Source organism: Halanaerobacter jeridensis (assembly GCF_016908315.1).
Lineage (GTDB): Bacteria > Bacillota > Halanaerobiia > Halobacteroidales > Halobacteroidaceae > Halanaerobacter > Halanaerobacter jeridensis.
Window position 1 is genome coordinate 173,015 of the sequence record NZ_JAFBDQ010000002.1, and the last position, 57,671, is coordinate 230,685.

41 protein-coding genes (2 of these 41 running past the window's edge) are annotated in these 57,671 nt (G+C 32.2%); 38 read left to right on the top strand and 3 right to left on the bottom strand.

Features of this window, described 5'->3' with window-relative positions; all coding sequences use genetic code 11:
- The 15 genes from JOC47_RS02560 to JOC47_RS02630 all read left to right on the top strand — a co-directional run.
- Positions 1–483, top strand: partial view of a GH36-type glycosyl hydrolase domain-containing protein gene (locus JOC47_RS02560; protein ID WP_204700407.1) — the 3' portion only. Its footprint begins 2,244 nt before the window's first position; only the last 483 of its 2,727 coding nucleotides appear in the window; its start codon lies off the left edge, out of view; its stop codon occupies positions 481–483.
- 17 nt (positions 484–500) lie between these two features.
- Entirely contained in the window at positions 501–1,490 is a 990-nt protein-coding gene (gene mgrA / locus JOC47_RS02565) for an L-glyceraldehyde 3-phosphate reductase (RefSeq protein WP_204700408.1), read from the top strand.
- A 21-nt stretch (positions 1,491–1,511) separates the two neighbouring features.
- A complete protein-coding gene (locus tag JOC47_RS02570) occupies positions 1,512–1,937 on the top strand; it encodes a cupin domain-containing protein (RefSeq protein ID WP_204700409.1) in 426 nt (141 codons plus the stop codon).
- A gap of 21 nt (positions 1,938–1,958) precedes the next feature.
- On the top strand, positions 1,959–5,225 hold the full coding sequence (locus JOC47_RS02575; protein WP_204700410.1) for a hypothetical protein: 3,267 nt from the start codon (positions 1,959–1,961) through the stop codon (positions 5,223–5,225).
- Positions 5,226–5,612: 387 nt separating this feature from the next.
- Positions 5,613–7,565 carry a porin family protein gene (locus JOC47_RS02580; RefSeq protein ID WP_204700411.1) on the top strand — a complete coding sequence of 651 codons (1,953 nt, stop codon included), beginning with the start codon at positions 5,613–5,615 and terminating at the stop codon, positions 7,563–7,565.
- A 31-nt stretch (positions 7,566–7,596) separates the two neighbouring features.
- Positions 7,597–8,607, top strand: a complete 1,011-nt coding sequence (locus JOC47_RS02585; protein ID WP_204700412.1) for an Ig-like domain-containing protein — start codon at positions 7,597–7,599, stop codon at positions 8,605–8,607.
- Between the two features lie 123 nt (positions 8,608–8,730).
- Positions 8,731–9,891, top strand: a complete 1,161-nt coding sequence (locus JOC47_RS02590; protein WP_204700413.1) for a glycoside hydrolase family 16 protein — start codon at positions 8,731–8,733, stop codon at positions 9,889–9,891.
- Positions 9,892–9,940: 49 nt separating this feature from the next.
- Positions 9,941–11,305 (top strand): glycoside hydrolase family 30 protein, encoded by a 1,365-nt coding sequence (locus JOC47_RS02595; RefSeq protein WP_204700414.1) that lies wholly within the window; start codon positions 9,941–9,943, stop codon positions 11,303–11,305.
- A 272-nt stretch (positions 11,306–11,577) separates the two neighbouring features.
- Positions 11,578–14,688 (top strand): glycoside hydrolase family 3 N-terminal domain-containing protein, encoded by a 3,111-nt coding sequence (locus tag JOC47_RS02600; RefSeq protein WP_204700415.1) that lies wholly within the window; start codon positions 11,578–11,580, stop codon positions 14,686–14,688.
- Positions 14,689–14,957: 269 nt separating this feature from the next.
- Positions 14,958–17,114 (top strand): carbohydrate binding domain-containing protein, encoded by a 2,157-nt coding sequence (locus JOC47_RS02605; protein ID WP_204700416.1) that lies wholly within the window; start codon positions 14,958–14,960, stop codon positions 17,112–17,114.
- 301 nt (positions 17,115–17,415) lie between these two features.
- Entirely contained in the window at positions 17,416–19,038 is a 1,623-nt protein-coding gene (locus JOC47_RS02610) for a methyl-accepting chemotaxis protein (RefSeq protein ID WP_204700417.1), read from the top strand.
- 30 nt (positions 19,039–19,068) lie between these two features.
- Complete coding sequence (locus JOC47_RS02615; RefSeq protein ID WP_204700418.1) at positions 19,069–19,332, top strand: hypothetical protein; 264 nt, start codon at positions 19,069–19,071, stop codon at positions 19,330–19,332.
- Between the two features lie 55 nt (positions 19,333–19,387).
- Positions 19,388–19,573 (top strand): hypothetical protein, encoded by a 186-nt coding sequence (locus JOC47_RS02620; RefSeq protein ID WP_204700419.1) that lies wholly within the window; start codon positions 19,388–19,390, stop codon positions 19,571–19,573.
- A 48-nt stretch (positions 19,574–19,621) separates the two neighbouring features.
- On the top strand, positions 19,622–20,953 hold the full coding sequence (locus tag JOC47_RS02625; RefSeq protein WP_204700420.1) for an MATE family efflux transporter: 1,332 nt from the start codon (positions 19,622–19,624) through the stop codon (positions 20,951–20,953).
- Positions 20,954–20,973: 20 nt separating this feature from the next.
- Entirely contained in the window at positions 20,974–21,909 is a 936-nt protein-coding gene (locus tag JOC47_RS02630) for an aldo/keto reductase (protein WP_204700421.1), read from the top strand.
- A 221-nt stretch (positions 21,910–22,130) separates the two neighbouring features.
- Here JOC47_RS02630 and JOC47_RS02635 read toward each other — a convergent pair whose 3' ends face one another.
- Positions 22,131–23,507: an MATE family efflux transporter gene (locus tag JOC47_RS02635; protein WP_204700422.1), complete on the bottom strand. Its 1,377-nt coding sequence runs from the start codon at positions 23,505–23,507 to the stop codon at positions 22,131–22,133.
- Between the two features lie 2 nt (positions 23,508–23,509).
- Entirely contained in the window at positions 23,510–23,950 is a 441-nt protein-coding gene (locus tag JOC47_RS02640; RefSeq protein WP_204700423.1) for a MarR family winged helix-turn-helix transcriptional regulator, read from the bottom strand.
- A gap of 741 nt (positions 23,951–24,691) precedes the next feature.
- Between JOC47_RS02640 and cdd the strand changes: the two genes are divergently transcribed.
- The 15 genes from cdd to JOC47_RS02715 all read left to right on the top strand — a co-directional run bounded on the left by cdd (position 24,692) and on the right by JOC47_RS02715 (position 46,771).
- Positions 24,692–25,087: a cytidine deaminase gene (cdd, locus tag JOC47_RS02645; protein WP_204700424.1), complete on the top strand. Its 396-nt coding sequence runs from the start codon at positions 24,692–24,694 to the stop codon at positions 25,085–25,087.
- Between the two features lie 70 nt (positions 25,088–25,157).
- Entirely contained in the window at positions 25,158–25,313 is a 156-nt protein-coding gene (locus JOC47_RS02650) for a XapX domain-containing protein (protein ID WP_204700425.1), read from the top strand.
- 174 nt (positions 25,314–25,487) lie between these two features.
- Positions 25,488–26,675: a NupC/NupG family nucleoside CNT transporter gene (locus JOC47_RS02655; protein ID WP_204700426.1), complete on the top strand. Its 1,188-nt coding sequence runs from the start codon at positions 25,488–25,490 to the stop codon at positions 26,673–26,675.
- A 182-nt stretch (positions 26,676–26,857) separates the two neighbouring features.
- The gene (locus tag JOC47_RS02660) at positions 26,858–27,241 is read left to right on the top strand and encodes a DUF2721 domain-containing protein (protein ID WP_204700427.1); all 384 of its coding nucleotides are present in this window, start codon (positions 26,858–26,860) and stop codon (positions 27,239–27,241) included.
- Positions 27,238–27,657 carry a DUF2721 domain-containing protein gene (locus JOC47_RS02665; RefSeq protein ID WP_204700428.1) on the top strand — a complete coding sequence of 140 codons (420 nt, stop codon included), beginning with the start codon at positions 27,238–27,240 and terminating at the stop codon, positions 27,655–27,657. Before JOC47_RS02660 ends, JOC47_RS02665 begins: the two co-directional genes overlap by 4 nt.
- A gap of 288 nt (positions 27,658–27,945) precedes the next feature.
- Positions 27,946–31,743 (top strand): hypothetical protein, encoded by a 3,798-nt coding sequence (locus JOC47_RS02670; RefSeq protein WP_204700429.1) that lies wholly within the window; start codon positions 27,946–27,948, stop codon positions 31,741–31,743.
- 65 nt (positions 31,744–31,808) lie between these two features.
- Positions 31,809–35,921, top strand: coding sequence for a hypothetical protein (locus JOC47_RS02675; protein ID WP_204700430.1), 4,113 nt, complete (start codon positions 31,809–31,811; stop codon positions 35,919–35,921).
- A 132-nt stretch (positions 35,922–36,053) separates the two neighbouring features.
- Positions 36,054–36,338, top strand: a complete 285-nt coding sequence (locus tag JOC47_RS02680) for an ATP-binding protein (protein WP_204700431.1) — start codon at positions 36,054–36,056, stop codon at positions 36,336–36,338.
- A gap of 263 nt (positions 36,339–36,601) precedes the next feature.
- A complete protein-coding gene (locus JOC47_RS02685) occupies positions 36,602–37,738 on the top strand; it encodes an ATP-binding SpoIIE family protein phosphatase (RefSeq protein WP_204700432.1) in 1,137 nt (378 codons plus the stop codon).
- Between the two features lie 55 nt (positions 37,739–37,793).
- A complete protein-coding gene (locus tag JOC47_RS02690; protein WP_204700433.1) occupies positions 37,794–39,539 on the top strand; it encodes a sensor domain-containing diguanylate cyclase/phosphohydrolase in 1,746 nt (581 codons plus the stop codon).
- A gap of 60 nt (positions 39,540–39,599) precedes the next feature.
- Entirely contained in the window at positions 39,600–40,646 is a 1,047-nt protein-coding gene (locus JOC47_RS15625; RefSeq protein ID WP_204700434.1) for a chemotaxis protein CheB, read from the top strand.
- A 31-nt stretch (positions 40,647–40,677) separates the two neighbouring features.
- Positions 40,678–42,570, top strand: a complete 1,893-nt coding sequence (locus JOC47_RS15855; protein ID WP_338035304.1) for a PAS domain-containing protein — start codon at positions 40,678–40,680, stop codon at positions 42,568–42,570.
- Positions 42,563–44,632, top strand: a complete 2,070-nt coding sequence (locus tag JOC47_RS02705) for a PAS domain S-box protein (protein ID WP_204700436.1) — start codon at positions 42,563–42,565, stop codon at positions 44,630–44,632. Before JOC47_RS15855 ends, JOC47_RS02705 begins: the two co-directional genes overlap by 8 nt.
- Positions 44,633–44,899: 267 nt before the next feature.
- Positions 44,900–45,601: a PDC sensor domain-containing protein gene (locus tag JOC47_RS02710; RefSeq protein WP_204700437.1), complete on the top strand. Its 702-nt coding sequence runs from the start codon at positions 44,900–44,902 to the stop codon at positions 45,599–45,601.
- Between the two features lie 108 nt (positions 45,602–45,709).
- The gene (locus JOC47_RS02715) at positions 45,710–46,771 is read left to right on the top strand and encodes a sensor domain-containing diguanylate cyclase (RefSeq protein WP_204700438.1); all 1,062 of its coding nucleotides are present in this window, start codon (positions 45,710–45,712) and stop codon (positions 46,769–46,771) included.
- A 73-nt stretch (positions 46,772–46,844) separates the two neighbouring features.
- Here JOC47_RS02715 and JOC47_RS02720 read toward each other — a convergent pair whose 3' ends face one another.
- A complete protein-coding gene (locus tag JOC47_RS02720; RefSeq protein WP_204700439.1) occupies positions 46,845–47,282 on the bottom strand; it encodes an OsmC family protein in 438 nt (145 codons plus the stop codon).
- 237 nt (positions 47,283–47,519) lie between these two features.
- On the opposite strand from JOC47_RS02720, the gene JOC47_RS02725 reads away from it, so the two are divergent.
- The 8 genes from JOC47_RS02725 to JOC47_RS02760 form a co-directional block, all read left to right on the top strand.
- Positions 47,520–49,304, top strand: a complete 1,785-nt coding sequence (locus tag JOC47_RS02725; protein ID WP_204700440.1) for a DAK2 domain-containing protein — start codon at positions 47,520–47,522, stop codon at positions 49,302–49,304.
- Between the two features lie 19 nt (positions 49,305–49,323).
- A complete protein-coding gene (locus JOC47_RS02730) occupies positions 49,324–50,094 on the top strand; it encodes a DUF1295 domain-containing protein (RefSeq protein WP_204700441.1) in 771 nt (256 codons plus the stop codon).
- A gap of 34 nt (positions 50,095–50,128) precedes the next feature.
- A complete protein-coding gene (locus tag JOC47_RS02735; protein WP_239550875.1) occupies positions 50,129–50,536 on the top strand; it encodes a DUF2177 family protein in 408 nt (135 codons plus the stop codon).
- Positions 50,537–50,578: 42 nt separating this feature from the next.
- Positions 50,579–52,513 carry a dihydrolipoyl dehydrogenase gene (lpdA, locus tag JOC47_RS02740; protein ID WP_204700442.1) on the top strand — a complete coding sequence of 645 codons (1,935 nt, stop codon included), beginning with the start codon at positions 50,579–50,581 and terminating at the stop codon, positions 52,511–52,513.
- A complete protein-coding gene (gene lplA, locus JOC47_RS02745) occupies positions 52,503–53,537 on the top strand; it encodes a lipoate--protein ligase (RefSeq protein WP_204700443.1) in 1,035 nt (344 codons plus the stop codon). Before lpdA ends, lplA begins: the two co-directional genes overlap by 11 nt.
- Positions 53,538–53,682: 145 nt before the next feature.
- Positions 53,683–55,263 (top strand): DEAD/DEAH box helicase, encoded by a 1,581-nt coding sequence (locus JOC47_RS02750; protein WP_204700444.1) that lies wholly within the window; start codon positions 53,683–53,685, stop codon positions 55,261–55,263.
- A gap of 204 nt (positions 55,264–55,467) precedes the next feature.
- Entirely contained in the window at positions 55,468–56,922 is a 1,455-nt protein-coding gene (locus tag JOC47_RS15310) for an FAD-dependent oxidoreductase (protein ID WP_204700445.1), read from the top strand.
- A 137-nt stretch (positions 56,923–57,059) separates the two neighbouring features.
- Positions 57,060–57,671: the 5' portion of a phospholipase D-like domain-containing protein gene (locus tag JOC47_RS02760; RefSeq protein ID WP_204700446.1), read on the top strand. 492 nt of this gene lie beyond the right edge of the window; 612 of the gene's 1,104 nt are visible here — the first part of the coding sequence; its start codon is at positions 57,060–57,062; its stop codon lies off the right edge, out of view.

Genomic DNA, 57,671 nt, shown 5'->3' on the forward strand with positions numbered 1-57,671 from the left:
TTATACCAAAGAAGCTTTGCCTCTCAAGGATTTGAAGTAATCAATTCTGTTTATGAACATTGTAAAGACTTTAGTACAAGTAGAATCTATCCTGGTATCCCAGAATATATTGATTCACGGGGTCGAGGTCTATACCACTACTTGACTGGATCAGCTAGTTGGTTGTTATTAACAATGGTTAACCAAGTTTATGGAGTCCAGGGCCAAGTTGGAGATCTGAAATTAGCGCCGCAGTTAGTTAAGTCTCAATTTGATGAAGATAATCAAGCAGCAGTCACAGCTGTATTTGCAGATCGCGATCTGAAGATTAATTATCATAATCCAGAGTTGAAATCAGCCGCTGCTTATCAAGTAAAAGATATTAAACTAAATGGAGAAAAAATTGATTTTGATTTAGAAAATAGAGCAGCGATTATAGATAGAGATTTAATCACTAATTTAGATGAAAACAAGGAGCATCAGCTTGAAGTTACTCTAAACTAAAGTAAGTGAGGGATAAGATGGTTTATTCAGCAAATGATAATCGCTACGAAGATATGACTTACAATTATTGTGGGAATAGTGGTTTACAGTTACCAGCTATTTCTTTAGGAATGTGGCACAATTTCGGTGGTGTCGATAAATTTGAAACTAGTCGTGCTATGGTGAGACGGGCCTTTGATTTAGGGATTACTCATTTTGATTTGGCTAATAACTACGGTCCGCCGGCTGGTTCGGCCGAAGAAACTTTAGGTAGAATCCTAAAGAAAGATTTAGCACCGTATCGTGATCAATTGATTATCTCTACTAAGGCTGGCTATGGTATGTGGTCTGGTCCTTATGGAGATGGCGGTTCTAAAAAGTATTTAACTGCTAGTTTAGATCAGAGTTTAGAACGTTTAGGATTAGATTATGTTGATATCTTTTATCATCATCGACCTGATCCGAATACTCCTCTCGAGGAGACAATGAAGGCTTTAGATAGAATTGTGAAGCAGGGTAAGGCATTGTATGTTGGAATTTCTAATTATAATGCCCAACAGACAAAGAGAGCATCAGAAATCTTAAGAGATTTAGGAACACCATTTATTATTAATCAAGTCTCTTATTCTATGTTCGACCGTTGGACTGAAGAGTCTTTAATTGATACTTTAGGAGCTGAAGGATTAGGTGGGATTATCTTTTCTCCTTTAGCCCAAGGACTATTAACCGATAAATATATCGATGAAATCCCTGAAGATTCTCGAGCAGCTAGTTCAAGTCAATTTTTAAATGAAACTGATATTACAGACGAGAAATTGACTAAGATTAAAGAGCTGCATCAATTAGCGCAAAGTCGCGGTCAGAGTCTAGCTCAAATGGCTCTAGCTTGGGTTCTAAGACATGATAGCATTGCTTCAGTCTTAGTAGGAGCTAGTAAAGTTAGTCAAATTGAAGAGAATATCCAAACTGTAGATAGATTAGATTTTACTACAGATGAATTAAATAAAATTGATGAGATTCTTAGTTAATGCTCAAGGGAGGCTGAATAAATGGAGCCTAAAGAAGAATTAATTGAAGTTAAAGAATATACTGCAGATGGCTACCAGCCCTTAATTAATTATGAGTCATGGCGAGTAGCAATTTTGAAGTATTGTGATGAACTACTACCAGAAAATATTACTAAAATGCAGAAACACAATCAAACTGATGAAGTATTTGTCTTATTAGAAGGTGAATGTATTTTATTCTTAGCTGAGGGTGACGAAGAAATTGAAGAGATTCATGCCCAAGATATGGAGCCACTAAAAGTATATAATGTTAAGAAGTCAGTGTGGCATACTCATACCCTAAGTGAAGATGCAGTAGTCTTAATTGTAGAAAATGATGATACCTGCTTAGATAATTCACCTGAAAAAGATTTAAATTCAGAACAACAAGAAAAGTTAGTACAGTTAACAGCTGAAGCATGGAATTAATATTAATGAGGAGGCAGGAAAATGGGCCAAGATTTTTCCTTAACTGAAGAAGGCAATTTTGTAATTAAAGATTATCAAGATAAATCAACTTTTGCTAGCTTTCTACCTGGCATAGCTGGTAAGCTAGGAATTCCAATTTGGGCTTTTTATGTTAACCGGGGCCAAGGTTTAGCAAGCTTCGGAATTGAAAATAAAGATCATCCAATCATGGAGTTCTATCCGGCTAATAAATCCTATCAGAATGTTGAAACTAAAGGATTTAGAACTTTTATTAAGCTAGAAGATAATGATAGAGAAACTGTTTATGAACCTTTCCGGGAAGTAAATGAGCATATTTCGACTGAAATGACTATTGCTCCTTATCAACTAACAATTGAAGAGAAAAACTTAGAATTAGGCTTAGAAGTAATAGTTAATTATTATATTCTACCTAATGAAAACTTCGGTGGACTAGTCAGAAGAGTTGAAGTTAAAAATACTACTGGTCGTGAGAAAGATATAGAAGTCTTAGACGGGATGCCGATGTTGATTCCTTATGGGATTGGCAATGGTGCACTAAAAGAGGTTAGTCAAACAATTTCTGCTTGGGCCAAAGTCTATGCTTTTGATGAAGGAACACCATTTTATCGTTTGCGAGCTTCAGCAGAAGATGAAGCAGCAGTTAGCCAAATGGAAGCAGGTAATTTCTATATTCCATTTGCGAAGCAGGATGTTGAAAATCAACTACTACAGCCGTTAGTAGACCCCAAGGTGATTTTTGAGCATCGAACTAGTTTAGAAGAAGCAGTTGGCTTTAAAAAGCAGGATTTAACAGATTTTGATGGAAAACAGATTTTAGAAAATAGATTCCCATCTGCGATGGCAAGCCATAAAGAAACATTGTGCTGCGGTGAAGGACTAGAGATCAACTCAGTCTTTGGTCACTTAGCAGACCAAGATCGTTTAGCAGAAGTAACTGAGAAGGTCATGGAACCAGGCTTTTTAGAAGAAAAAGCTGAAGAAACAGCGCAGTTACATGATTATTATGCTGATCATATCTTTACTGTTAGTGGTGAAGATAGATTAGATGCTTACAGCCGTCAGACATTTATGGATAATATCTTACGGGGTGGATTCCCAATTAGTTTAGGTGAAGATAGTGATACAACTTATCATATCTTCTCTCGTAAACATGGTGATTTAGAACGTGATTATAATGAGTTTTCATTAGAACCAGCTTATTATTCGCAGGGGAATGGAAACTTTAGAGATGTTAATCAAAATCGTCGTTGTGATGTCTTCTTTAACCCTGAGGTTGAAGAACATAACTTGAAATTATTTGCTAACTTAATTCAACCAAATGGTTATAACCCATTAGTCATTGAAGGAAGTAAGTTTTATATTCCTACTGAAGATGCACAACAAGAGTTAGCTCAACATGCAGCAGAAGCTAATGATAAATTATTAGAGCGTTTACAAGAGACCTTTACTCCAGGAGAAATAGCTGTCTTTATTGATGATCATGATATCAACTTAGATGTAGATATTCCTGAGTTTGTTGATTTAGTAATTGATAGCGCAGAATTCTGGACAGAGGCTAAATTTGGAGAAGGATACTGGATTGACCACTGGACTTATAATTTAGATTTAATTGAGAACTACTTAGCAGTTTATCCGGAGCAATTAGCTGAGTTATTATTTGAAGATCAAAGTTATACTTTCTATGATAACTATGCTCAAGTTCAGCCGCGTGAAGAGAAGCATGTCCTAACAGATTCAGGGCCAAAGCAGTTGAATGCTGTAGTCGAATCTGAGGATAAGAAAGAGTTAATCGAAGCGCGGGGTAAGAACCCTTATTATGTGCGCACTGAAGATGGTGAAGGTGAGATTTATGAGACGACATTAATGACTAAGTTATTAACTTTAGTAATTAATAAAACTGCTACTCTAGATCCCTATGGAGTGGGAGTAGAAATGGAAGCTAATAAACCAGGTTGGTATGATGCTTTGAATGGTTTACCTGGCATCTTTGGATCTTGTACAGCCGAAACAATGGAGTTGAAGAGGTTAGTTGAGTTTCTATTAGACAGTATCCAGCAATTAGATGTAGCAGATAATAAAGAGATTACTTTACCGCAGGAACTATATCAATTCCAGCAGCAGTTAGCAGCAGTCTTAGAAGATTGGTTAGCAGAACGTGATGACTTTGCCTATTGGGAGCAAACTGCTCAGTTAAGAGAAGAGTATCGCGCCGAAGTTTTCTGGGGCTTATCTGGAGCTGAAGAAGAACTGACTATTGCTGAACTGCAGGAGTTTTTAGAGCAGGTAGCAGAGAAATTGGAGCAGGCAGTAGAGTTGGCCCAAGAAGAAGAGGGATTATTTACAACTTACTTCTCTTATCAGCCAGTAGAATACACTAAGACTGGTGAAGTTACAGCAGACGGTATGGAAAAGATAAAAGTAACTGAATTTGAACAGCACCGTCTACCACAGTTTTTAGAAGGGCAAGTTAGAGCAATGAAATTATTCTCTGATGAAGAAGAAGCTCAGCAGTTACATGATAATGTAGAGGATAGTCAATTATATGACGAACCTTTAGGCATGTATCGTGTCAATGGTGACCTATCTAGTGAATCCTATGATATTGGTCGAGCTAGAGCCTTTAGTCCCGGTTGGTTAGAGAATGGATCTATCTGGCTGCATATGGAATATAAGTATTTATTAGAATTAATCAAGGCTGGCTTAGCTGATGAATTTTATGCAGCAATTGATGAAGCATTGGTTCCATTCCAAGATCCTGAAACTTATGGCCGGAGTATTTTAGAGAATAGTTCATTCATTTTAAGTACGCTGAATGACGATAGCGAAAATCACGGTCGCGGTTATATTGCGAGGTTAAGTGGATCGACAGCTGAGTATATTCATATGTGGACGTTGATGGCATTTGGCCCGCAGCCATTTAAGATGCAGGATGGAGAATTAGTCTATCAACCTGAGCCGACTTTAAAGGCTGATTTATTCACTACTGAAGCTAAAGAAGTAACACTCCAACTTAGCGAAACAGAAAGAACTACAGTAGAAGTTCCAGCTAATAGCTTTGCTTATAGATTTTTAGGACAAACTTTAGTTGTCTATCATAATCCAGAACGAAAAAATACATTTGGAGAAGATAAAGCAGAAATTAAAAAGTATCAAGTAGAAAGAAAAACTGGTGAGCAAATTGAAGTTGAGGCTGCAGTGATTTCTTCTTCTCTAGCTAAAGAAATTAGAGCAGGAGAGGTCAAGCAAATAGATGTATATTTTGAGTAAGTATTTGAAGCAAAAAAATTAATTAGTAAAAAAGTATGAGTTGGATTTTGATTTTGACTTAATCTTTAAACTGATCACTTCTTACTCATCACTAATTACTATTCTTAAGAGGGGGTGATAACTTAATATGACTGATAATTGGAAAGGAAATTAAAATAAGCCACCCCATTTAGGGTGACAGGCCTGCAAACCGTCCCTAAATTGGAGTGACCATCTATAATTATATCACTTTAATAACTATAATCAAAATTCCTTTCTGATACAGATAGAACCAAAGAACTTTAGGGTAACATTGTATTAATATAATATTATAATTCTATAAGAGATTGATTAACTTAAAAAATAATTTTAAATTCGAGTTCAAACTGAAAGGGAGGAAGAATATAAATGAAGAAGATATCTTTTTTACTTAGTTTAGTGTTGGTTTTAGCTTTAGCTGCACCAAGTTTTGCAGCTGATGTTGAATTTAGTGGAGCAAGTTATTTTATCTTTGACGAATTTACTGAAATTGACGGGAAGCAAGAGTATTCAATGAATGGTAATACTAATATATTTGGCACAGGTGATTGGAAGAAATCAACTACTGATAATCCAAATGACAATCGCGAGAAATTTCAAAATAAATTAGTTTTAAATATGACAGCAAATGTGAATCAAAATTTAAAGGTGGATATGGGTTTTGAATCTTTAGTGGATGAATTTATTGGTTATCCTAACGGTACCGGAGCTACTAGAGTACAGGAAGCACCAACGGTTAGAGATAATCCACCAGTCCGTTTAAAAGACTTAAAAGTGACTGCCGATACAGAAGAGGCTAAAATTGTAGTGACTAATAATTTTAACTATAACTTTAATAGCCGAGTCTTAGCAACACAATTTGAAGATAACTGGGGTGAAATGAATCCTTATGGTGAAGGAGTATTAGTCGAAACAGACTTAGCAGGAGTAGCAACTAAAGGTTTTGTTTTCCAAGCTACTGAAACTACAACAGGCCCAGCTAGTAGTGCTGGTGATGATATTATTGTTGATAATAATGACCGCATGAAAGCAGCTGATAATTTAGTTTACGGAGCAGATTTCAAGAAAGAATTAGATAGAGGTAAAGTAGGAGCATTAATTGTAAATACCCATGATAAGAGCACGGATGAAAATACGTCATCTGATTTCGATCAAGATAAAGATATTCTAAGAGCAGCAGTGAATGGAGAATATAGAATCAATGATATGATTACGATTAATGGAGAAGTAATTACTGCTCAGTATGGTGATGATGTAACAAAAGTTATTAACGTACTTAATACCCCTTATCCTGCTGATGATGATGACAATCCTAATGATGCTAATTTTGATGTAGGTAACAAAGAAGATACTGAAATTTTAGAAGTGGGAACTAAACTAAATCCAATGCCTGGGTTAGAAGTTAACTTAGGATATAAGGATGTAGGTGAAGATTATATAGCTACGGTAGGTGCTGACCACAGTATGGACTCTTGGTATGGCGATGCTAGTTTCAATGCTGGCGATGGAACTGGTTATGATAAAGGGTTCTCTTTAAGTACTAATTATCAACTACCAGTCTTATTGACGCCAACAGCTACTTTAGAATTTACTGATTATGACCAGACTAGAAGTGCTTTCAATGATAATGAGGATACAAATGAACAAGAGATTGAAGCTTCTATTGCAACTTCTCAAGGTCCTTGGTCTGCAGAAGCTTCTTACCGTATTAAAGAAGAGACTAATAGTGGTGCTGATTATGTTGTTGGTGATGATAATACTGCAGCTGAAAGAGATATAGTTTATAATGACTTTAACATTAATGGCTCTTATAAAGTTATTGACTCTGAAAAATTAACAACTAATTTGCATGGAGATTTAAATTATTATGTTGGTGATGATGAGACAATAAATCAGAATTTTTCTACTGAAAAGCGTGTTAAAGTAGGTGCAGGCAACACTTATAAATTAAATGATAAAGTTACTTTAACTGGTAGCTATGATTATGGGTATGCAACAGAAGATAATGATGTATTTGAAGATGCCAGCGGTAGACAGCATTTAGTAAAGTTAGGTGCTAGTTACAAAGTTTCTGAAAATACAACTTTTGATGTTCTGTATAAGTATGACAACTATAATTTAGATCGAAAAGTTACAGATGCTGATGCATTAGTTAATTCTGTGTATAAGAAAGAAGCAGAACATCAGTGGTATGATGGTGGAGAAAGTTGGGAACACTCTGGATATGCTTGGAATAATGGACCAACTATTAAAAATGTAGCTCCGACTTATAGTGGTTATACAACTCATGAGGTAAAAGCTACTTTAACTGTTAACTTTTAATTAGAACTCTTAATCTAGAGGAGGTAGAGAGATGAAGAAGATAGCTATAATGTTAATTTTAGTGCTGGGATTGATTACTTTAGTTGGTTGTAGTACTGATAATGAAAGTAAGATGGTAAGTCATGTTTTAACAATGAAAGTAGAAGATGATACAACTGGTGAATTGATAGAAGAAGCAACAGTAACTGTTTATCAAGATGGAAAAAAATTATTTGATAAAAAAGGTGGAAACGGTGTACAGGTTCCTCTAGAAGATGGAACGTATACTATTGAAGCTGAAGCTGATGGGTATATAAAGGATTCTGAAGAGTTTGTTATTAATGGAGAAGCAGATGTTTCTACAATAACATTGACGGAAAAGGCATCTCCAGTAACTGTAACTGTAGAAGATGGTCAGGGTAATACTTTAGAAAATGCTGAAGTAACTGTTGGTTCAGATAAAGTAATGACTGATGCTAATGGTCAAGCAGTAATTAATTTAAAAGATGGTGAGCATACTGTGCAGGCTAATGCTATCGGTTATACTGGTGATTCACAAACTTTAACTATTGATGGATCTGCTCAATCAATCAGTTTAGAAGTTACTGCTGCTACCAAGTCTTATCTCTATTCTTCCGCTGGTACAGTAGATATTGCTAACACTATTGATACCTGGGGGTCTGGAACAGGATTAACTACTGATTATAGTGGTGATGCAGATTATTCACCAATAATTGAAGCAGTTTCAGGTACTAATTGGGGAGCTGATGCTGCTGTAGTAGCATTTACTGGTTTAAATGCTGGTGAATTGGCTAATTATAATAAGTTAGTCTTTAAAGTTAAGTCAGACCAGTATAGTAGTTTGCGTGTTAAAATTCCAGATACAGAAAATGAATATGTAATTGCTGATAATGGAGTTGATTTAGGTAATGGTTGGTATCAAGTGGAGATTGACCTAGCAGACTTTAGTGATGCTGTTGATTCAGCGGTAGAAGTTGCTATTCATAATAACTTCTATGGTAGTCCAGGAAAAATGTATATCACAGATGTATATGTTTACTAAGCTAATTTAATGATAAAGCTAAGTAAGGTTTGTATAATAGAGACCTTACTTAGCTTATCATTAAATAATAAAAAAATAAATAATTTTGTTCGTTAATATACGGGAAAGAGGCGATAAAATCATATGATTAATAGCAATCAAAAGTTGATGGGAGCCGTATTATTAAGCCTAATGCTTATTATAATTAGTGGTTGTGGTGGAGGAAGTAGTAATGGAGGAACAAATATTGACCAAGAACATACTTTGACTGTTAGTATTAATCATAATTCAGATTCTACTCCTCAAATAGAAGTTTATAATAATGAAGAGAAAGTTGATAGTGGTGAAGGAGATTTAGTGCAATTCAAATTAAATAACGGCAATTATACTATAAAGATATATAATAATTCTATAACTAAAATTAGAGATGTTGTAATTGACGGTAGTAACGAGAGTATAGATGTTTCTTTTTCTGATTCCACAAATCCAGCTGATGATTGGGATCCAGGTCAGGAATGGACACTTGCCTGGAGTGATGAATTTAATGATGGAGATTTTGATACTAACATCTGGACAAGGCAGAGATGGATGACTCCGCCTAATAATGAGTTAGAAAGTTATACAGGTGAGCCATCAACAGCCTATGAAGAGAATGGCTCTATGGTCTTGAAAGCAACTTATGACGGAGGAGCTTATGACCAGCAGGGTAATTATACTTCAGCTAGGGTTATATCTAATCCTGGAGGGCAGGATGGAAACTCCGGAGCTGATGGAAAAACATTTAAATATGGAAAAATAGCAGCTAGAATTAAATTACCTGGTGGCAAGGGTATCTGGCCAGCATTTTGGATGTTAGGAGATAATATAAGTGAAACAGGTGGTAATACATCTTGGCCGCAATGTGGTGAAATTGATATTTTAGAAACTGGGGCTAAAGGAGATCCAAATTATGGGCAGGGAACAGTTCATGCTACAGTCCATCGAGATCCTGGTACAGAGTCAAATCCTGAAGGATATAATAAATACGTTCCAGCCGGATCATATACTTTAGCAAATGGAGAACTATTTAAAGAAGACTTTCATGTATTTTCAATAGAGTGGGACCAAGAAAAGATTATATGGAAATTAGATGGAATTGAATTTGGCAGAAAAAAGATCAATTCAGATATTGAAAATGAATTTCACAAGGATTTTTATGTACTATTTAATATTGCTGTAGGAGGTCACTTTACTGCTACACCTGATGAAACAACAGATTTTCCACAATATATGTATATAGATTGGATTAGACATTATACTAAGTAGATAGATATTTAAACACGTAGAATTCATGTATATAGAAAGGACGGATAAAATGAGTAATAACATTAAGTTAATTCAGACAGCTAAAGACACAGATGATAGATTAGCAGAGAAAGAAGAAGTAAAATTTGGGGCAGATGCTAATGAGGATTTAGCAACAGTTGAAGTTAACCCTGAAGAAGAGTTTCAAGATATTACAGGTTTTGGTGGTGCCTTTACTGAAGCTGGAGGTTATACTTTATCTCAAGTACCAGAAGAAGTAAGAAATGAAGTGCTTGAAGCATATTTTCACCCCGAAAAAGGGATAGGTTATACTTTATGTCGGACACATATCAACAGTTGTGATTTTTCCTTAGGAAATTATGCTTATACAGAAACAGAGGGAGATACAGAACTAGAAGATTTTGATATTTCTCGCGATGAAGAGTACTTAATTCCCTTTATTAAAGATGCTGAAAAAGTGGACGGAGCAGAATTTGAGTTATTTTCTTCTCCGTGGAGTCCACCGGCGTGGATGAAAACTAATGGTCGGATGAATAAAGGTGGCAGCTTAAAAGAAGAATACTGGCAGACATGGGCTGATTATTTTGCTAAGTATATTAAAGAATATCAGAAGAAAGATATAGATATTTGGGGCGTGACAATTCAGAATGAACCAATGGCTGAAACACCTTGGGATAATTGTATTTATGAAGATGAAGAAGAACGAGATTTTGTGAAAGTATTAGGGCCAACTTTAAAAGAAGCTGGACTTGATGATGTAAAAATCATGGTTTGGGATCATAATAAAGATATTATGAAATCTCGAGTCGATACTATTTTATCTGACCCTGAAGCAGCGCAATGGGTCTGGGGAGTAGGTTTTCACTGGTATGGAGAAGATGATACTAAGGCTATAGTAGATGATGAAGTATTGAGTTATACTTATGAAACTTATGATAAAGAACTAGTCTTTACTGAAGGATGTAACCCATTATTTGATGAAGATAATTTCTTCGGTGAATGGTGGACAGGAGAAAAATACGGTCGTCACATCATTGCTGACTTGAATCACTATACAACAGGTTGGGTTGATTGGAATATGGTCTTAAATGAAGAAGGTGGACCAAATCACGTTGAAAATTATTGTGATGCGCCGATTATAGTTGATACTGAAAATAATGAGATTATTTATGAGAGCCCATATTATTATCTGGGACACTTCAGTAAATATATGAAGCCGGGTGCTACTAAGATCAGCTGTGCAACAGATAATGATAAATTGTTAGTAACAGCAGTTAGAAATCCTGATGGTGAAATTGTAGTAGTTGTAATGAATGATAGTGAAGAAGAATTGAGCTTTAATCTAAAAGATCAAGATGGAGAAAGTGCAGAAATAGTCAGTCCCGCTCATTCTATTCAGACTTTAATCTATTAAGGGATCAAGCTCACGACTCAAATATGAGCGTGAGCCTACCTTGTTTTTTTAATAGAAAAAATAGATCATAACTAATATTGACTACTAGTAATTAATATTTTATAATAAAGGTATAGACCACTAGATGACAACGTAATAATATTGCTATTATAAGTTATAATTTAATAATATTACTTAAATTTTACAAAAAAACTAAAAACAAAAATGAGGATATAAGTCAAATAACCGGTTTTATTCTATATAATTTCCTCGATCAAACTAGGGGGAAAAAAATGATAAAAATAATGCAAAAGAAAGTAACGATTGTAACATTATTAATGATTGCCTTACTGTCTTTAGTAGGCTGTCAAGAAATTGATAAAAGTCAAAAGTCTAATTTAACAGTTGAAGTTAATTCAGCAGTAGATCAATCATTAACAGCTAATGTAGAGGTTTTATATGATAATCAGAAAGTAGCTGTTAAAGAAGGAGAAGTAGTTGAGTTTGAATTACTAAAAGATAAAGAATATCAATTAAAAATTAGTGCTGATAATCATAAAACTAAAACATTAAATATGCAGTTAAGAGAAGACAGCACTATGACGGTTAATTTAGAACAGAAGTTCAAGAACTTAGTAGAGAATGGAGATTTTTCTCAAAAACTAAGTGATGCTCAACCACAGGGCAATGGTAAATTAGATAGCCAAGGTAGTTGGGCCTATCATCAAAATAGTAATGGTCAAGCTGAGGCAGTGATTAACAATGAACAAGCTGAGATAAAAGTAGCTGATAGCGGTGAGAATGCTTGGTCTGTACAGTTACTGCAGGGGCCAATTACTTTAGAAGAATCTGCCCAGTATAAAGTTACTTTTGAAGCTAAGGCAGATAAGAAAGCAGACTTACATCTAAAAATAGGAGCAATTGGTACGCGGGGATGGGTCGGTTATCACGAACAAGATTTCGAATTAAGTTCTGAACTAAAGACCTATCAATTCAACTTCACGATGGATCAGGAAACAGACCCGCAGGCACGTTTTGAATTTTGGTTTTTAAATCAAGCTAATTATACGATAGATAATGTTAAATTACTTAAAGTGCAGTCAGGGTCACAAAATAAAGATAAAAATCAAGTTGAAATAAAGAGTGGTGAAATTATTACTAACGGAAGCTTTGCTAATGAGACTACAGGCTGGGGAAGTGATGGAGATATTGATATTGCAACTCAGTCAGAACAGTTAAAAGCAGAAATAAATAAAATTGGTGATAATCCTTATACTCCACAAGTCAATCAGCGTGGAATAAAAATGGTAGAAGGCATAACTTATGAAGTTAGTTTTAATGCTAAGGCAGATGAAAGTAGAAAGATGAATGTGGCCTTAGGAAAACCACTGACTGAAGATCCGTGGTATATAGATTATATTGGTCAAACGCAAACTTTTAAGTTAACGCCGGAGATGAAAAATTATCAATTTGAATTTACTATGACTGAAGAAAGTTATGATGATGCAAAGTTGACTTTCGAATTAGGTCAGATTGCTGAGGGTAGTGCAGCAACTACAGTTCAAATAGATGATGTAACAATCACTCCCGATTTGAGTTTTTATAATAATGGACAATTAAGTATTGAAGAGCGAGTAGATAAAATTGTAGAGTTAATGACTTTAGATGAAAAAATAGGTCAAATGACGCAGCCGGAGAGAAAAAATATTACTCCTGAAGGCGTTAAGAAATATCATATTGGATCAATCCTCAGTGGAGGAGGTTCTACTCCAGGTAATAATACTCCGCAGGAATGGATTGCAATGTATAATGGTTTTCAAGAACAGGCTTTAGAAAATCGCCTGCAGTTGCCGTTGATTTATGGAGTAGATGCAGTACACGGTAATAATAATTTAAAAGGAGCAACTATTTTTCCTCATAATATAGGATTAGGTGCGATGGGGAAAGGTTTAATGACAGTAGATAAAGCTGGTCAAGCCCAGGAATTAATGGAAGAGATTGCTCGTGTTACAGCTCAAGAAACTGCTGCTACAGGAATGGATTGGGATTTTGCTCCTGCAGTTTCAGTAGTTAGAGATGAACGCTGGGGCAGAAGTTATGAAAGTTTTGGTGAAACAGCTGAACTACAAGAGTTGTTAGCTGGGCCTTATGTTAAAGGACTGCAAGGAACAAACGATATAATGAGCAAGCAGAATGGCCATGTGGTTGCGACAGCTAAACACTTCATTGGTGATGGTGCTACTAAATGGGGCACTGGAGATGCAGGTTATAAGATTGACCGCGGAAAAGTTAATATTCCATTAGAGAAACTTAAAGAACTACATGGACAAGGCTATGTGGAAGCTCTTGATGAAAATGTAGGTACAATTATGATTTCTTATAACAGTTATCAAGGTACTAAGATGCATGCCCATCGAGAATTAATCCAAAACTATTTAAAAGCTCCAACAGAAGAGAAAGGGCTTGGTTTTGATGGTTTTGTCGTTTCAGATTGGGCAGCAATTCATGAAATAGATGCACCAACGCATTATGATAAAGTAGTTAAGTCAGTTAATGCTGGTGTTGATATGTTTATGGAACCAAGTGATTGGCATAGATTTATGATAGATTTAAAGACAGCAGTTAAAAATGGAGATGTAGAAAAGAGTAGAATAAATGATGCTGTGAAAAGAATCCTTAAGATTAAATTTAAGGCTGGATTATTTGAAGAAGCATTAGCAGATAATGATCTAGTAGATACAATTGGTAGCCAAGAACACCGTGCTACAGCTAGAGAAGCAGTTAGAGAATCATTAGTCTTATTGAAAAATCAAAAGCAGACATTACCATTATCTAAGGATAATCAATTCTATATTACAGGTTCTAATGCCGATAATTTAGGTCATCAAAGTGGTGGCTGGACAATTAAATGGCAAGGATTTAGTGGAAATGATGCTACAGAAGGTACAACTATTAAAACAGGTATTGAAAACATGCTTGCGCATAATGAAGGGCAAATAGTTAATAACTTAAATCAGGCTGATGTAGCTATAGCTGTAGTAGGAGAAGAATCTTATACAGAAGGAGAAGGTGATGATGCTGATTTAGAACTATCACCTCAAGATAAAAGAGAACTACAAAAAGTACAAGCATCAGGTAAACCTGTGGTAGTAATTTTAGTTTCCGGGCGTCCGATGATAGTTAGTGAAGAGATTGATAATTGGGATGCCTTAGTTGCAGCTTGGCTGCCGGGAACAGAAGGTGGCGGAGTAGCTGATGTAATCTTTGGTGATTATAACTTCACTGGTAAATTACCAGTTTCTTGGCCGCGGAGTGTAGAACAACTACCACTAAATGTAGGAGATGAAAACTATAATCCATTATTTGAATATGGTTATGGTTTAAAAATGGATTTGCAAAACTAATTTAAGTTACCCCTAAGGTTTAAATTAATATAAATTGCAACTAATAAGCAGATGATAAGTTCAATAATCTAGCAGGGGAGCTTTGTTGCTTCCTTGCTTATAATCATCATTTAATGATGGTAGAGAAAAAAGATCTAAATTTAACTCAGATAAACTCGGGAAGTATAAGTTTATAGCTGAAATAATAAATCCCCTGATGGAAAAACAAACATATTAAATTTAAATATGTTTAAAATAAATTGTTACTAATCTTAAAAGGGGGAAAAAAAATGAATTCTAAGCACAAAATATCATTTGTATTAATTTTAGGATTGATCTTATTAACAGTACTCAGTGGATGTAAAGGTGGAGAGGCAGGTTCAGGCACTTCACAATTAATAGTTAATGTTACGAATCAAGAAGTGACAAATCCAGAGGTGAGTGTGTTATATAAAGATAAAGAGGTAGCCAAGAAAGAAGGGGCTCAGGTTCAATTTGAGCTAAAAAATGTTCTTTATCAAGTGCAAGTACAGAGTGAAGAATATGGTAGTAAAACATATGATGTCTATGTTTATGACGATAATACGCTTGATATTAATTTAAAAGGAAGTAATAATCTATTAGGTAATGGAACTTTCACTAGTGGATTATCAACTAATGAGCCTGATAAAAATGGGCGGGTGGATACAGAAGACAATTGGATTTTATACACAAATAGTGGTGGAGCAGCCCAAGCATTTATTAAAGATGAGCAAGCAAAAGTAAGAGTTTCAAGTGCTGGGAACAATCCTCATTCAGTGCAATTTATCCAAGCTCCAGTAACATTAGAACGTGGGGCTAAGTATAAAGTTACTTTTGATGCTAAGACTGCGATTGGTACTAAAAAGATGCATCTTAAAGTAGGTGCTGATGGTAATCGTGGCTGGAGTGGATATATTGAAGAACAAAAAGAATTGAATAATCAGTGGAGCCATTATCAAGCTGAATTTTCTATGGCTCAAGAAACAGATGAATATGCTCGTTTTGAATTATGGTTCTTAAATAAAGGAACTTATTTCTTAGATAACGTTAAAATGGTTAAAGTAGGTCAAGAAGAATTAGCAGAAGAAGGAACTAAAACAGAAGCAGATGAAAACAAAGTAGAAAATTGGGAGTTAGTTTGGAAAGATGAGTTTAATGGTGAAGAGGTTAATGAAGAGAAGTGGACTTTTGAAGTAGGAAATGGGCATAAGCAAGGTATTCCTGGTTGGGGAAATGCTGAGCTACAGTATTATACTGATGGCGAAAATGCAAAAATTGAAGATGGCAAATTAGTAATTACTGCTAGAGAAGAGCAGGTAAGCGATTCTTATGGTAGCTATGACTATACTTCCACAAGAATGATTACGCAAAATAAGTTCAGCAAAGCTTATGGTAAGTTTGAAATCAGAGCTAAAATGCCTGAGGGTCAAGGTATTTGGCCAGCAATTTGGATGTTAGGTTCCGATATTGGTGAAGTTGGTTGGCCTAAATGTGGTGAGATTGATATTATGGAATATATAGGAGATTCACCAAGCAAAGTTCACGGTACAGTTCATGGACCAGTTAGTGGTGGAGCAGGAATTGGTTCAACTTATAAATTACCTGATGGAGAGAAGTTCTCTGAAGAATTCCATACCTTTATGATGGAGTGGGATGAAGATGAAGTAGAATTTTATGTTGATGATACTTTATTCCATGTTGTTAATAAAGATGAGGTAGGAGATAAAGAGTGGGTTTATGATCATCCACACTTCTTAATCTTAAATCTAGCTGTAGGTGGACATTGGCCTGGAAATCCTGATGAAACTACAGAATTTCCACAGACTATGGAAGTTGATTATATCAGAGTTTATGAGGATACAAATTCTGAAGATATAACAGGAGAAGAAAAATGGGATTCAGAGTATGAAGAAGAATGGAAAGAAGCTAAGAAACAGAAAGAAAATAACTTAAGTATAAATGAAGTAGTAAATGGAGACTTTGCTAATGATATAGCTAACGATCCTTCTAACAAGCGTGATAATTGGTATGTATGGGCTGGAGAAGGTGGCAAGATTTCTTCTCACAGTGTTGAAAATGGAGAAGCTAAGATTAATGTAGCTGATATTGGTAATAAAAGTTGGAATGCTCAGTTTAATCAATGGTTGAAATTAGAACCGGGTACAACTTATGAAGTTAGCTTTGAAGCACGAGCAGAAAAAGCAAGAGATATCAATGTTAAATTACTTCATCCTAAAGATTATACAGTTTATGGTGATGGAGTCAAAGAATTAAGTTCTGGAATGGAAAGTTATAGTATGCAAGTGACTATTCCTGAAGATAGTGATGATATTGTTAACTTATCATTTGAATTAGGTGCAGTGAGTGGACAAAGCAAGGCAACTGCTGTTTACTTTGATAATGTAAGTATTGAAAAAATAGACTAACTAGCTTTTAACTTATTACCCCTATATTATAGATAGACTGGGAGAGAAATTATTTCTCTCCCAGTCTAAATTTAAAAATTGAATAATATTTGAATTAATTTTTAATGTTTTTGTTTCGATAATTGAGATTTTTAGTCACAGTAATTTCTTTAAATTGCAATAGTAATTATATAATAAGATAATAATAATTGATAATGATTAGACAGATATTGTAGCCAAGAGTATTCGATTTGCTTAGGTATAAAAAGTAGACAATAGCGATGACAATAAATTAATAGTCAGAGATATGGAGGAGATAATTATGGGGTTCATAAACAAAATCAAGGATAAATTACAGGCCATTGATTTCAAAAAATCAGTAGTAAACGTGACTGTTAATCGACAATTTCAGATTGGTTTTACTGCTTTGTTTGTCCTGATGTTGATAATAGGTAGTTTTGTTTTTTATAATACACGACAATTAAAGCAAAATATAAATTATTTAAATCAACAAGTGATCCCAGCAGTAGAAACAAGTGATAGAATTTATCGTGACTTATCACGTAAGAGTAAAATGATTTATAGTGAAGAAGCAGGAGTACCAATAGTAGGGTCTGGTGATGTGACTGATAAAGAATATTTTAATAATATAGAACAGAATATAAAAGAATTACGGCAATATATTCAAAATGAAAAGACAGAGAAAAGTTTAAACACTTTAACTGGCTATAATCAAAAATTTGAAAAACTATATCAAGAATATAAAGATTCTAAAAATGATGATTTATTACGTAAAGTAGTAATTAGTGATATTCAAGGTTTGGATACAAATATTTATCAGATTAATAGTATTTTGCAAAACTATACTAAAAACAGATTAAATAAAACAGTAGAGCAAATCATAGCCCAATCCCAAATTAATAACCAACGAATTATATTTGTGATCGTAGTGGGATTAGTTATGAGTTTTCTTTTAGGAATGTTTATTAATCATCAAATCAATAAAGTAACAAGTGGTATTAAAGATAAAACTAATCAAGCAGTAGAAAAGGCAACGGTAGTCAATGATTCGGCTCAAGAAATGAAATCAATAGCTGATGATGTAGAGGATAAAATAACTAAAGCTTCACGAGAGATTAAAGATTTAATGATTGGAAATAATGAAATTTCTGATGCTATAGAAGAAGTTTCTATTTCTATTCAAGATATTTCTACTTCTATAGAAGATTTATCGCATCAAGCGGATAAGATTGCCGAAGTAGGTCAAGATACTTATCAAAAGATGCAGACAACTAGTCAAAGAATAAATTCTACTAATCAGGTTGTACAAGAAACTGCTAATAAAGTCCAGAATTTACAGAGTAGCCTAGGGAAAATTGATGAGATTTCTGATAAAATTATAAGTATCACTGAACAAACTAATTTATTGGCTTTAAATGCTTCTATAGAAGCAGCAAGAGCAGGGGAACATGGAGCAGGATTTGCAGTAGTAGCTGAAGAAATAAAGGAATTAGCTGATGAAAGTCGAGAAGCGACAGAAGAGGTAAAGAGCTTTATTGGAGAAATAGAAACAGTGACCAATGAAGTAGTAGAAGTTATAATTAATGATGATGAAAGAAGTGTGATAGCTTCTTTTGAAGAAATTGAAGAGTTATCAACTGAAGTTACAGAAAAAATGGATGATGTAATCCATGTAGCAGAAGATCAGGCAGAGTCTAGCCAACAGGTTAAAGAATTGGTCAGTCAAATTTCAGCTTCTAGTGAAGAAGTATCAGCTCAGACTAATCAGACTTCTGTTTCGGCTAATGAAATTGCTGACTTTATGAAAGAAGTAATTAATGCTAATAGTGATTTATACTTTAAGATTAAAGAGCAGGTTAGCTCTTCACAACAACAACTTGAACTAATTAATCAAGTCGCGGAGGCTAATGAAGAGTTGAAATAATAATGAAAAGACTATTAAGGGGGATGAATATTGTTAGATATTTTATCTAAATTATTTAGTGCTAATAAAAATAATATTAGCGAAGATATGAGTAGCGAGTTAATAGAATTAGTTAACGACCCCGATTTTAATAATAGTATAAAAGGACTATTAGTAGAAAAGGAGAATAATATTGTAGAAGAGGTAAATTTTGTGCTATCTCTTTGTTTATTGTTTAGCTATCAATTAGTGATTAGAACAAATGATATTCCTATTAGTTTTTCAGTTCTAGATAATATATACAAAAGTAGCTGAAAAATTACAATCCAAAAATAAGATTAATGCTACTAAAAAAGAAGTAGAAGATTTAATGGAAGTTTATAATGCAGAAAGTATAGATAAAGAAAGAATAAATCAAATAGTCGAAATTATAACTGAACGAGTAATAGAGACTGAAATTATTGATAAACAGGAACTCAAAGTCCAACTCAAAGAAATTATTTTTAAGTACATTACTATTATTCAAGATTCGTTTATTACTAAAACTAGAAAGTAAGGATTTGATTTTTATCAGTAAAAAATATGTTTAAATTAAGGAGGTAATATGGAAGAACGAAAAAGTTTATTTCAATTAGCAGGACCTTTATTTATTGAAATATTATTATTTATGCTGTTGGGCGTAGCAGATATTTTTATGCTCAGCCAATTTGATGATCAAGCTGCAGGAGCGGTGGGAGCTTCAAATCAAGTAATCGGTAATCTTAATATAATTTTTATTATTATTTCTGCCGGGACAGCAGTTTTGGTAGCCCAGAATGTAGGAGCTAAGCTAGATAAAGAAGTAGAAAAAGTAAGTGCAGTTTCCTTAACTATTAATTTAGTAATTGGTTTAATAGTTAGCTTAGCTATGATTTTTTATGGCGAAACAATTTTGTCCAAAATGGGTGTCAGTTCAGGCTTAATGGGTTATGCTGCTGATTATATTCAAATTGTAGGCGGCGGATTAATCTTCCAAGCCCTCTTAAATACTCTAACAGCAATCATTAGAAGTCACGGTTTCACTAAAGAAAGTATGACGATTACAGTTGCGATGAACATATTTAATATCGTAGGGGATGCAGTTGTTATTTTTGGTTTATTTGGTTTTCCAGTCTTAGGAGTGACAGGAGTAGCAATTGCAACTACCTTTAGTAGATTTTGTGCTGTAGTAGCAGCTTTTGTATTTTTGATTAAGAAACTATTACCTATAACAATGTTTTCTCACTTAACAAAAAAACCGTGGCTAATGGTAAAAAAACTATTTAAAATAGGATTTCCAGCCGCTATGGAAAATATGTCTTATAGTTTATCACAAACAGTAGTCATGATTATTATTTTAAATCATTTGAGTGAAACTGCTTATATAGCTAAAACCTATGTGGGAACGATAATTCGTTTTGCAATGATTGTTTCTATAGCAGTCGGTCAAGCTAATCAAATTATGATTGGACAGTTAGTGGGAGCAGAAGAAATTGAAGAAGCCTATGAGACAGGACTTAAAAACTTTAAGACTGCTATGATCTTTTCAGTACTTAGTGGAATAGTTGTATTTTTCTTTGGCGAAGAATTTATGAGTATCTATACTGATAACCAAGAAATTATAACTTTAGGAGCAGTAACATTGATGGTTGATGCATTTTTAGAACCGGGAAGAAACTTTAATCTCGTTCTAATAAATGGCCTCAGAGGAGCTGGAGATGTTATCTTTCCAGTGGTGATGGCAGTGATTTCAATGTGGGGCTTTGGTGTACTAGGAGGTTATATTTTTGGTGTCGTCTTAGGATATGGTCTACCAGGAATTTGGTTTGGGCTGTTATTAGATGAATGGATTAGAGGATTATGTATGTTATGGAGATGGAATAGTAGAAAATGGGTAGAAAAAGCAATGGTTAATTAAAATTATAAGGAGGCTAATGTATGCGTAAGAGAGAATTAGGTGGTACAGGTTTGGCGGTATCCGAAATCGGTTTCGGAACTTGGCAGTTAGGAAATAAGAAAGATTGGAAAGGCGCGAGTAGAGAAGAAGGAATTGAGTTAGTACATCAAGCACTAGACTTGGGATGTAATTTCTTTGACACAGCTCCTAACTATGGTTCAGGCAATAGTGAAAAAATAATAGGGGAAGCTTTAAAAGATAAGAGAGAAGACGTAGTAATTAGTACTAAGTTTGGTCATTTTCCTGATGGATCAGTTGATTATGATGCTGATTTAATAAGAGGATCTGTAGAAAATAGTTTAAAGGAACTACAAACTGATTATTTAGATAGTCTGTTGCTACATAATCCTCCGTTTGAAGCTTTAAATGGGGATACAGATCATTTTGATATTTTAGAAGAATTAAAAGAAGAAGGAAAGATTAAAGCTTATGGTGCGTCTGTAGATACTAGTGAAGAAATTTTAGCAGTGATGAATAATTCAAATGCTGAAGTGATTGAAGTTATGTTTAATATTTTATATCAAGAACCGCGTAAGGTATTTGCTAAAGCCAAAGAAGAGGGAGTAGGTTTGATTATCAAGGTGCCGCTTGATTCAGGTTGGTTAACAGGCAAGTATGATAAAGATAGTGAATTTGGCGGTATTAGATCTCGTTGGTCGCAGGATGTAATTGAACGCAGAGCTGAATTAGTAGATAAAGTAAGAGATATTAAGGATGATGATGTAGCAATGGTAGATGAAGCTCTAAGGTATATTTTAAGTTATCCTGGAGTTTCAACAGTTATTCCAGGAATCAGGAATGAAAAGCAGTTAAAACAGAATCTAACAGCTAATGATGAACAATTGTCAGATAAGAAGAGGGAACAGTATGAAGAGTTTTATGATAACAATTTAGCTGGTGATGAATTACCATGGTAGAATCTATATAAAGTGGCACTATCGTGCCACTAGCTAGTAGATAAAAGCTAGTAGTTAGTAGTAAATTCAAAACCAAAAAACAGTTCATAGCTTTGAATTATTGAATACTAGGTTAATGTTTTAGGTTTTGAATTTGATTTTATGTTTTTAACTACTAGCTCCTAGCTACTTGCTTCTAGCTATAAAGTTTCACTAAAAGTGAAACTTTATATAGATATTATTTAACAATATGCTGACCGATCTCCCATTTCATAAAGTGCCTTCTTAATAGTACTTAATAACCAAACTATTAATAAACTAAATGCAATTACCTCTGCAATTGGAAATGCAAACCATAATGTTTTTAACCCTTCAATCTTTCCTAAGAAATACATTACCGGTAATAGAATAAATATCTGTCTTAGAGATGAAATAAATAAACTAGGGAATCCTCTTCCTAAAGCTTGGAATGTTGTACTGCCGATAATATTTAGTCCCATAATTAAGTAAGCAAAACTAATTCTTTTTAAAGCATTAGAACCGATCTTAATTAGTTCTGGATCTTTATTGAATAAACGGATTAATTGTTCAGAGAAAATTTGAAAGACAGTAAAGCCAATTAACGTAAAAGTTAAAGCAAGTACAGCACCAAAAGCAATAGTTTTTTTCATCCGTTTAGGATTACCGTGCCCGTAATTATAACCAACTAAAGGCATGAAGCCTTGACTCAATCCGAAAATAGGGAGAATGATGATTGACTGCATCCGGAAGTAGATACCTACCACCGCAATAGCAGTAGTATCATAATAGCCAACAATTTTATTCATTCCAGCTAACATCACACTAGCTAAGCCACGCATCAACATCGCAGGAAATCCAACCTGATAAATATCCTTCAGGATATCTAGATCAAATTCAAAGTCTGATAATTCAAGAGTCAATTCATTGTCACCAAAGAGTACAATATACATAATAAATAATCCAGCTAAGCCACGTCCAATTAATGTAGCAATTGCTGCTCCTTTGACTCCTAGGGCAGGAAAAAATCCAATACCAAAAATTAAGAAAGGATCAAGTACTATATTAGTAATAGCCCCAATGATCATTGTTAGCATAGGAGTAAAAGTATTCCCTTCTCCACGTAAAATATTATTAAAGATAATTGGTACAAATAATACAATAGAGCCCATCATAATAATCTGTAAGTATTGACTAGTTAAATCAATTAATTGTTGGTCATTGGTAAAAATACCGATTAAATCTTGACCCCAGAAAAAGCCAACCACCATTGTAATTGCAGCATAAACCAAGGCAATTACAAAAACATGTTCTGCAGTATTATTAGCTTGATGTTTCTTTCCTTCTCCTAATAATCTTGAAATAAGAGAATTAGTTCCAATTCCTGTTCCAGCTGCAACTGAAATGATAATCATTTGAATTGGAAAAGATAATGATAGTGCGGATAGTGCTTCTGTACTTAACCTACCAATATAAATACTATCTACTATATTATAGAGAGCATTAATCATCATGCCCACTACACCTGGTGCAGATAACTTAAGTAATAAAGGAACAATAGCTTCTTTTCCTAGTCTGTCTGATTCTTTAGTTAATTCCATCTTTATCCCTCCTGATTTTCCACATTTGCTCCTAAATTTGAACAAATTTTTTTGATAACTGTTAAGAATGTTGCAATTTCTTCTTCAGATAGACCGCTACGTAATTTTTCTTCGCTTGCTTCTAAAATTTCTCTAAATTCTGCTTCAAAATCTCTAGCTTTGGATGTGAGATAAATTAATTTTTTTCTTTTATCTTCAGGGTCAATCTCTTTAGTAATAAAGCCAATTTTGCTTAATTTATTCAATCCACGACCAACAGCTGCTTTATTTAAATTATACATTTGGCATAAAGTCTGCTGACAAATCCCATCTTCTTGATATAAAGTCGCTAATAATAGAATTTGACCATGGCTAATATCAGCTTCTGCTAACTGCTTGTCTAATAGTGAAGCATGAGCCCGGCGAGCGATACTCAAATATTTGCCAATTGCCTCGTCTGTCATTGTTGCTAACACCTCCAAAGAATTACGACATCATCATTATAACTGAATATAGTTGATAAGTCAACTATCTCTTTTAAGAATCATTCCTAATCAATTCTTAAAAGAGATTAAAACAATCTTATACAATAATTATTGTATAAGAAAAAGGTGCTTAACTCCTTACTCTTTTTTTATTTTTTGTATTAAATTATTTTAACGACTGCAATCTGCTTTACATATTATATAGCAACATAAATAAAAAAAGAGGGGGAAAATTAATGTCTAGATTATTAGGTGATTTATTTGGTGGTTGTGGAGACAGTTGTGTATTTATTATTTTTCTAATTTTAATCTTATTAATGTTAGGTGGGGAAAGTTATTAGAGAATGTGAATTAGTATACTTATTTTAATGTGAAAGGAGGATCTATAGTGGGAGATTACGGATCCTGTGGTAATAGTTGTGTTTTTGTTGTCTTCCTAATTTTAATCTTATTAATGCTAGGTGGAGATGATTATTAATTTAACTGTGAAGAGGTCAGAACATTTGTTCTGATCTCTTTGTTTATTTGAAATGCTATCATTTTTTTCTTGACAAAGATTAATAAGTTTATTACAATTATAATAGAAATGTTAGTCGTCTGATGTCTAATCAAAATTATAATTTATTTATAAGTTCATAACCCTTCCGTTTTAAAAATTTAATAATTATTTTTTTATAACACTAATTTGTGAAATTAGCAACTTATAAAGGAGGGGAAAATATGAAGAAAAAAGTAGAAGGAAAATTAATCGAGAAAGCGACTCAAGCTCGAAAAAATGCTTATACGCCTTATTCTAATTTTAAAGTTGGGGCTGCTGTATTAACTGCTAGTGGTAATATTTATACAGGCTGTAATATAGAGAATAGTGCTTATAGTGTCTGTAACTGTGCAGAAAGGACAGCTATTTTCAAAGCAATTTCTGAAGGAGAGCAAGATATTAAAGCAGTAGCAATAGTTGCTGATCAATCTAAACCAACTACTCCGTGTGGTTCATGTCGTCAAGTAATGAGTGAATTTGGTGATGATATAGAAGTGATTATGACTAATTTAGATGGAGATAAGGTTGTTAAGAGTATTGATGAACTATTGTGGGGAGCTTTTAAGCTAGAAGAATAAAAAGAAAAATTTTAAAAATAAATGTCTGACGTCTGACATCATATCAATAACTAAGCTGAGGGGGAGAAAAATGAAACAAGCTTTATTATCCGCAGTTTCAGGATTAACTGTTGGTGCTTTATTCTCATTTTTAGATTTACCAATTCCTGCGCCTCCGACTTTATCAGGAGTCTTAGGGATTATTGGGATTTATTTAGGTTTTATATTAATGAATACTATACTTTAAATATAATATTTTAATTTATAAGTCAGTAGAAAAATAAGTTAAGGATAATCAATTTAAAATTAAATTGTCAATAAGATAATAGCTAAAATATTCAATTAATATTTAGGCTATAAGAAGACAAAAAAACAGCTATTAATAACCCTTTTTTTAATTAAATTAGGGGAGGAAAAATTAATGACAAGATTCATTGGTATTTTTGGTATGTTAGTGTTATTAGGAATTGCATATGCTATTTCAGAAAATAGAAGTGAAATAGATTGGCATCCAATAATAGGAGGCTTAGTTTTACAACTAACTTTTGCCTTTTTAATTTTAAAATTTCCGCCAGGAAAAGCAGCCTTTGAACACTTAAGTGATTTCGTAGCTAAAATTTTAGGCTTTTCTACTGACGGAGCTGACTTCTTATTTGGTTCTTTAATGGATTCTGGAGCATTTGCTTTATCAGTGATTCCTACTATTATCTTCTTTTCTTCGCTTATGTCAGTTTTATATTATTTAGGAATAGTACAAAAGGTAGTAACTTGGATGGCTAAAGCGATGAAAAAAACAATGGGCTTAAGTGGTGCTGAATCTTTATCAGCTGCAGCTAATGTCTTTGTAGGACAGACAGAGGCACCATTAGTAGTTAAGAGATATGTTCCTGATATGACAAGATCAGAAATTATGGCTTTAATGACAGGTGGTATGGCTACTGTAGCAGGTGGAGTAATGGCTGGTTATATTGGCATGGGTATCGACCCAGGTTATTTGTTAGCAGCTAGTATTATGTCTGCTCCGGCGGCATTATTGATGGCTAAGATTATTGTTCCCGAAACTAAAGAATCTTTAACAGCTGGAGATATAGAAATTGATTTAGAAATCGAAGATGAAAATTTAATAGATGCAGCTGCATCTGGTGCTAGTGAAGGATTAAAACTAGCTTTAAATGTAGCGGCTATGTTATTAGCATTTGTATCTTTAATTGCGTTAATTAATTATCCCCTTGGATTTTTAGGGACTAGTTTAGAAGAAATTTTAGGTTATGTATTCTCCCCATTATCATTCTTGATGGGCGTTCCTTTAGCAGATATTACTGAGGTAGGTAGTTTATTAGGACAAAAGATGGCTATTAATGAATTTGTGGCCTATTCTCAATTATCTGAAATGATTGAGGCAGGCAAATTGGCTGCTAAATCAGAATTAATTGCTACTTTTGCTTTATGTGGTTTCTCCAACTTTGCATCTATTGCTATTCAAGTAGGAGGAATTGGCAGCTTGGCAGAAGAACGCAGAGGTGAAATTGCTGCGTTAGGTATTAGAGCCTTGATTGGTGGTACATTGGCTACTTATATGACTGCTACTATTGCTGGTATTTTGATGTAGTAGCAATAAAAGATAATAAATGTATTAAAGTTGGTCCAATATTGGGCCAACTTTTTTTATTGGGAGTTAGGAAAGAAAATTTGATATATTAAATAATCATGATATAATAAGCAAAATATCAAAAGAAATTAAAAGTTAAATAATTTTAAAGAACAATAGTTTTTCAAAAGGGGGGAGATGTTTTGAATATTACAACTCCTGCTGTCTTATTTTCTACTGTTTCTTTGTTAATGTCCGCTTATCTTAGTAGATTTGCTAATTTGGCTAAATTGATGAGACAGTTAACTCAAGAAGAAGATGAAGAGCAGGAATATATTAATCATCAACTAAATATTTTTTGTCAGCGACTTACTTATATTAAATATCTACAATTTTGTGGTGTTTTATCGTTATTATTTTCTACGGCAGCAATGTTTTTGTTGTTATTACAGTTCTCTTTAGCGGCTAAAATATCTTTTATAATCTCTTTGATTCTGTTCTTATTTGCTTTACTAATGGGCGGTATAGATGTTTATTACTCCATGCAGGCATTATCTATTAAACTGAAAGATGAGGTGAAACTATGAAATTCACATTAACAACTCCTGCTCTTATATTTTCTACTATTTCATTATTACTTTTAGCTTATACGAATAGATTTTCTGTTTTAGCTAATTTAATTAGAAATCTCCATGATAGGGCAAAAGAACAAGGGGAAAAAGGAGAAATTATAACTTCGCAGTTAAAAAATTTAAAGCGCAGAGTGAAATTGATTCGCAATATGCAGTTTTTAGCTATTCTTGCTTTATTTTTTTGTGTGTTTTCGATGTTTTTATTATTCTTTGCTAAGAAGACAGCTGGAGAAATAGTATTTGCGATTGGTTTAACTTCTCTAATGTTATCCTTACTTTTATCAGCAATTGAAATTAATATTTCTGTAAATGCATTGAATATTCAATTGAGCGAAAGTATAGAAGAACAAGCAGAGTCTACTAAAAATTAATATAGATAATATTTAAGACACTATTTGGATTAAGTCCTAAATAGTGTTTTTCTATGTTTGGTTTTTTGAGCAAATAATAGAATAATAATTGTTTTTTATACATTTTTTAACTTTTAAAAAGGAATTCACCCTTTAATATAGTAATTATAAAGTAAGGCAAATGAAAATAATAAAATAAAATCCAAGAAATAGAAATAATAAATAGAAACTAGAGTTAAAATTAGTTCTTATTCATTATTTTTATTTCTTATTATGGATGAAAATGTCCATTCGCGAGGAGGGGTTTTAATGGCGGTACAGGATTTTTTGGATTTTAGGAAATCCAAGACTGATAAAAATAAAAGATATCAATCTGAACTTAATATTGCCCGGATTAAAGAAGATAGTGACCGTTTAGAGAATGATTTGGAATCATTTTTTGAAATCACATATCCTTCACAGTTAATTAAAGAACTTATTGAATTTATTAATAGTAATATGAAGAATAATAAAATGAGATATAGAGATAATGAAGGTGCTATAATAATTCAAGGTGCTCATGCAAGTGGGAAAACTCATGCTTTACTAACTGCTTATAATTTATTTGCTAATTATGATATAGTTGCAAGTTGGATGGAAGAGCATAAGATTAAATTTAATGCTTTTGCTATTAAAAACAAAAGTAAGAGTTGTATAGTTTCTTTAGAAAATGAAGCAGAAGAAAAAAGTTGGCAAGTAATTTTTAAAAAGTTAGGTAAAGAGAATCTATTAACGGATGATAAAAAAGCCCCTTCTGCAAGTATAATCAAAAAGTTAGCTAAATCTAAAGATACAGCTATTTTCATTGATGATTCAGATGAATTTTTTCATCAGTTGCGACAGCAAAACAAAGATGAATTAATAGTAGCTAATAAGAAATTTATAGTTGATTTATTAACAGAAGTCAATAAAAATGATAATTTAATGGTTTTTATGGCTGCTTTAGGTACGGCAAAAGAAATAAAAGACCTTTTTTCACGTCATGAAGTGATTATTAAAGAAACAGAATTTTTGGCTCAAAAAAACAGCTTTATTTTTTATCATTTATTTGCTGATATTCAAGAACAACAATTTAGAACTAATATTGTTCCAATCATTGATTCTTATGTTGAGAAATATGAAGAGTCTGGTTTAGCAATTCAAGATGTGGATGATTTTAGGGAGGAGTTAATAGATTATTATCCCTTTCAACCTAAACTATTAGAATTTTTAAATAAAATTCATGAGCGTTATTTTTCAGAAATACAAAGTTATGGTCATCAACTAAATTTATTAGCAGATTTAATTGAAAGTCATGAAGATAAAGATTTGTTAGTAGTTTCTGATTTCCCAGTAGAGATTTTTAAAGAACGGGTGCCTGAGCTATATAATGGTTTAAAGGTAGAACTGAAGCGGGCTAATGAGCAGGGTAAAAAATATTTGCATCAGATTTTAAATACTATATTTTTATATAATTTGATAGATGAGCAAGAAGCAACAAGAGATAGTATTTTAAAAGCGGTTATTCATCCTCAGCTTGATTATGAAATTAGTAGTTTGCAGCAAGGTTTAGATGAATTAGGAGAGAATGCTGATTATGTAGAAGTGGTTGAAGGAAGATACTATATTAAAGCCAAGAAGAGTTTAGATACATTATTAGCAGAAGAAATGGCCGAAATTACGAAGGAAGAAAAGAAAAATAAATTGAAAGAATATATTAGTAATTCTGTTTTTGATAGTAGTTATAAGTTTTATGATGAGAGAGATTGGAAGGATGAAGCAGAACTTGATTATGTTTTATTACTAGAAGCACCAGCAGAGATTAGACAATTAGAAAACTTTTTAACGGAAGAAATTTATGGAGAGCTCCATTATGAAAACAGTGTAGCTATTATTAAAGCTACTACTGATATTTTTTCTGAGCAGTTTTTAGATTTAAGTGCTAAAGTGATTGCTATTCAGAATATCACTGAGGGGCAAGGTGTGAATAAAAATCAGTTAGAAGAAAGAAAAGAAGAAGAAGAAAAGCAGTTAATAGAATTGCTACAAGATTCTTTTGGTCAGTATTTGCAGTGGGGGGATGAAGCAGGGCAATTAAAATTAGAGAAAGTTGATTTTGATCTTAGAACAGTTGCAGCAAAGCAGGAAATAATAATTGATAAAAGAAGAATTAAAGATTATATTTTAGCTAGTACAAGCGAAAGTATTGATCTTGAACAATTATTTGAAGAAGCTAAATGTGATAGAAGATTACCGCTTATTCCTACACAAGAAATATTAGAGGAAGTAATTACAGAGTTAGTAGCAGAGAAGGATTTTGTTTTTATTTCTGAGGAAGATAAATTATATAAGTCATTATCTACTTTAATTGCTAAGAGAGCTGAAGAAATAGATAATACACAAGCAAGAAATAAGTTGTTGGCTCATTTGGAGCAAGACTTATTTGGCCCTGAATATAAAATATATGCTAAAGATACAATTCCAGACCAAGCCGAATTACAGTATCTAATAATTATTAATGATTTAGTGAAAGGGGAATTAAGAACTTTTTTAGAAGAAGAAATTTATGCTAACCGTAAATATAAAAACTCTGTACTTTTATTTAAGTCAACTACTGATATTTTAGGGGATGAAAACCTTAGTCAAGTAAAAGAAGAAATGAGTTTAGAGAATTTGGTTAAAACTTGGGAGCAAAGAGAGCGAGTAATTGATTTATTAGAAGCAAAGAGAGAAAAAATTATCAATAATTTAAGAGAGTCTTTTGGTAATTATATAAGTTGGACTAGTAACGGTGAACAATTGATAATGGAGCAGACTCAGCTTGATATTCCAGAGTTTAATATTAATAATTTAATTAAGACTAAGATTGGTTTTATCAAAGAAACAGTTATTAAGCGGATTAATCAACTACATGATAGTATTAAAGCATCAAATTTACTATTGAAGTTTAAGGAAAATCGTAGTAACCCTGTAATTGATAGAGATACTTTTTATCAAGTACTAGAAGAATTAACAGCTGAAGGACGTATTTATTTTGATGGGCAAACAGAACACATATATTCTCAATCATTAATTTCTATTAAAGAAGAGATAGAGCAATTAAACACAGAGGAAGTAAAAGAGAATTTAGCTTATTTTATTAGAGATAATTTATTTGATGCAGGTTATAAAATTTGGGGTTATGATCAAATAGAAGATAGTGCTGATTTAGATTATTTATTGTTATTAGAACAGCCCAATGAGAGTATAGTAGATTTTCTAAATCAAGAGATTTATGCTGAACGTGAATTTCAAAATAGTGTTATAGTACTAAGAGTTAAAGAAAAAATATATACTTCTGAAATATTAGATAGAGCTAAAAAAATAATTGCTGTTAATAATTTAGAAGAACAAAACGAAATAGAGAATAGTCAAGAATTTTTGGGGAATAATAAGGAAAAATTAATTAATCTATTAGCCGATAAGTTTGCTTACTATGAACAATGGAGTAGTTCAGATGATAAATTAGAATTAGACGAAAAAGAGGTATCTTTAGCTAATTTAGATTCACAGTTAGAAGCTGATTTCAATCATTTAAAAGAACATTTAATCTTTAATTTGCGAGAAAGAAAGTTTGGAATTAATATAGAAGAATTATTCTTAGATTATCGGCGTTTTAGAGATTATCCTTTAATTATAGAAAAAGAAATTTTTGACCGAGCAGTAGAAGAATTAATAGCAGAGCATAAGATTATTAACGCGGAAAAAGAAAATGAAGTATATGGTAATACAAGTGCGTTGATTAAAAGTACAATTAGTGGGATAAGTGATAAAGAAGTTAAGCAAGAATTAGTGTTATATATTCGTAATGAGTTGTTTAATGGGGTTTGCAATGTTTTTGCTTATGATGAAATAGAAGATAGTCCTGAAATTAAATATTTATTATTATTAGGGAGCTTTAAAAACAAAGAGAAATTACAAGAAATTTTAGAAGAAAAATTATATCAAGATCGTGAGTATAAAAATAATATTATACTTTATAGTTCACAAGAAAATGTTTTTGAAGATAAATATATTAATAAGATGAGGCTAGTAATGGGGTACAAATAGCACAAGAAAAAATAAAATGGGGAGCAGAGCAAGTTGGTAGAATTTTAGATAAACGAAAGCAGAGTTTGAATCAAGAGTTAAAAGAGGTATTTGGTGATTATCTATATTGGTCACCGGAGAATGGTAAATTAAAATTAAAAGCTAGAAGTTTAGCAGCAAAATTAAGTACTGTTGATTTAAGAGCAGAAATTAAAGTAAGTATAGCTACCTTAAAAGAAGATATTCAAAATCGTTTGCAAGAATTAGAAGGAATTACTCAACAAGAATTAAGTTCTTACTATAAAAAGTTTAGAGATTATCCCCTAGTAATTTTAGATCAGGATTTTGAAGATGCTATAAAAGAACTACAAGAAGAAGAAAAAATACTTTTAGATATTGAAAAAGGAACTTTACATTTAAGTCCTTTGCTGAGAGTAGAAGAGCGCATCAATGAATTTGAGAATTTAGAAACAGAGCAAGAATTGGCTTATTTTGTTCGAGATAATTTATTTACTAAGGATTATAAAATTCTTGCTTATGATAAAATAGAAGATAGTCCAGATTTAAAATATCTTCTATTATTAAAAGATCCAGAAATAGAATTAGAAGAGTTTTTAAAGCAAGAACTTTATAATGGTCTTGAATTTCAAAACAGTATAGTACTTTTAAGGCCTAAAGAAAAAATATATATAGCAAAAATATTAGAAAAAATAAAAAGAATAATGGCAGTAGAAGAATTTTTAAATCAAAATAATAAGTTGGATTTGTCTGAAGAGATACTTTTAGATTTAAAAGCAGAATTAATTAAGACATTAGAAGATAAGTTTGCTTATTATGAGCATTGGACTCAATCCGAAACAGGCTTAGAATTAGTAGAAAAAGAAGTACCTATCTCTGAAATTCCAGAAGGATTAGAAATGGATAAGAATGATTTGAAAGAAGATTTGAAAAATAGGTTAAGGGCAAAAGAAAAAGGGATTACTAAAGAAAAATTATTTATAGAATACAGGCAGAACAGAGGTTATCCATTAGTAATTAAGCAAGATTATTTCGAGCAAGCTATGGAAGAATTGATTGCAGAGAAGAAAATCATTACTACTAAGGATAGTAATGAAATTTATGGTAATAGCAGTGCATTGATTAAAAGCACAGTAGATGAAATTGACAGCCAAGAAGCTAAACAAGAATTAGTGTTATATATTCGCAATGAACTATTCAATGGAGAATATAATGTTTTTGCTTATGACCAATTAGAAGATAAACCTGAAATGAATTATTTGTTACTGCTTGGTAGTTTTAAAAACAAAGAAAAATTGCAGCAAATCTTAGAGAGGAAAATATATCAAGACCGTGAATATAGGAATAATATAGCTTTCTATGGTTCACGAGACAATGTATTTGAAGAGGAATATGTTGATAAAATGAAAGTAGTTATGGGCGTTGAAAGAGCACAAGAAAAGATAAATTGGGCTGAAAGTAAAATTGATAATATATTAAATAGACGTAAAGAAAAGTTCAATCAAGAATTAAAAGATCTTTTTGGAGATTATATTTATTGGCAAAAGAAAGATGGAGAATGGGAGTTACAATTTAAAGAGTTAGAGGCAAAGTTAAGTAAAGCAGAATTAAAAGAAGAAATCAAAGCTGATTTAGAAGAATTAAAAGCAGATATTAGTAGACGTTTACAGGAATTAAATGGGATTAAAGCTCAAGAACTATTAGCTAATTATTATAAATTTAGAGATTACCCTCTAGTAGTTGATGAAGGTGAATTTTATCAGGCATTAGAAGAACTTGAAGCTGAAGATAAAGTGTTCGTAGAAGCAGAAAGTAATACAGTTCATATTAGCCCAATATTGCTAGCCGAAGACCGAGTAAATGAATTTAAAAGAGCAGAAGTTAAACGTGAATTAAGCTATTTGTTGCGTAATCATTTCTTTGATGCAAATTATAAAATTTTTAATTACGATCAAGTAGAAGATAGACCAGAATTAGATTATCTTCTATTATTTGCAACTCCAGATAAAAATATAAGAGAACTGCTAGAGAAAGAAATTTATAATGGATTAGAATTCGCCAATAGTGTATTAGTGTTGAGGGTGCGAGAAGATGTTTATACAGATGAAGTTTTAACTAAAACTAAAAAATTAATGGCAGTGCAAGAGCTACAGCAGGAAGAACTCGAAATTTCTGAAGAAATTATAATGAAGTTGAAAGAGGAATTACTGCAGTTAATTGAAATAACTACAGTTTATTATCAGCAATGGGTTATTGATGAGCAAGAGCTACAGATAGAAGAAAAAGAAATAGCTGTAGCTGAGTTGCCGGAAGTATTAGAGCTTGACTTTAATGACTTAAAAAAGGACTTAGTTACTCATTTGCGTGCTAGAAAAGTAGGAGTTAGGAAAGAAGAATTGTTTTTAGATTATAGGCGCAATAGAGGTTATAGAGTTGTATTAAAAAAAGATAAATTTGAGCAAGCATTAGAAGAATTAATAGCTGAAGGGAAAATTATTAGTGCAGAAGAAAATAGTGAAGTTTATGGTAATACTAGTGCTTTAATTAAAAGTTCGGTAGCAAAAGTGGATGATAAAGAAGCTAAACAAAGGTTAGTATTATATATTCGCAATCAACTATTCAATGAAGAATATAATATTTTTGGCTATGATCAACTAGAGGACACATCGGAAGTAAAACACTTACTGTTGTTAGGCAGTTTTAAAAATAAAGCAAAATTAAAAGAAATATTAGAGATGAAATTATATCAAGAACGAGAATATGAGAATACTATTTTACTTTATAGTTCACAAGAGGATGTGTTTAAGGAAAAGTATCTTAATAAAATGAAGTTAGTAATGGGGATTGAAAAAGCACAAGAAAAAATAAATTGGTCGGAAAATAAGATAGATAAAATTTTGGATAGACGCAGAGGGCAGTTGAATGAGAAATTAAAAAGTATATTTGGAAATTATTTTTATTGGCATGAAGAAGAGGGAGAATTAAAATTAGATGCAGTAGAGTTAAATGATAAATTAACTACTGCAGAATTAAGAGCAGAGATTCAAATTAGTTTAGAAGAATTAAAAAGAGATATTAATAATCGACTACGTGGATTAGAAGGGATTGTTAGTGCAAAGTTACTAGATTATTATAAGAAAATGAGAGGGTATACAGTTATATTGGATGAAGAACAATTCTATCAGGCATTAAAGGAGCTAAAATATGAAAAAAGGATTGTTAGTGAAAATGATAAATTATATAGTAATTTAGAAAGTTTAGTAGAAGCTAAATATGACCAAATTAGCAAAAAAGAAGCTCAAGTAAGTTTAGTAAGATATATTAAAGAGGAAGTATTTAGTGCTGATTATAAAATTTATGGTTATGATACAATCCCTGATAATGCAGAATTTAAAAAGGTTATTTTATTGAATTATTTTGCTAAGAAAGATAAGTTAAAACAATATTTGTTAGAGGAATTATATCAGGGGCGTCAATATAAAGGAACTATAGCTTTATTAGCTCCTAAAGATAATTTAAATGAGCATATTGAGTTGGTGAAAAAAGTAATAGCAATTGAAAAGATAAATACTGAAAATGAACTAGTTAATAAATTGTTGAAAGTTACAGAAAGTAAATTGATACAAAAGTTAGAAAAAAGCTTTGCTAACTATTTAAACTGGCATGATCACAATAGTTCTTTAGAGTTAGATGTACGAGGATTTCATCTAGAAGAAATTAATAAAGTGATTAAAACTGATAAAACTAAAATTAAAGAATATATTATTAGTCATGTAGAAGATAGAATTAAAATTGCTGATTTATTAGAGCAATTAAGAAAAAGATTAGCTACTCCAATATTGGAATCTGATGATATTTTTTATGAAATCATTGCAAAATTATTTGATGAGGATCAATTATTATTGATGACACAAGAAGAAGAGTTATATCAAGGAGCTGGAGAAACAATTACAGGAGACATGTTTATTGTTGATCCTGAATTCGAATTTGCTCAAAATGAAGAATCCGAAACTTCAGCAGAAAATTCTTCTGATGAAGTAGCTGCTGTAGAAGAAGAAACAATAACTGCTGAAAAAGAGAAAATAGAAGATGAAGAAAATAATAAAGAAGAGCAAAATTTAGAAGAAAATGATAAAGAATTAGAAGAAGATAATTATGAAATTTTAGATTTGTTCTTGTAATGTTTTGTGTGTGAATTAATCACTTAAAAAGATTAATAGTTTATTTTGTGATGCATATCACGGTAATTACGAAAATAAAGAGATATAATAGTAAATAAATAGTTTATCAAGGACTAAAAAGGAGTGTCACTAGTGAAATTAAAAAAATTTGTTGAATTAGATAGTGAAAAATGTAATGGATGTGGTGAATGCATTACTACTTGTAATAAGGGTGGAATCAAGATTGAAAATGGCAAAGCAAGGTTAGTGCAAAGTTCTTTTTGTGGTTCTTTTGTTAACTGTATTGGAGATTGTCCCCAGGGAGCTTTAAAAATTGAAAGTAAAAAGTTATCAAAGGCTGAGTTAGAAAATGAGATAACTCCTAATGCTGGATGTTATTTTAGTGGTCGCTATGATATTAATCAATGGGTTGAATGATTTTAAAGAAGAATTAATAATTAAAAATAAAAAATATTTAATTTTGTAATGCCCAAGGAAATTTTGGGCATTATTTTTTTTGCTTAATAAAAAGTAGTAATTATTACTGTATATGTCGAAATATAAAATAATTTGAGTTTTTTTCGATATAAAAGCAGGTATATATGATTTAAAAATGAATTTAAATATATGAGGGTTTTAGTTTATACGGATATGGATAAAATTAGAATTAAGTGCAGGATTTTTAAAGAAAGGAGGTTAAAATGAACGATTCAATCATATCAATCGCGGATAATAAGCAAGTTTTACTAGAAGATTTGCCTGGAAATAATGATTTATCGATTGGTGTATATCAACAATTAATAAAAGAATCAAGTGGTGATATTTATAATGTGATTGAATTTAAAAATCAAGTAATTGCTTATATAGCAGATGTAAAAGACAATGATAAAAATTTGGTCGATGCTTTTTTAAAAGAAATGATAAGTGATTTTTTAGAAAAGAAAGGTGATAAGTCAGCAGTAACTGCCGGTCAAACTTTAAAATTTATTCAGCAAAAATATGCAGAAAAAAAGGTTTCAGAAAATCATTGCATATCTATTGCTTTATTTGTATTAAATGAAAATAATATGGAGTTAACTTATAGTAATGCAGGTATCTATTTGCCTCCTATGCTAATTAAAGAAGATGGAGTTACTTTGATAAAGAGCCAAGAAAGAGACCTGTCTGCTGCAATTGATTTAGAGAATTATGAATGTAATGAAAGAAAAATAAAATTGAAACCTGGTGATAAGTTTTTAGTTATGAATGATGGGTTTAGAGAAGAAACTAAAGCGGGGGAAAAGTATGGAAGAAATAAGCTTGAGCAGATAGTTGAAGAAAATAAAAAATTACCGATTAAAGGGATTGTAAATAAAATAAAAATGGATTATAAACAGTATATTGCCTCTAATCATTGTTCTGCTAATATTACTTTATTAGGTATAGAGTATTGTCCTAAAATTAATAATCAAGATGTAATTAGCTTAACAAGTGATTTTTCAGAATTAGATGAAGTTAAAGAGAAAGTTAAAGACTTTTTAGATATAAATTGCTTAGAATTTGAAAAAGTAATGATTGGTTTTCATGAAGTACTAGTTAATGCAATTGAACATGGTAATTCAAAAGTGAAAGATAAGATAGTAAAAGTAACTATTTTAGATACAGATGATTATGTTAAAATAATTGTAGAAGATGAAGGGACTGGATTTGATTGGAATAAATTGTTGGATGAAGAAGAAATTTATGATAATTGGAGGGATTCAGGTCGAGGGTTAAGAATAGCCGAATTAGCTTGTGATAGTATTTATTATAATGTCACAGGGAATAAAGTTTCTTTAATTAAAGAAAAGGTTAATTGAAAATGTTTTAGTGCTATTTTATAAGTAGTTAGAAATTTGAAAGGAGGTGGTGGGGATGAACAAGTATGAACAGTTATTTATTGAAGCACCAATAGGGATTTTTAGAACTAACGATCAAGGTGAACCTCTATCTGTCAATAAATCTTTAGCTAAAATGCTGGGTTGTGCTAATGAGGAAGAGGTTTTAGAGTATTATACAGATTTGAGTGAACAACTTTATGTTAATTCTCAGCGCAGAATAGACTTTATTAATCAACTTAAAGAGAAAAAAGAAGTGAATAATTTTGAATATCAAGCCCGACGAAGTGATGGGGAAGAGATTTGGCTTAGTATGGATGCGAGAATTGGAGAAGTAAAATCAGATGGTTCATTTGTGATTGAAGGCTTTGTAATTGATATTACAGAGATGAAAGTTACTAAAGAAGAATTAGAAAAGAAGAAAGAAGCTCTAGAAACTTTTTTTAATGTAACGCCTGATTTATTGGGGATTATAGATATTGATGGTAATTTTATTAAAGTAAATCAAGCTTGGGAGAAAAACTTAGGTTATAGCAAAGAAAAACTAGAAAAGTCGAATTGCTTTGATTATATCCATCCAGCAGATCAAAATGATACTAAAAGAAAATTAAAGCGACTTAAAAATAAAGAAGAAGTTTTAAATTTTGTAAATCGTTATCGTAATTCTCAAGGAGAATATCGCTATTTAGAATGGAGAGCACGGTGGAAAAATGGTTTTATCTATGCAGCTTCACGTGATGTGACTAAACGAAAAAAGCAAGAAGATAAAATTAAATATATAAGTTTTCATGATAATTTAACTAATCTTTATAATCGGACCTATTTAGAAGAAGAAATTGAAAGAATGGATGTAGAACGGCAACTTCCAATTAGCTTAATCATGGCTGATTTAAATGGTTTGAAGGTAGTAAATGATACCTATGGTCATGACCGTGGAGATGAAATTTTAAAGCAGACAGCTAAAATCTTAAAAACTGCTTGCCGTCAAGAAGATGTAATTGCACGTTGGGGCGGCGATGAATTTGTGATTTTTCTGCCTCAAACTAGAGAAAAAGAAGCCCAAAAAGTTTATAATAGAATTAAAAATTTATGTGCTGCTACTGATGGAAATGAAATTCCAATTTCTATTGCTTTAGGAATTGGAGTTAAGAATAATTTAGAGCAAAAAATATATGATGTACTTAATGTTGCTGAAGAGCAGATGTATAAAAATAAATTAGATGAGAGTCGCAGTACTAAAAGTCATATTGTTAAAGCTCTACTAAAAACTTTAGGAGAAAAGAGCGATGAAACTGAAGAACATGCTTGGCGAATGCAGAAATTAACTTTTTTGATGGCTGAAGAATTAGATTTATCACAAGCTAAGATGGATAAACTTTCTTTAGTGGCAACTTTACATGATATTGGGAAGACTATTATTCCAGCTGAAATATTAACTAAAACAGCTAAACTGACTGAGGATGAGTGGGATACTATTCAACAGCATCCTAAAACTGGGTATCGGATTGCTTCTTCAACAGAGGAATTTTCTCATGTAGCTGAAAAAATATTGTACCACCATGAACGATGGGATGGCAGTGGTTATCCTCATGGATTAAAAGGAGAAGGAATTCCACTTTTATCGCGGATTATAACTATTGTTGATGCTTATGATGTTATGACTAATGGTCGACCTTATAAAGATGCAATGACAAAAAAAGAAGCACTAGCAGAATTAGAAAGATGTTCGGGAACCCAATTTGATCCTCAATTAGTAAATCATTTTATAAAAGTTATGAGTTAGTGAGATTTTAATTGATTGGATTAAAAGGAGTTATATTTTAGCTGTATCGGAGGTGAAAGTATGGTTAGTAATGATCAAAAGAATGATTTTTATATTGTAGCTTTAGGAGCTTCAGCAGGGGGGTTAGAAGCTTTAAATGGTTTTTTTGATAACTTAGCGGTAGATATTAACTTAGCTTTTGTAGTTATCCAACATCTGTCCCCTGATCATGAGAGCCACATGGTAGAGATTTTAGATAAACATACCTTAATGGCAGTTCATCAAGCTGAAGATGGAATGGAAGTGGAAGCTAATAATATTTATTTAATTCCTCCTAAAAAAGAAATGACTATTTTTCATAAAAAGCTATTTTTAAAAGATAGAGAAAAGAGCAAAGCCCATTTAAGCTTACCTATTGATAAATTTTTTCGTTCTTTAGCTCAAGATCAAGGGAAAAGAGCAATTGGAGTTGTTTTATCAGGAACAGGTAGTGATGGTACCCGTGGTATTAGAGCTATTAAAGAAGAAAATGGGATGGTAATGGTTCAGGAGCCTAGTGATGCTAAATTTGATGGAATGCCTAAAAATGCTATTTCAACTGGAGTAGTAGATTATACCTTAACTGTTTTAGAAATGGGACAGCGTCTAATAGATTATGTACAACATCCCTATATTAGCCAAGAGCAAAAGCTAGATAAAGCCCAAGCTAATGATGAAGATATTTTGACTAAAATTTTAGCTGTATTGCAAGATGAAGTTGGAGTGGATTTTACTTATTATAAAGAGAGTACCATTATTCGCAGGATTGAACGGCGGATGGTGATTAATCAAATTGAAAAATTAGGAGACTATTTTTCTTTTATCAAAAATAATGTATCAGAAATAAGAACTTTATATAAAGAATTATTAATTGGAGTAACAGAATTTTTTAGAGATAAAGAAGCTTTTGACTTGCTAGAAGAAAAGGTGATCCCTGAAATTTTAGAGAAGAAGAGTAGTGGAGAAGAAGTAAGAGTGTGGGTTAATGGTTGTTCGACTGGAGAAGAAGCTTATTCAATAGCAATTTTATTACAAGAGTACGCAGAAGAAAATGATTTGGATTTAGAGATTAAGGTTTTTTGCAACTGATATTTCTCAAAATGCTATTCGACAAGCGAGTATTGGAGAATATCCTGCTAGTATTGCAGCAGATGTATCTTTAGATAGACTAGAAAAATACTTTGTGAAAAATGGAGATAGATATAAAATTAATAAGCAGGTTAGAAAAATGGTAATTTTTTCAGTGCATAATGTAATTAGTGATCCTCCATTTCATAAGATGGATTTGATCACCTGTCGTAATTTATTAATTTATTTTAAAGCAGAATTGCAGCAAAAGATATTTTCTATCTTTCATTTTGCCCTTAAAAATGATGCTTTTTTATTTTTGGGTTCAAGTGAATCGATTGGCGATATGCATAATTATTTTAGTACTTATAATTCAAAATGGCGGATTTATCGTTGTAAAAATAAGCAGGGGAGTAGTAGTATCAGTAAAGATGCCATTAGTAATTTGAACTTAAAGACGGACTTTAAAAGTGATAAATTTAAAAGTCAATTAGATATTAATTACAACAATCAACCTCAGAAAATAAAAAAGCAGCTTTTAGAAAAGATTAATAATCGCTTAATAAATAAATATATTCCTGCTTCTGCTGTTATTGATGAAAACAATCAATTAATTCATGTTTTAGGAGATGTTAATAAATATTTAAAAATACCAATCAATAAAGTTAGTTTAGATATTTTAGAAATGAGTCCTAAAAGTTTGTCATTGATTTTAAATGTTGCTATTAACCGAGTGCGAAGAGAAGAAGAGGAAGTTATTTATAAAGATTTTCAAGTTGAAGAGAAGGCAGAATTAGGAGTAATGGATGTGCAAATTAGTCCGTTAGCTACGTCTCATCAGGAGAGAGACTTGATTGTAATAAGTTTTATTGAAAATGATGGTAAAGAGTCTGATAGTAATATTGAAGAATTTAAAGCAGGACATAAAGACCGCATTAATGAGCTAGAAAAAGAATTAGACTATACTAAAGAGAATTTGCGAGCTACTATTGAGGAATTAGAAGCTTCTAATCAAGAGTTGCAGGCTACTAATGAGGAGTTATTAGCAGCTAACGAAGAATTACAGAGCACAAACGAAGAATTAGAGTCAGTTAATGAAGAGTTAGTGACGGTTAATTCTGAGCATCAAGAAAAAATAGAAGAATTAACAAGATTGAATAATGATATTAATAATTTATTAAAGAGCACTAATATTGGTACTATATTCTTAGATGAGCAATTACGAATCCGTAAATTTACTCCAGTAGTTAATGAAAATATAAATCTAAAAGAACGAGATATAGGTAGACCATTAGAAGATATATCTCATAATATAAAATATGATAATTTATTTAGTGATTGTGCAGAAGTATTAGATACTTTAATTCCTAAAGAGAGTAGAATTGAAACTAAGCAAGGGGATTGGTATTTAATTAAAATTCATCCTTATCGAACTGAACAAGATGAAATTAAAGGTGTAGTAATTACCTTTATTGATATTACAAAGTTAAAAACTGCTAATAAACGCTTACAAAAACTACGAGATGCAGTAGAAAAAAGCCCTTATATGGTATTAATTACAAATACTAAAGGAACTATTGAGTATGCTAATACTGCTTTGCTGCGTAAAACTGGTTATAATAGTCAAGAATTAATCGGTAGTTCTCCTCATATCTTGAAGAGTGATAAAACTAGTGAAGCAAAATATAAAAAGTTATGGAATACAATTACAGCAGGCGAAAAATGGGAAGGAGAATTTTGTAATCAAAAGAAAAACGGAAAACTCTATTGGGAGAAAGCAATCATCTTTCCTTTATTAGATGAAGACGGAGGAATTTCTAGTTATATTAAATTTGCTGAGAATATTGATGTCCAAAAGGCTAAGGAAAAAGAACTACAGCAATTAAAAGCAGAAAATCAAGAATTAAAGAAAAAACTGAAGCAAAGAAGTGATAACAATGACTAATTCCAAAAAACAATCTTATTTACGTCAACAAGCAGAAAATAAACTTGACCAAGAAGAATTAGAGAAAAAGTTGGCTCAAGTAGATGATTTAGAACAAGTGATTGAAGAATTAAAAATTCATCAAATAGAATTAGAATTACAAAATCAAGACCTGAAAGTAACGCGAGGAGAATTGCAGCAAGCTAAAGAAAGATATTATTCTTTATATGATTTATCTCCAGTAGCATATTTTACTTTTGACCCAGAGGGAATAATCTTAGAGATTAATAATACTGCAGCAGAATTATTAGCAGAACAGCGTAATTTTATCTTGAATAAACCAGTTATGATTTATCTGCCCCCCCAGGCCCAAGAAAATTTTTATCATCACCGACAAAAGGTTCTCAATACTCGAGAACAGCAGAGTTGTGAGTTAGAAATGAGGACTAAAGAAGATAAAAAATTGCTAGTTCGAATGGAAAGTAAAGTATTAAACTTAAATGAAGATGAGCAGACTAAAATGTTTTCTGCTGTGATTGATATGACTGCCAGAAAAGAACGAGAAACTAAAATAAAAAAGCTATCGCAAGCCGTAGAACAAAGTCCAGCTACAGTAGTAATTACAGATGCTGATGGTAGTATAGAATATGTAAACCCTAAATTTACAGAATTAACCGGTTATAGTTTAGAAGAAGTTAAAGGAGAAGACCCTAGTATTTTAAGAACAGAATTGTTATCTGATGAATTTTATGAAGAACTATGGGACACTATTAGTGCGGGGGAAAAATGGCGAGGTGAATTTCATAATCAAAAGAAGAATGGGGAATATTACTGGGAGTTTGCTTCTATTTCTCCTCTTTTAAATGAAGAAGGAAAAATTACTCATTATGTTAAAGTAGGTGAAGATACAACTGAGCGAAAAGAATTAGAAGAAGAGCTGAAACTTAAAAATAAAGCAGTAGAATCTTCTATTAATGCGATTGCTATTGCTGATTTAGATGGTCAAATTATTTACATTAATCAGTCTTTTACTGAAATGTGGGGTTATAGCCGAGAAGAAATTATTGGTTATAAAGTGAGTGATTTTTGGCATGATGCAGAAGAAGTAGATCACATGAAAAAAATAATGCTGGAAAAAGGAAGTTTGATTGATGAAGTGGTAGGAGTTAAAAAAGATTGTTCTAAAATACATGTTCAGGTTTCGTTGAATATTGTCTATGAAGAAGGAACAGCTATTTATCAAATGGCTTCTTTTGTTGATATTACTAAAAGAAAAAAATCAGAAGAGAAATTAGCTGATTATGCAGAAGAATTAGAAAAAGCTAATGATAAAATCGAGAATGAATTGGCTAAAGCCCAAGAAATTCATCAACAGTTTTTGCCTTCTGAACTACCTCAGTTAGAATATTTAGATTTTGCTGCTCATTATCATCCGACAGAAAATTTAGGTGGCGATTTTTATAATGTATTAGAAGTAGATAATTATTTAATTTTTTATTTAGCTGATATTACGGGACATGGGTTAGAGGGAGCAATGTTGAATATATTTGTACGTGAAACAGTTAATAGCTTTTTAATTTCTGAATATAAGAAAGGTGAAAATTTAACTCCGGAAAGATTGATGAATTTTATTACTACTCGTTATCAAAAAGAAAGTTTTCCTGAAGATTATTTTTTATGTCTGCTATTAGGAATTTTTGATAAACAGACTAAAAAATTTAAATTGAGTAATGCAGGAATTCATATACCACCTTTAATTCAGCGTAACCAGGGTGTTATGGAATCTTTAACAGAAATGACTTTGCCGATTTCGCCTGTGATTAGTAAAGATAATTATTATTTTAGTAATAAACAGTTTGATTTAAATTCCGGTGACTTATTATTCTTATCAACTGATGGGTTGATAGAAGAAAATAGAGAAGAAAATAAATATGGGTTGCAGAGAATTAAAGAAATTATAGCAGAGAATAACTTGTTATCAGCTAAGCAATTAAAAAAGAAAATTAATGATAATTTCAATGATTTTATAGAAGCGGTACCATTTGATGATATTACTTTTTTAATTATTAAATACGACAATTGAATTTAAAGCTAGATAAAGTGAGGAATTTGGCAGTATATTATTGACTTATGTTCATAAAGTTGATAAAATCTAAGGTAGAAGCAGTAACTCAGGTGCTAGTTATATGCTGTGAATTAATTTCCCCTTCCCACTATTTCTAGCATCTGGGGTCATCCTTAACTTATGATACTTTATAGACTAGGGTCCCCTGAAAACAGGGGACCCTAGTCTATATTAGTTAAAGAAATTAATAGCATAATTAAAATTTAATTACAAAGGGGGTCACTAATGAAACAATTAAGAAAATTAGACAAAAATGATATAAGTATTATTATTTTTGTTTTTCTAGGTATATTAATCTTAAATATTCCCCTGATGTTCTATATCAGAGAAATTGGGTATCAGGATAGTAAAGAAACCATGAATTTAAAATTGAAAAAACTTTCTGAAAAAATTGAAGATAATATATTTGCTAAAGTCCAAGGTTCAGTACAATCATTAAGTGAAAATATTGCTATAAAAAAACTGTTGATGCAGAAATCAGAAAAGAATAGTATCGAGTCGCAGACTTTAAATAAAGTAAAGTTATTAATGGATAATGCCAAAAAAATATTAAATGCTAATACAGTTTATTTGATGGATCGAAGCGGAACTGTAATTGCTGGAACTACTTATGGTCAAAGTGATGAAACTTTTGTAGATCAGAATTATAATTTCCGGCCTTATTTTAAAAAAGCAATGACAGGAACTAATTATATTTATGGAGCAGTAGGTAAGACTTCTAAGCAGCGCGGTTTTTATTTTAGTAGTCCTGTACGGAATAATGATAATAAAATTGTGGGAGTAGCAGTGATAAAAATAGATTTGCAAGAACTTGATAGTATCTTAAATGAATTTGATAGCAAAGTTGTGCTCTTATCACCGCAGAAGATTGTTTTTGCTACGAATTTTGCTGATTACTTGTACAATATGTTCACACTAAATTCGTAACAAGTAGTAAGTACTGAACAATTAAAATCACAATTTGGGATTGAAGAGCTATCACGACTACCTATAAATTATTCTCAAGATAAAATTAAAATTGCAGGTAGAGATTATTTGTTTGCAGAAAGCAATTTGAATATTGCTAGTTGGTCTTTAGCATCATTTAAGCCCAGAGAGGGATTTTTTTATGGAGCAGCAAGTAGGTGGCTATTTTATATTATCTTTGCTGTAATTTTATTATTAGCAATAATAATTGTTTTATTATTAATCAATCAATTTTATCGGATTAAATTAGAAAAAGATTTAAGAAAGTTTTCTAAAACAGTAGAACAGAGTCCCTTGTCTGTTATCATCACTGATTTAGAAGGAACTATTGAATATGTTAATCATAGTTTTGAAAGAATAACAGGTTATCAAGCAGAAGAGGTAATTGGAGAAAATCCAAGTTTGCTCAAAACTAATGAACATAGCGATGCTTTTTATCAAGAATTATGGGAGGCGATTACTGCTGGCTATACTTGGGAAGGAGAATTTTATAATCAAAAAAAGAATGGTGAATGTTATTGGGAAGAGGCTAAAATAACTCCATTAGTCGATAAAAATAATAGAATTGAAGCTTTTATCGCAATTAAAGAAGATATTACAGAAGAAAAACAGTTAAAAGAAAAACTGGAGTTTTTTGCTGAACGAGATGAATTGACTAATTTATATAATAGAAGGATAGGAACAAAGTTAATCAAAGAGCATAAACGAGAAGCAGATAAAACTAATGGCAGTTTTTCTTTAGCTTTTGTTGATATCAATAATTTAAAAGTTGTTAATGATGTTTATGGTCATGAGGTTGGAGATGAATTAATAGTAACGGTAGTAGAAACTATTAAAGAAAATATTCGTTCTTCAGATTTTATAGCTAGGTTTGGAGGAGACGAATTTGTAATAATTTTTGAAGATGCGAGAGCTAATGATGCTAAAACAAAATTGGAAAATATTCAAGCAGAATTTGAAAAAATAAATCAAAGAGAAGATTATCAATATCAAGTTAGTATTAGCTATGGAGTAGAAGAATACTTTAAAGATAGAGAAATAAGTGTGGATGAATTAATTTCTATGGCTGATGGGAAAATGTATAAATTCAAACAAAAATATAAAGAAGAACATGATTTACCGATTAGGTAAAGGGTAGCTAAAAATAATAACCCGCCGGCATAATGCCAGCGGGTTAAATGTATAAATAGAATATAGGGTGAGCTTATTTTACTTCATAGTCTCCATTAACTGTAATATTTCGCTTAAGTGTATCAGATACTGGACAGCGTTCTTCAATTACTTCTACTAGTTCAGCGATATTTTCCTCAGGAGAATCAGAATCTATATTTAGGGTAAATCTCACATCTTGAAAACCAGGGTCTACATCATCAGCACCTTTAAATCCTCTTAGGTCAAGGTCTCCTTCTAGATCAACAGAAAAGTCATTTAATTCTACATCACAACTTTCAGCAAACATACTAGCACAAATAGAAAGACATCCCCCTAAACTACATAGAGCTAATTCGACTGGATTCATGCCTTCATCAGTACCACCTAATTCTTCTGGCTCATCAATTGTGATTTTGTGACCACGACTTTCAGCTTCTACTGTCAAACCATCTTTTAATGTTGCTTTAGCTTTAAAAGTTTCTTCTGCCATAGAAATCCCTCCTCAGGAATTTAATAAAATTATGATACTATGTTCATAATTAAATTATAATAAATAATAATTTGGTTGTCAATATTTTCACAAAAGCTAAATTTTGACTGGGTTTTTATGAACTATTTTGTCATTAAATCATAAAATAAAAAGGAAATTGATATTAGATAAAGAAATTTAGAACTAGATTAACTAATAATATTTACTATTAGTTCTAATATGAGGAGGGGCTCAAAATTGAAAATCAGATATTTAAATGGTGAAAAAACTTATTATGGAGTATTATCAGGAGCCAAAAACGTAATTAATAGCCGTAAATTATTGAATAAAATTAATGTCTTTCCTGTTCCTGATGGGGATACAGGAAGTAATTTAGCTTCAATGATGAATTTGATTATTCAGCAAGTGAGACCTAAATCTACAAGTAAAGAGACAATGTTCTCTATTGCTGATGCAGCATTAGAAGGGGCTAGAGGGAATTCAGGTATAATTTTTGCTCAATTTTTAGCTGGATTAGCCCAAGAATTAGATGATAGTTCTAAATTATCTGTAGCAAGTTTTGCTGATTCTGTTGAAAAAGCAGTACCTCATGTTTATCAAGCGGTAGCTGAGCCAGTTGAAGGAACAATGATTACTGTAATTCGTGATTGGGCTGAAGAACTTTCTAATATTAAGGCGAAAACTGATGATTTTAAAGAATTATTTAATATTTCAATTACTAGAGCTAAAGAGTCTTTAACTAAGACTACTAATCAGTTAGAAGCTCTTAAAGAAGCTGAAGTTGTAGATGCAGGAGCAAAAGGATTTGTGAAGTTTCTGGAGGGCATAGTTGATTTTTTAGAAGGTAAGGGGATTTCTGATTTAAAATCATTTAGTTTTGAAGAAATTGCTGCAGCTGCAACTACTGAAAAAGTTCATAGTGCAGGAAAATTTAGATATTGTACAGAAGTATTTATGAGTGATCTAGAAATGGAACTTGAAGGCATTAAAACTATACTTTCGAATTATGGTAATTCACTGGTAGTTGCAGGAACTCAAAAGCAGTTAAGAGTTCATATTCATACAAATCAACCTGAAGAAGTAGTTTATACTTTAGGTCAGTTAGGAACAATTATGCGGCAGAAAGTTGATGATATGCAGAAACAGACTGCAGTTGCTCAAAATAGAAAGTATGAAATAGCTTTAGTAACTGATTCTATCGCTGACTTACCTAAGGAATTAATCGAAAATTATCAAATTCAAGTAATCCCTTTAAATCTTAGTTTAAACGGGAATAATTATCTTGATAAATTAACTATTACGCCGAATAAATTCTATTCTTTGTTTAAAGAATCTGATGGAGAAGTCTCTAGTTCGCAGCCTAGTTATAAACAAGTGGACAACCTATTTTCTTTTTTAACTAGTCACTATCAATCAATTATTGCAGTAACTGTTGCAAGTGAATTAAGTGGGACGTGGAATATTGTCAATCAAGTTGCAGAGGAATATAAAGATGATGAGACGGAGATTGAAGTTATAGATTCTAAATTAAATTCTGGAGCAGAAGGATTAGCTGTTTTAGAAACAGCTGAAAAGATAGCTGCTGGCTGGAATTTAGATAAAACAGCTGACTATATTAGAAAATTAGTTAATAAAACTGAAATATATGTTAGTGTGAATACAGTTAAATATATGGTTAAAGGAGGACGAATTAGTCGACCAACGGGTTGGTTGGCTAGACTAGTAAATTTAAAACCGATTATTACTCTTGATAATGATGGGGCGGGGACTTCCTTTGGTCAAGCCTTTACAACTAATGGTCTGCAAAATAAGATTAAAGATTTAGTTACAGACATTTATGAAAGTGAAGGAATCAAACGTTATGCTATAGTACATGCTCAAGCTGAAGAGCAAGCCCAAAATTATGCAGCAGAATTCACTCAAATATTGGGCCAAGCTCCTGAATATATAATGCCTATTTCACCGATTGTGGGCTTAAATGCAGGTCCAGGGAGTATAGCTATCTCATTAATTAAGGAATAATAAGAAAGGAGCTATTAATATGATTGCGCCTATATTTAATTTAGTTTTACTTGTGGTTTTATATTTTACATTATTCTTTATCATTGCTCAGCTGAGAAATAATTATGGATTAGTTGATGTTGCTTGGGGTTCAGGATTTGTGGTAGTTGCAGTTTATTCTTTTTTGAGTGCTCAAGAAATTGGAATTCGGGGTTTATTGGTGACAGTGCTTGTTTTATTGTGGGGACTTAGATTAAGCTATCATTTGTTTAAACGAAATTGGGGTCAAGAAGAAGATTATAGGTATCAAAATATGAAGAAAAATTGGGATAATGTTGCTGTTACTGGCTTTTTTCGTGTATTTATGCTGCAGGCAGCAATTCTGTTGATTATAAGTTCTCCTATATCATTAATTAATTTTTCTGCTCCAATTGAAATAGGGTGGATTGGAATATTAGGATTGGTTATTTGGTGTATTGGTTACTTTTTTGAAGTGGTAGGTGATAAACAGCTTCACGATTTTTTAGCTCGTGATGAAAGAGAAGCGGAAATTATGAAGGAAGGATTATGGAAATATACGCGTCATCCAAATTATTTCGGTGAGGCAACAATGTGGTGGGGAATTTGGTTACTTGCCCTACCTGTTAAGTTGGGATGGTTAACCATTATTAGTCCAGTTGCAATTACTTTGCTGTTATTATATGTTTCAGGTGTACCTTTACTTGAAAAGAAATATAAGAATAATCAAGAATACCAGAGATATAAAGAAAAGACGAATAAATTTATTCCCTGGTTTCCAGATGAAGATTAAAAGAATAAAACTTAAGTTAGGGAGTTGAAAGTAAATGATGGGATATATTAAAGCTTATCTAGTAGCGCTGATTGTATTTTTTAGTATTGACTTAGTTTGGTTAGAGGGAATTGCCAAGCAGTTTTACCGCAATCAATTAGGGTTTATTCTTAAAGATAATTTTAATATGACGGCGGCAGTAGTTTTTTATTTATTTTTTATTGCGGGTATGGTATTTTTTGTGATTAATCGTGCTGTAGTTTTAGAGAGTTGGAAATATGCTTTATTTGTGGGCATGTTTTTTGGATTTATTACATATGCTACTTATGATATGACAAATTTAGCTACTTTAAAAGATTGGCCGGTGTTGGTGACAGTAGTAGATATTATGTGGGGCACTACCCTTTGTGGTTTTACGTCTTTAATTAGTTATTTGATTATAGATTATTTTAGTTTTCTTTAAAAGTTAAATCTTGAAAATTATTATTTTTAAAGGAGGAGAAATATGAAGTTTAAACTTGATGAACAACAGTTACCTGATGATGTGAAAGAGGTTGAAATTACAGCAATCAAAGTAGAAGCAGGGGATAAAGTTACTTCTGGACAAGTAATTATGGATGTAGAAGCAGATAAAACAAGTATATCTTTAACGGTGGATAAAGCAGGAAAAATAGATGAAGTATTAGTCACTGGAGGAGAAGAAGTGCCAGTCGGAGCACCTTTATTGGAGTTGACTGCTCCAGCAACAATTGAAATTGAGTTATCTAAGCAGGATTTACCTGGGAATTCTGAAGAAGCGCAAGTGACTGATATCCCATTAGAGGTGGGAGCAGAAGTAAAAGTAGGAACGGTACTTTGTGAATTAGAAGCAGATAAAGCTACTGTAGCTATTGAAGCAGAGGAGCAGGGAACGATTGCAAAAATTAAGGTAGCTGAAGGAGATAAAGTTGAAATAGGAACAGTATTGATGACCCTTAATCCAGTTCAAGATACAGCTGCTGAAGAAACTAAAAATATATCTTCAGCTAGTAGTGAACAAGAGAGTGAAATCACTATTATTGGTGGTGGACCTGGTGGTTATGTAGCTGCACTAGAAGCAGCAAAACAAGGAGCAGATGTGACGGTAATTGAAAAAGAAGAGTTGGGTGGTACTTGTTTGAATTGGGGTTGTATCCCAACTAAAGCTTTAGTCCGCTCTGCAGAGGTTTATACTAATTTAAAAGAAGCTGAACAGTTTGGCTGTCGAGCCGAAGAAGTAGATTTTGAATGGTCGGAAATTATAGAGCGCAAAAATAATATCGTAACGCAATTAACTAATGGAATTTCTAGTCTGTTAGATAAACATAATATAGAAGTGATTTCGGGTACGGCAGAGTTAGTTGATGAGACTACTGTACTAGCAGTTAAGGAAGATGAAAAAATAGTTATTAATACAGAGGAAATAATTTTAGCAACTGGTTCACAGCCAGTAGAAATACCGATAGTTGAGCAAGGGGCAGAAGATTACTTATTGTACAGCAGACAAGCTTTAGATTTAGATGAATTGCCAGAAGAAATGGTGATTATTGGTGGTGGAGTAATTGGTCTAGAATTTGCTTTTATCTTTTCTCGCTTAGATTTAGATGTAACAGTAATTGAATATTTAGATGAAGTCTTATCTTTTCTTGATACTGATGTCATAGATGAGATCACTGCTGCAGCTAAAGAAGAAGGAATCGATATTTATACTGGTGCTGAAGCACAGCAGATTACAACAACTGCTGATGAACAGGCGCTGGTTAAATTTAAAGAAGCAGGTAAGGAAAAGTATATTACTGCAGAGAAAGTCTTAATGGCTGTAGGTCGCAAACCTGATTTAGGTGGTTTAGATGTAGAAGAAGTTGGAGTTGAGATTGATGAAAATAGTGGTGGTATTAAAGTTGACGAAAAGATGCAGACTACAATAGATAACATCTATGCTATTGGTGATGTGACGGGCAAAACTCAATTAGCTCATGCTGCTTCTCATCAAGGTATAGTCGCAGTTAAAAATATCTTAGGAACAGAAGAAAAAATGAATTATAATGCCATTCCAACGGCTATCTTTACAGCACCAGAGATTGCATCGGTAGGACTAACTGAGGCAGAGGCAGAAGCTGAGAATAAAGATATTGCAGTCGGGAAATTTCCTGTGGCAGCAAATGGTAAAGATCTAACTTTAGGAGAGACGAGAGGCTTTATTAAGATTATTGCTGATGCCAAAACCGACCAGGTATTAGGGGGAGCAATTATTGGACCGCATGCGACTGATTTAATTACAGAAGTCACTTTAGCGGTTACTAATGAATTGTCAACTGCAGAAGTAATAGAGACTATTCATGCTCATCCTACGAGTGCAGAATCAATTCATGAAGCTGCTTTAGCAGTGAGACCAGAAGGAGCACTCCACTATGCCGAATAAAGATTTAAATGCTAAGTTAGTTTTAGGAACAGGCTATGACCCGTGGTATAATTTAGCTGTTGAAGAATATTTAGTAGAACAGCTAGATGAAAGAGAGATAATCCTTTATCTGTGGCAGAATGATAATACAGTTGTTATTGGTCGTAATCAGAATGCATGGCAGGAATGTCGGATTGGTAAGTTAGAAGATAATGGAGGAAAGTTGGCCCGCCGCTTGTCTGGTGGTGGGGCAGTATTTCATGACCGAGGTAATTTAAATTATACCTTAATAATGCCTAAAAAGGTATATAATCTAGAAGAACAGTTAACAGTAATTATTAAATCGCTCAATGATTTAGGTATAGCAGCTGAATTTTCAGGGCGTAATGATATAGTTTGCCAAGATAAGAAAATCTCCGGTAATGCTTTTTATTATGGGACTAAAGGTGCTTACATTCATGGGACAGTTTTAGTAGATAGTGAGTTAGACAAATTGTCTTCTTATCTCAAAGTCTCAGAAGAGAAGATTAAATCGAAAGGAATTGATTCTGTAACTGCTCGGGTGATGAATTTAACTGACGTTGATGAAAGTTTAAATATAGAAGATGTGCAGAATAGTATTCAAGCTAGTTTTCGTGAACTATATAATGACGGACAACCCTTAACTCAAATGGAGATCACAGAAAATGACCGCATTCAAGAATTATATAATAAATATTCTTCCTGGGAGTGGCGATTTGGTGAAAATCCTGACTGTGATATTTCACTTAATAATCGTTTTGAATGGGGAGAAGTGGAATTTAATTTAAAATTGACTGCTGGTAATATAGAAGAAGCAGTCTTGTATTCTGATGCGATGTATGGTGATTTAATTCAAAAGATAGCTGATTGCTTAACAGGTCAACCCTTTAAACTATCTAGAATATTACAGATAGTAGGGGAAGTACTGGCCGATTATCATTTTCCTAAGCAAAGAGATGGACGAAAGATAACTAAGGAATTTATAGGATGGTTAGAAAGTGAATTGAAAGAGATTGTTTATTAAATGATATTACTACCTCGGGTTAATGGAAATTAGCCCGGGGTTTTTTTGAATTTGAGCTCATTAATTTGTAATATTAATAGTAATTTGTAGTAAACTATGTTATAATAGATAAGGTTCACCAAAGAAAGGGAAGTGAAATTATATAATGGAAAAAAAGAAATTTACAGAGTTGAATTTGTCGACAGAGATTAACAAAGCAGTTGAAGATATGGGATTTGAAGAAGCAACCCCTATTCAGACCCAAGCAATTCCACACATATTGGAAGGGCAAGATGTTATTGGTCAAGCCCAAACGGGGACGGGGAAAACAGCAGCTTTTGGAATTCCTATTTTAGAAAGAATCGATGAAAGTAATAATAATGTACAAGTGTTAATCTTATGTCCGACAAGAGAATTAGCAATTCAGGTATCAGAAGAAATTAAAAGATTGGCCAAATATAAAAAGCAGGTTAAGACTTTGCCAGTTTACGGAGGACAACCAATTAAGCGTCAAATTAGAGCTCTTAAAAAGGGAGTTCAAATTGTAATTGGAACTCCAGGACGAACAATGGACCATATGAGACGAGGTACTTTGAAATTAGATAAATTGGAAATGGTTGTTTTAGATGAAGCAGATGAAATGTTGAATATGGGATTTAGAGATGATATAGAAACTATTCTTAAAGGAACAAATGGAGAACAGCAGACTATATTTTTCTCTGCTACAATGCCGCAGTCAATCTTAAATTTAAGAAAGAAATATCAAAATAATCCAGAAATCATTAAGGTAGTTCATAAAAAGTTGACTGTGCCTAATATTGAACAAGCTTATTTTGAAGTGAAAAGACGAGATAAGGTAGAAAGTTTATCACGATTAATTGATTTATATAATCCAAAGTTAGCATTAGTATTTTGTAATACTAGAAAACAAGTTGATGAATTGTCTCTTCATTTACAAGGTCGAGGTTACTTTGCCGACAATTTACATGGGGGCATGAATCAACGTCAACGTGATAGAGTTATGGATAAGTTTAAGAATGGAACTGTAGAGGTTTTAGTAGCTACTGATGTAGCAGCTAGAGGAATTGATATTGATGATATAGAGATGGTCTTTAATTATGATGTTCCGCGTGATGAAGAATACTATGTGCACCGGATTGGTCGAACTGGCCGAGCGGGAAGAAAAGGAAAAGCTTTTACTTTTGTATCAGGTAAAGAGATTTATCAATTGAAGGATATTCAAAAATATACTAAGACTAAAATTCCAAGAAAGCAGGTACCTTCACCTGGCGATATAGAAAAGGTGAAGATGGATTTATTATTGGAAGATGCTTGTGAAATTGTAGAGAATGATAATTTGGCTAAAGAAGTGGAGATGATTGAAGAATTAACGGCAGAAGATTATACTTCACTTGATATAGCAGCAGCACTATTAAAAATAGTAACTACAGCAGATAATAAAGAAGAAGAAAGTGAAGAGAACTTCGGTGATACAGGAGCAGAACCAGGTATGGTGAGATTATTTATTAATGTTGGTAAAAATCAAAATGTAAGTCCTGGTGATGTTGTAGGAGCAATAGCTGGTGAGACAGGTATTTCCGGTAATTTAGTAGGATTGATTGATATTTATGATCGCTATACTTTTGTAGAAGTGCCACGTGATCATGCTCAAGAAGTACTAAGAGTTATGAAAAATAATCGAATTAAAGGTAAGAATATTAATATCGAACCTGCTAATCCAAAGTAAAAAATAATTGTATCTTAGCTAATAATGCTATGGAATTTGATTAAAAATAAAAAATTGTGATTTACTACCTACCTTAGAGAAAAAAGGTAGGTTTTTCTTTTTTATTAGTAATTATTTCTGTTTGAAGAAGGTAGAAAAAGTTTGATGTTGAAATTAAAAATATAAGACTTAATTGCTAAGCTAATTCTAAAAGGGGGAATTATAGTGTATGATGTAACTATTATTGGAGCTGGAGTAGTGGGGACAGCAATTGCACGAGAATTATCAAAATATGATTTGAATTTATGTTTAGTAGAAAGAGCAGGAGATGTTTCTACAGGAGCGTCTAAGGCTAATAGTGGAATAGTACATGGTGGTTATGTAGGGAAATATGGAACTACTAAGGGTGAACTTTGTATTAGAGGTAATGAATTAATTAGAGAATTAGACGAAGAATTAAATTTTGGGTTTAGAGAAACTGGAGCCTTGATAGTAGGATTTGATGAAAGAGATGAAGAAAATATAAAAAAAGTATATCAAAATGGTTTAAAGGTAGGGCATGATGAAGATGATTTGGAAATACTGTATGATAAAGAAAAGATAAAAGAATTGGAACCTCATTTAAATGAAGATGTAGAACTGGCAATGCACTGTAAAAGCGTAGGTGTGACATCACCGTATGAAATGACAATTGCTTTAGCAGAAAATGCTGTAGAAAATGGTGTTGATTTGAAATTAGAAAATGAGGTAGTAGATATAGATAATCAAAGCGATTACTTTAAGCTTAAAACAAATCAAACGGAAATTAAAAGTAGATATGTTGTTAATGCAGCAGGAGTTTATAGTGATAAAGTAGCTCAGATGCTAGGAATAGATGACTTTGAAATATACCCAAGAAGAGGGCAATATGTATTATTTGCTAAAGACCAAAGTGATTTAATTAATAGTGTTATTTTTCAAACGCCAACTAAAAAGAGTAAAGGTGTCTTAGTAACTACTACTTATCACGGTAACTTTATGCTGGGCCCTAATGCTGAAGATATAGATAAAAAGGAAAATATAGATACGACTATTGAAGAGATTGAATCAATTGTAGAAACTGCTAGAAAATCCATTCCTGATTTTGATATTAAGAGAGCTTTAACCACTTTTTCAGGAATTAGAGCTAAAAGTAGCACTGGAGATTTCATAGTTGAAGAGAGTGCAGTAGAGGGCTTTGTTAATGCAGCCGGTATAGATTCTCCTGGTTTGACTTCTTCTCCAGCTATAGCAGAGCGAGTTAGAAATATTTTGCAGGATAGTGGCTTGAAATTAAAAGAGAAAGAAGACTTTGATCCTCATCGTGAGCCGATTATTACTAAAGGTGATATGCATTTAGAGGCTGAAATAGATCATGAAGATCCGGCCAAAAATATAATTTGCAGATGTGAAAGAGTAACTGAGGCTGAAATTAAGGATGCTATGAATAGAGGAATTGAAATTAAAACTACAGATCAAATTAAGCGTCGTACTCGAGCAGGAATGGGTAATTGCCAAGCTCAGTTTTGTCAATCACGAGTTAAAAAGTTGATTGCTGAAGAAAAAGGAATTGATGTTGATGAAGTAACAGTTAGAGGAGAAAATAAATCTCCAGCCCCTCAGAGAGTTGATATTAATGAAATTCGAAAAATAGATAAATAATTTTTTAATTAAGCGAAGATAGCCTGCCTTCGTTTAATTATTGGATTAGATTTGATATAATAAATAATGTAAGTTGTTTTTAAAATAAAATAATAGATTTGATCTATTTTTGGGATAATAAGGGGCGATAGATGATAATGGAACAAGAATTATTAATTAATGCGGATGAAGCTTATTCTGAAATACTTACTCAAATAAGATTAGCACAAGAGTCTATCCATATTTGTATGTATATTTGGCGTGATGATAAAATAGGTAACCTTATAGCTCAGGAGTTACTAGAAGCGGCAAATAGGGGAGTAAATATAAAAATTATTAAAGATAAAGCAGGTTCAGTATTTGAAAGAGTGGAATTAGAAAAACAGAGTTTTTTTCATAAACAGAAAAATCTAAGTTCATTAATTAAGGAAGGAATTCTGTCTCTTTTATATTATCGAGAAAATGATGTTTCTAATGACCAACTTACAAATCGGAAATTAAATCAACTTTTAGAGCATCCAAATATTAAAATAGACTTTGAAGAAGAGAGACATGACCACTCTAAATATTTTATTTTTGATAATCGAACTTTAATTTTAGGTGGAATGAATATAGGAGATAAGAAGAGCACTCCCCAAGAGCAGAAATATAGAGACTATATGATTAAGTTAACTGGGAAAGAAGTAGTTGCGTACTTCTTTAGTCGTTTACAGGGAAAAAAATCTTGTGTTGGGCAAGAACTTGAATTTTATTTTAACCATCGTGAGTCT

Coding starts and splice junctions, on each gene's coding strand:
- JOC47_RS02605 (WP_204700416.1), top strand. CDS start 14,958: ATGAATTCTAAGCACAAAATATCATTTGTATTAATTTTAGGATTGATC.
- JOC47_RS02750 (WP_204700444.1), top strand. CDS start 53,683: ATGGAAAAAAAGAAATTTACAGAGTTGAATTTGTCGACAGAGATTAAC.
- JOC47_RS02580 (WP_204700411.1), top strand. CDS start 5,613: ATGAAGAAGATATCTTTTTTACTTAGTTTAGTGTTGGTTTTAGCTTTA.
- JOC47_RS02735 (WP_239550875.1), top strand. CDS start 50,129: ATGATGGGATATATTAAAGCTTATCTAGTAGCGCTGATTGTATTTTTT.
- JOC47_RS02690 (WP_204700433.1), top strand. CDS start 37,794: ATGAACAAGTATGAACAGTTATTTATTGAAGCACCAATAGGGATTTTT.
- JOC47_RS02665 (WP_204700428.1), top strand. CDS start 27,238: ATGAAATTCACATTAACAACTCCTGCTCTTATATTTTCTACTATTTCA.
- JOC47_RS02575 (WP_204700410.1), top strand. CDS start 1,959: ATGGGCCAAGATTTTTCCTTAACTGAAGAAGGCAATTTTGTAATTAAA.
- JOC47_RS02655 (WP_204700426.1), top strand. CDS start 25,488: ATGACAAGATTCATTGGTATTTTTGGTATGTTAGTGTTATTAGGAATT.
- JOC47_RS02600 (WP_204700415.1), top strand. CDS start 11,578: ATGATAAAAATAATGCAAAAGAAAGTAACGATTGTAACATTATTAATG.
- JOC47_RS02705 (WP_204700436.1), top strand. CDS start 42,563: ATGACTAATTCCAAAAAACAATCTTATTTACGTCAACAAGCAGAAAAT.
- JOC47_RS02570 (WP_204700409.1), top strand. CDS start 1,512: ATGGAGCCTAAAGAAGAATTAATTGAAGTTAAAGAATATACTGCAGAT.
- JOC47_RS02585 (WP_204700412.1), top strand. CDS start 7,597: ATGAAGAAGATAGCTATAATGTTAATTTTAGTGCTGGGATTGATTACT.
- JOC47_RS02595 (WP_204700414.1), top strand. CDS start 9,941: ATGAGTAATAACATTAAGTTAATTCAGACAGCTAAAGACACAGATGAT.
- cdd (WP_204700424.1), top strand. CDS start 24,692: ATGAAGAAAAAAGTAGAAGGAAAATTAATCGAGAAAGCGACTCAAGCT.
- JOC47_RS02635 (WP_204700422.1), bottom strand. CDS start 23,507: ATGGAATTAACTAAAGAATCAGACAGACTAGGAAAAGAAGCTATTGTT.
- mgrA (WP_204700408.1), top strand. CDS start 501: ATGGTTTATTCAGCAAATGATAATCGCTACGAAGATATGACTTACAAT.
- JOC47_RS02625 (WP_204700420.1), top strand. CDS start 19,622: ATGGAAGAACGAAAAAGTTTATTTCAATTAGCAGGACCTTTATTTATT.
- JOC47_RS02620 (WP_204700419.1), top strand. CDS start 19,388: ATGGAAGTTTATAATGCAGAAAGTATAGATAAAGAAAGAATAAATCAA.
- JOC47_RS02640 (WP_204700423.1), bottom strand. CDS start 23,950: ATGACAGACGAGGCAATTGGCAAATATTTGAGTATCGCTCGCCGGGCT.
- JOC47_RS15625 (WP_204700434.1), top strand. CDS start 39,600: ATGGTTAGTAATGATCAAAAGAATGATTTTTATATTGTAGCTTTAGGA.
- JOC47_RS02610 (WP_204700417.1), top strand. CDS start 17,416: ATGGGGTTCATAAACAAAATCAAGGATAAATTACAGGCCATTGATTTC.
- lplA (WP_204700443.1), top strand. CDS start 52,503: ATGCCGAATAAAGATTTAAATGCTAAGTTAGTTTTAGGAACAGGCTAT.
- JOC47_RS02710 (WP_204700437.1), top strand. CDS start 44,900: ATGAAACAATTAAGAAAATTAGACAAAAATGATATAAGTATTATTATT.
- JOC47_RS02685 (WP_204700432.1), top strand. CDS start 36,602: ATGAACGATTCAATCATATCAATCGCGGATAATAAGCAAGTTTTACTA.
- JOC47_RS02630 (WP_204700421.1), top strand. CDS start 20,974: ATGCGTAAGAGAGAATTAGGTGGTACAGGTTTGGCGGTATCCGAAATC.
- JOC47_RS02730 (WP_204700441.1), top strand. CDS start 49,324: ATGATTGCGCCTATATTTAATTTAGTTTTACTTGTGGTTTTATATTTT.
- JOC47_RS02670 (WP_204700429.1), top strand. CDS start 27,946: ATGGCGGTACAGGATTTTTTGGATTTTAGGAAATCCAAGACTGATAAA.
- JOC47_RS02650 (WP_204700425.1), top strand. CDS start 25,158: ATGAAACAAGCTTTATTATCCGCAGTTTCAGGATTAACTGTTGGTGCT.
- JOC47_RS02590 (WP_204700413.1), top strand. CDS start 8,731: ATGATTAATAGCAATCAAAAGTTGATGGGAGCCGTATTATTAAGCCTA.
- JOC47_RS02720 (WP_204700439.1), bottom strand. CDS start 47,282: ATGGCAGAAGAAACTTTTAAAGCTAAAGCAACATTAAAAGATGGTTTG.
- lpdA (WP_204700442.1), top strand. CDS start 50,579: ATGAAGTTTAAACTTGATGAACAACAGTTACCTGATGATGTGAAAGAG.